The 44635-nt window shown below is 72.5% G+C and carries 37 protein-coding genes; 18 read left to right on the top strand and 19 right to left on the bottom strand.

Translation table 11 applies throughout. The features are described 5' to 3' along the window. Positions 1–207 precede the first annotated feature (207 nt). Entirely contained in the window at positions 208–972 is a 765-nt protein-coding gene (locus tag VIW71_RS05475) for an SIS domain-containing protein (protein WP_331620816.1), read from the top strand. A gap of 150 nt (positions 973–1122) precedes the next feature. Further along, positions 1123–2772 (top strand): glucose-6-phosphate isomerase, encoded by a 1650-nt coding sequence (gene pgi, locus VIW71_RS05470; protein WP_331620820.1) that lies wholly within the window; start codon positions 1123–1125, stop codon positions 2770–2772. Between the two features lie 458 nt (positions 2773–3230). Here the strand turns inward: pgi and pgl are convergent, their stop codons facing one another. From pgl to tkt, 5 genes are read right to left on the bottom strand one after another with little or no spacing between them, the layout of a single operon-like run. Continuing rightward, on the bottom strand, positions 3231–4013 hold the full coding sequence (gene pgl / locus VIW71_RS05465) for a 6-phosphogluconolactonase (protein WP_331620815.1): 783 nt from the start codon (positions 4011–4013) through the stop codon (positions 3231–3233). Beyond that, positions 4010–5101: a glucose-6-phosphate dehydrogenase assembly protein OpcA gene (gene opcA / locus VIW71_RS05460; protein ID WP_331620814.1), complete on the bottom strand. Its 1092-nt coding sequence runs from the start codon at positions 5099–5101 to the stop codon at positions 4010–4012. The genes pgl and opcA overlap by 4 nt, the downstream gene beginning before the upstream one ends. Beyond that, complete coding sequence (gene zwf / locus VIW71_RS05455) at positions 5098–6663, bottom strand: glucose-6-phosphate dehydrogenase (RefSeq protein WP_331620813.1); 1566 nt, start codon at positions 6661–6663, stop codon at positions 5098–5100. Before zwf ends, opcA begins: the two co-directional genes overlap by 4 nt. Before the next feature lies 1 nt (position 6664). Beyond that, positions 6665–7786: a transaldolase gene (tal, locus tag VIW71_RS05450; RefSeq protein WP_331620812.1), complete on the bottom strand. Its 1122-nt coding sequence runs from the start codon at positions 7784–7786 to the stop codon at positions 6665–6667. A gap of 33 nt (positions 7787–7819) precedes the next feature. Beyond that, positions 7820–9922 carry a transketolase gene (tkt, locus tag VIW71_RS05445; RefSeq protein WP_331620811.1) on the bottom strand — a complete coding sequence of 701 codons (2103 nt, stop codon included), beginning with the start codon at positions 9920–9922 and terminating at the stop codon, positions 7820–7822. A 352-nt stretch (positions 9923–10274) separates the two neighbouring features. Between tkt and VIW71_RS05440 the strand changes: the two genes are divergently transcribed. Both VIW71_RS05440 and VIW71_RS05435 read left to right on the top strand, forming a co-directional pair. Beyond that, positions 10275–11225: a heme o synthase gene (locus VIW71_RS05440; RefSeq protein WP_331620819.1), complete on the top strand. Its 951-nt coding sequence runs from the start codon at positions 10275–10277 to the stop codon at positions 11223–11225. 85 nt (positions 11226–11310) lie between these two features. Next, on the top strand, positions 11311–11688 hold the full coding sequence (locus tag VIW71_RS05435) for a hypothetical protein (protein ID WP_331620810.1): 378 nt from the start codon (positions 11311–11313) through the stop codon (positions 11686–11688). A gap of 27 nt (positions 11689–11715) precedes the next feature. Here the strand turns inward: VIW71_RS05435 and VIW71_RS05430 are convergent, their stop codons facing one another. From VIW71_RS05430 to VIW71_RS05420, 3 genes are all read right to left on the bottom strand, one after another. Further along, positions 11716–12720 (bottom strand): COX15/CtaA family protein, encoded by a 1005-nt coding sequence (locus tag VIW71_RS05430; protein WP_331620809.1) that lies wholly within the window; start codon positions 12718–12720, stop codon positions 11716–11718. Between the two features lie 99 nt (positions 12721–12819). Next, positions 12820–13536, bottom strand: a complete 717-nt coding sequence (locus tag VIW71_RS05425) for an ABC transporter permease (protein ID WP_331620818.1) — start codon at positions 13534–13536, stop codon at positions 12820–12822. 259 nt (positions 13537–13795) lie between these two features. Next, positions 13796–14722, bottom strand: coding sequence for an ABC transporter ATP-binding protein (locus VIW71_RS05420; protein ID WP_331620808.1), 927 nt, complete (start codon positions 14720–14722; stop codon positions 13796–13798). A gap of 166 nt (positions 14723–14888) precedes the next feature. Between VIW71_RS05420 and VIW71_RS05415 the strand changes: the two genes are divergently transcribed. From VIW71_RS05415 to dapD, 9 genes are all read left to right on the top strand, one after another. Further along, positions 14889–15734, top strand: coding sequence for a helix-turn-helix transcriptional regulator (locus VIW71_RS05415; protein ID WP_331620807.1), 846 nt, complete (start codon positions 14889–14891; stop codon positions 15732–15734). Continuing rightward, positions 15731–17152 (top strand): Fe-S cluster assembly protein SufB, encoded by a 1422-nt coding sequence (gene sufB, locus VIW71_RS05410; protein WP_331620806.1) that lies wholly within the window; start codon positions 15731–15733, stop codon positions 17150–17152. The genes VIW71_RS05415 and sufB overlap by 4 nt, the downstream gene beginning before the upstream one ends. Before the next feature lie 108 nt (positions 17153–17260). Continuing rightward, on the top strand, positions 17261–18427 hold the full coding sequence (gene sufD / locus VIW71_RS05405; RefSeq protein WP_331620805.1) for a Fe-S cluster assembly protein SufD: 1167 nt from the start codon (positions 17261–17263) through the stop codon (positions 18425–18427). Further along, positions 18424–18765, top strand: coding sequence for a non-heme iron oxygenase ferredoxin subunit (locus VIW71_RS05400; protein WP_331620804.1), 342 nt, complete (start codon positions 18424–18426; stop codon positions 18763–18765). Before sufD ends, VIW71_RS05400 begins: the two co-directional genes overlap by 4 nt. A 7-nt stretch (positions 18766–18772) precedes the next feature. Further along, positions 18773–19537 (top strand): Fe-S cluster assembly ATPase SufC, encoded by a 765-nt coding sequence (sufC, locus tag VIW71_RS05395; protein ID WP_331620803.1) that lies wholly within the window; start codon positions 18773–18775, stop codon positions 19535–19537. A 2-nt stretch (positions 19538–19539) separates the two neighbouring features. Further along, positions 19540–20802: a cysteine desulfurase gene (locus tag VIW71_RS05390; RefSeq protein WP_331620817.1), complete on the top strand. Its 1263-nt coding sequence runs from the start codon at positions 19540–19542 to the stop codon at positions 20800–20802. A gap of 13 nt (positions 20803–20815) precedes the next feature. After that, positions 20816–21289, top strand: coding sequence for a Fe-S cluster assembly sulfur transfer protein SufU (sufU, locus tag VIW71_RS05385; RefSeq protein WP_331620802.1), 474 nt, complete (start codon positions 20816–20818; stop codon positions 21287–21289). Then, positions 21286–21633 (top strand): metal-sulfur cluster assembly factor, encoded by a 348-nt coding sequence (locus VIW71_RS05380; RefSeq protein ID WP_331620801.1) that lies wholly within the window; start codon positions 21286–21288, stop codon positions 21631–21633. Before sufU ends, VIW71_RS05380 begins: the two co-directional genes overlap by 4 nt. 297 nt (positions 21634–21930) lie before the next feature. Then, positions 21931–22911: a 2,3,4,5-tetrahydropyridine-2,6-dicarboxylate N-succinyltransferase gene (dapD, locus tag VIW71_RS05375; RefSeq protein WP_331620800.1), complete on the top strand. Its 981-nt coding sequence runs from the start codon at positions 21931–21933 to the stop codon at positions 22909–22911. A gap of 62 nt (positions 22912–22973) precedes the next feature. On the opposite strand, the gene VIW71_RS05370 is transcribed toward dapD, so the two are convergent. Together VIW71_RS05370 and VIW71_RS05365 are read right to left on the bottom strand one after the other, a co-directional pair. Beyond that, the gene (locus tag VIW71_RS05370) at positions 22974–23588 is read right to left on the bottom strand and encodes a pyridoxamine 5'-phosphate oxidase family protein (protein ID WP_331620799.1); all 615 of its coding nucleotides are present in this window, start codon (positions 23586–23588) and stop codon (positions 22974–22976) included. Between the two features lie 419 nt (positions 23589–24007). Beyond that, positions 24008–25306, bottom strand: a complete 1299-nt coding sequence (locus tag VIW71_RS05365; protein WP_331620798.1) for a hypothetical protein — start codon at positions 25304–25306, stop codon at positions 24008–24010. A gap of 346 nt (positions 25307–25652) precedes the next feature. Here VIW71_RS05365 and VIW71_RS05360 point away from each other — a divergent pair, with 346 nt between their 5' ends. Next, a complete protein-coding gene (locus VIW71_RS05360) occupies positions 25653–27218 on the top strand; it encodes a hypothetical protein (protein WP_331620797.1) in 1566 nt (521 codons plus the stop codon). 399 nt (positions 27219–27617) lie between these two features. Then, the gene (locus tag VIW71_RS05355) at positions 27618–29078 is read left to right on the top strand and encodes an alkaline phosphatase PhoX (RefSeq protein WP_331620796.1); all 1461 of its coding nucleotides are present in this window, start codon (positions 27618–27620) and stop codon (positions 29076–29078) included. Between the two features lie 84 nt (positions 29079–29162). Here VIW71_RS05355 and VIW71_RS05350 read toward each other — a convergent pair whose 3' ends face one another. Both VIW71_RS05350 and VIW71_RS05345 read right to left on the bottom strand, forming a co-directional pair. After that, the gene (locus tag VIW71_RS05350) at positions 29163–29807 is read right to left on the bottom strand and encodes an HNH endonuclease family protein (protein WP_331620795.1); all 645 of its coding nucleotides are present in this window, start codon (positions 29805–29807) and stop codon (positions 29163–29165) included. A gap of 344 nt (positions 29808–30151) precedes the next feature. Next, on the bottom strand, positions 30152–30985 hold the full coding sequence (locus VIW71_RS05345; protein ID WP_331620794.1) for a zinc-binding dehydrogenase: 834 nt from the start codon (positions 30983–30985) through the stop codon (positions 30152–30154). A gap of 188 nt (positions 30986–31173) precedes the next feature. On the opposite strand from VIW71_RS05345, the gene VIW71_RS05340 reads away from it, so the two are divergent. Continuing rightward, a complete protein-coding gene (locus VIW71_RS05340; protein ID WP_331620793.1) occupies positions 31174–31749 on the top strand; it encodes a TetR/AcrR family transcriptional regulator in 576 nt (191 codons plus the stop codon). A 206-nt stretch (positions 31750–31955) separates the two neighbouring features. On the opposite strand, the gene VIW71_RS05335 is transcribed toward VIW71_RS05340, so the two are convergent. From VIW71_RS05335 to VIW71_RS05325, 3 genes are all read right to left on the bottom strand, one after another. After that, a complete protein-coding gene (locus VIW71_RS05335; protein WP_331620792.1) occupies positions 31956–33164 on the bottom strand; it encodes a TerD family protein in 1209 nt (402 codons plus the stop codon). A 94-nt stretch (positions 33165–33258) separates the two neighbouring features. Further along, positions 33259–33906 carry an alpha/beta fold hydrolase gene (locus tag VIW71_RS05330; protein ID WP_331620791.1) on the bottom strand — a complete coding sequence of 216 codons (648 nt, stop codon included), beginning with the start codon at positions 33904–33906 and terminating at the stop codon, positions 33259–33261. 1202 nt (positions 33907–35108) lie between these two features. Continuing rightward, on the bottom strand, positions 35109–35474 hold the full coding sequence (locus tag VIW71_RS05325) for a DUF488 domain-containing protein (protein ID WP_331620790.1): 366 nt from the start codon (positions 35472–35474) through the stop codon (positions 35109–35111). A gap of 614 nt (positions 35475–36088) precedes the next feature. Between VIW71_RS05325 and VIW71_RS05320 the strand changes: the two genes are divergently transcribed. After that, complete coding sequence (locus tag VIW71_RS05320; RefSeq protein ID WP_331620789.1) at positions 36089–37177, top strand: amidohydrolase family protein; 1089 nt, start codon at positions 36089–36091, stop codon at positions 37175–37177. Positions 37178–37392: 215 nt separating this feature from the next. Further along, positions 37393–40503, top strand: coding sequence for an ABC transporter substrate-binding protein (locus tag VIW71_RS05315; protein WP_331620788.1), 3111 nt, complete (start codon positions 37393–37395; stop codon positions 40501–40503). Here VIW71_RS05315 and cobC read toward each other — a convergent pair. From cobC to cobJ, 4 genes are all read right to left on the bottom strand, one after another. Then, a complete protein-coding gene (cobC, locus tag VIW71_RS05310; RefSeq protein ID WP_331620787.1) occupies positions 40478–41542 on the bottom strand; it encodes an Rv2231c family pyridoxal phosphate-dependent protein CobC in 1065 nt (354 codons plus the stop codon). The two genes, VIW71_RS05315 and cobC, sit on opposite strands and share 26 nt — an antisense overlap. Continuing rightward, positions 41526–42458: a sirohydrochlorin chelatase gene (locus VIW71_RS05305; RefSeq protein ID WP_331620786.1), complete on the bottom strand. Its 933-nt coding sequence runs from the start codon at positions 42456–42458 to the stop codon at positions 41526–41528. Before VIW71_RS05305 ends, cobC begins: the two co-directional genes overlap by 17 nt. After that, on the bottom strand, positions 42455–43045 hold the full coding sequence (locus tag VIW71_RS05300; RefSeq protein ID WP_331620785.1) for a precorrin-8X methylmutase: 591 nt from the start codon (positions 43043–43045) through the stop codon (positions 42455–42457). The genes VIW71_RS05305 and VIW71_RS05300 overlap by 4 nt, the downstream gene beginning before the upstream one ends. A 62-nt stretch (positions 43046–43107) precedes the next feature. Continuing rightward, the coding region (cobJ, locus tag VIW71_RS05295; protein ID WP_414720667.1) for a precorrin-3B C(17)-methyltransferase at positions 43108–44635 on the bottom strand (1528 nt) is incomplete at its 5' end.

Here is a 44635-nt window from a genome sequence, read left to right as displayed (position 1 = left end):
GGCGGCGATCGCGCAGGCCGTGCCGGTCGCCGCGCGCGGGCGGGGGGGCGGCGCTCGGTGGGCTCGCCGTCGCCCCGGCCGGGCCCGGCCCGGAGCACGTGGGGAACCGTACGTCCTTGACGACCGACTTGGCTCGCTGTTTCATCGGGTCGTCATCGGGTTGGTCGGATCACCGAAGATCGACGACGTGCGCGAAGGGGACCCGACATGGCCGGAGGACGGATCAGTGCCGCGAGGTTCGCCGAGGAGGGGCGTGCGGCGGTGGAGCGGGCCATCGGGGCGAACAAGGACTCCGTGGCGGCGGCAGGGCGGCTGTTCGCGGACTGCGTCGCCGCGGACGGGGTGATCCACGGCTTCGGCACGGGTCACTCGCAGGCCACCGTGCTGGAGATCGTCGGACGGGCCGGGGGGCTGATCCCGACCAACCGGATCGGGCTGTCGGACCTGGTGCTGCGCGGCGGCGAGGACCGCTCCGTACTGAGCGACCCGCTGCTGGAGCGCTCGCCGGGCCTGGCCGGGCGGCTGTACGAGCTGGCCGGCCCGCGCCCGCAGGACCTCTTCGTCATCGTCTCCAACTCCGGGGTCAACAACTCGGTCGTGGACATGGCCCTGCACGTCAAGGAAGCCGGCCACCCCCTGGTCGCCCTCACCTCGCTCACCCACACCCGCGCCGTGCCCGCCCTGCACGCCAGCGGCAAGCATCTCGCCGACCTCGCCGACGCCGTGCTCGACAACTGCGCCCCCGCGGGCGACGCGCTGCTGCCGCTGCCCGGCGGTGGCGCCCTGTGCGGCGTCTCCACCATCACCTCCGCGATGCTCGTGCAGATGGTCGTCGCCGAGGCCGTGGGACTGCTCACCGCCGAGGGCGGGCAAGCGCCGGTCTACGTCTCGGCGAACCTCCCCGGCGGCCACGAGCGCAATGCCGTACTGGAGCAGCACTACGCCGGACGGCTGCACCGCGGCGGCTTCTGAACCCGCCCCTCCCGTCCGGCCCCCACCTGCCGCTGACACCCTTTCCGGTCCGGCGCGCGCCGGAGTGGGGGGCCAGGAACCTCGTTACGGAGCGCCATCAATTAGTTTGGTGGGGCAGCGAGAACGAGGAGAAGTGGACTGATGTCCGAAATGAATGCGCATGCCTCCACCAGGCTCGACCGGCGCCCCGAATGGCACGCGCTCGCCAAGCACCGCGAGGAGCTGGCCGACACCCACCTGCGGGACCTGTTCGCGCGCGACCCCGAGCGGGCCGGCCGGTACACCGTCCAGGTCGGCGATCTCCATCTGGACTACTCCAAGCAGCTGGTGACCGACGAGACGCTCGGGCTGCTCCGCGAACTGGCGGCCGCGACCGGGGTGTTCGAGCTGCGGGACGCGATGTTCCGCGGTGAGCGGATCAACGTCACCGAGGACCGGCCGGCACTGCACATCGCGCTGCGCGCGCCGCGATCCGCGGTGATCACCGTCGACGGGCAGGACGTCGTGCCGGCCGTGCACGCCGTGCTGAACAAGATGACGGTCTTCACGGACCGCGTCCGCTCGGGGGAGTGGACCGGCCACACCGGCAAGCGCATCAGGAACATCGTCAACATCGGCATCGGCGGCTCGGACCTGGGCCCCGCGATGGCGTATGAGGCGTTGCGCGCCTACACCGCCCGGGAGTTGGCCTTCCGCTTCGTGTCCAACGTGGACGGCGCCGACCTGCACGAGGCGGTACGGGACCTGGACGCGGCCGAGACGCTGTTCATCGTCGCCTCGAAGACCTTCACCACGATCGAGACCATCACCAACGCCACCTCCGCCCGGCAGTGGCTGCTCGGTGAGCTCGGCGCCGGCGAGGAGGCGGTGGCCAAGCACTTCGTGGCGGTGTCCACCAACGCGGAGAAGGTCGCCGAGTTCGGCATCGACACCCAGAACATGTTCGAGTTCTGGGACTGGGTCGGCGGGCGCTATTCGTACGACTCCGCGATCGGTCTCTCGTTGATGGTGGCGATCGGCCCCTTGCACTTCCGGGAGATGCTGGCGGGCTTCCACCTGGTGGACGAGCATTTCCGTACCGCGCCGCCGGAGGAGAACGTGCCGTTGCTGCTGGGCCTGCTGGGTGTCTGGTACGGCAATTTCCATGACGCGCAGGCGCATGCGGTGCTGCCGTACAGCCATTACCTGAGCCGGTTCACGGCGTACTTGCAGCAGTTGGACATGGAGTCGAACGGCAAGTCCGTGGACCGTGAGGGCAAGCCCGTCACCTGGCAGAGCGGGCCGGTGGTGTGGGGCACGCCCGGCACGAACGGGCAGCACGCGTACTACCAGCTGCTGCATCAGGGCACGAAGCTGATTCCGGCGGACTTCATCGGGTTCGCCCGGCCGGTCGACGAACTCGGCCCGCAGGCCGGGCAGCACGACCTGCTGATGGCGAACTTCTTCGCGCAGACCCAGGCGCTGGCCTTCGGCAAGACCCCGGAGGAGGTGCGCGCCGAAGGTGTCCCGGAGGAGCTGGTCGCCCACAAGACCTTCCGGGGCAACCGCCCCACGACGACCATTCTTGCCGCCGAGCTGAGTCCGTCGGTCCTGGGCCAGCTGATCGCCCTCTACGAGCACAAGGTCTTCGTCCAGGGCGCGATCTGGAACATCGACTCCTTCGACCAGTGGGGCGTCGAACTCGGCAAGGTCCTCGCCAAGCGCGTCGAACCCGCCCTCACCGAGGGCGCCGACATCCCCGGCCTCGACCCGAGCACAACATCCCTGGTCGCCAAGTACCGCGCCCTGCGCGGCCGCTGATCCCTGCGGGGCCGCTGACGTGGGTCGTCCGAGCCGCGCCCGGCATCGCCGGGCCGGCTGATCGCCGCTGCGGCGGAAAGCCGAGGGGCCGGGGACAGGTCCCCGGCCCCTGCACACGGGAACTGCCTCCCGCACCCGCGCCCGGGGGGCGTCGGGCGCCGCGGCCCCGGGCTGCCGCTGTGATGGTGAGGAGCCGTGAGGGTGGTGTCCGGTGGCGTGGGCTGCGGTTCGGGTGAGTGGGGGTAGTGCTCCCGCCCCCGCGGCTGCTGGAGGCCGGGGCCCCGGGCTGCCGCGGTGGTGAGGAGCCGTGAGGGGTGTCCGGTGGCGTGGGCTGCGGTTCGGGTGAACAGGGGAGTCTCCCGCACCCGAGGGCCGGGACCCCGGGCGCCGTCGTGACGGTGAGGAGTCACGACGGCGTGGCCCGGTGGCGCCCGGGCGCGGCTCGGGGCCGGGGCCGGTTACGACGACGCAGATGGATACAACTGCGGAGGAAGCTTGGCCGCCGCCGCCCGGTCCAGCAACCACAGCGTGCGGGCCCGCCCGTACGCACCGGACGCGGGGGCCTGGAGCTCGCCCGGGGCCGACAGGGCCACCGCGACCGCACCCGCCTTGTCCTCCCCGGCGGCGAGCAGCCACACCTCGCGGGCCGCGCGGATCGCGGGGAGCGTGAGGGAGACACGGGTCGGCGGCGGCTTGGGAGCGCCGTGGACGCCGACCACCGTTCGTGCGGTCTCCCGGACGCCCGGGTGCTCCGGGAAGAGCGAGGCGACGTGCGTGTCCGGCCCCACCCCGAGCATCAGGACGTCGAAGGACGGTACCGCGCCGTGGTCCTCGGGCCCGGCCGCAGCCGCCAGTTCCGCCGCGTAGGCCGCAGCCGCGGCGTCCGCGTCGGAGCCGTACTCCCCGCCGGACGCGGGCATCGCGTGGACCCGAGCCGGGTCCACGGGTACCGCGTCCAGCAGGGCCTCACGCGCCTGGGTGATGTTGCGCTCCGGGTCGCCCTCCGGAAGAAACCTTTCGTCACCCCACCACAGATCCAGCCGCGCCCAGTCCACGGCGTCCCGCGCGGGGGACTCCGCGAGCGCGGCCAGCAGCGCGTTGCCGTTGCGTCCACCGGTGAGCACCACGTCGGCGGTGCCCCGGGCGGCCTGGGCGTCCACGATCTTCGTGATCAGCCGGGCCGCCGCGGCGCGCGCCATCAGTTCCTTGTCGCGGTGGACGACCACCTGCGGCGTACTCACGACGGGCTCGCCGCCTTCCCGGAGCCCGCCGCCCCGGAACCGGACTTGCCCGCTCCGGACTCGGCCGCCGCCTTCGCCGCGGAGGCCGCGGCCGTCTTCCTCGCCGAGGGAGTCGCCTTCTTCGCGGCCGGCTCGGGGTCAGGCGACGCTTCCGCGGCGGCGTGGGTGACCAGGTGCTTGATACCGAACCGCACGGTCGCACGGTAGGTGTCGTCCGGGTCGAGCCGCCGCAGCTCCTCCGCGATCAGCTCCGAGGTCTCCCGCCGCTTGAGCGCGACATGCCGGTCGGGCTGGCCGGGCATCGCCAGCTCTGCGAGCACCCCGTCCGGCCGGTCCAGGCAGATGTCGCCGTCCGGCGTGGTCAGCCGCGCCCCGGTGATGCCGGGACCGCCGGAGACCTTGCGCTCCACCGGCACCCCGAGCCGGTCCGCCAGCCACAGGGCGAGCAGCTCCGTACTCGGGTTGTACGCCTCGCCCTGCACCGACGCCGACTGGATCTCGGAGTGCTTCTGGTCCAGCGCCGCGGCGAGCATCGAGCGCCACGGGGTGATCCGGGTCCACGCCAGGTCGGTGTCGCCCGGCGCGTACGTGTCGGCCCGCAGCCCGAGGGCGGCCACCGGGTCCTCCGCCGCCGCGGCGTCGGTGATCCGGCGCTGCCCGAGCCGGCCCAGCGGGTCCAGAGCCGGGTTGTCCGGGCCGTCCTCCGGCCACCAGACGACCACCGGGGCGTCCGGCAGCAGCAGCGGCAGGACCACCGACTCGGCGTGGGCGGCCAGTTCACCGTGCATCCGCAGGACCACCGTCTCGCCGGTGCCCGCCTCCGCACCCACCATGACCTCCGCGTCGAGCCGGGCCGAGGCCCGGTCCCGCGGCGAGCGCCCGGGCCGCTTGATGACGGCGATGATCCGCGAGGGGTGCTCGCGGGACGCCTCGTTCGCGGCCTTCAGCGCGTCGTACGCACTGCCCTCGTCGGTCACGACGACCAGGGTCAGCACCATGCCGACGGCCGGAGTGCCGATGGCCCGCCGCGCCTCGATCAGCCCGGCGTTGATCCGCGATGAGGTGGTGTCCGTCAGATCGATTTTCATGGCCGGCGCCAGCTCCTGCCGTCTCGTGCGAGCATCTCGTCCGCCTCGGCCGGTCCCCACGTGCCGGAGGCGTACTGCGCGGGCTTGCCGTGCTTGTCCCAGTAGGCCTCGATCGGGTCGAGGATGTTCCAGGACAGCTCGACCTCCTGGTGGCGGGGGAAGAGGTTGGCGTCGCCGAGCAGCACATCGAGGATGAGCCGCTCGTACGCCTCCGGGCTGGACTCGGTGAAGGACTCGCCGTAGGCGAAGTCCATCGTGACGTCCCGGACCTCCATCGAGGTGCCGGGCACCTTGGACCCGAAGCGGACCGTGACGCCCTCGTCCGGCTGCACCCGGATGACCAGGGCGTTCTCGCCCAGCTCCTCGGTCGCGCCGGATTCGAACGGCAGATACGGGGCCCGCTTGAACACCACCGCGATCTCGGTGACCCGGCGGCCCAGCCGCTTGCCGGTGCGCAGGTAGAACGGCACGCCCGCCCAGCGGCGGTTGTTGATCTCCAGCTTGACGGCCGCGTAGGTGTCGGTCTTGGACTTGGGGTCGATGCCCTCCTCCTCCAGGTAGCCGAGCACCTCCTCGCCGCCCTGCCAGGCGTGCGCGTACTGCCCGCGCACGGTGTGCTTGCCCAGATCGTCGGGGAGGACGACCGCGCCCAGCACCTTCAGCTTCTCCGCGGTGAGCGCCTTGGGGTGGAAGGAGCCGGGCTCCTCCATGGCGGTCAGCGCGAGCAGTTGCAGCAGGTGGTTCTGGATGACGTCGCGCGCGGCGCCGATCCCGTCGTAGTACCCGGCACGACCGCCGATGCCGATGTCCTCGGCCATGGTGATCTGCACGTGGTCCACGTAGGAGCGGTTCCAGATCGGCTCGAACATCGTGTTGGCGAACCTCAGCGCCAGGATGTTCTGCACCGTCTCCTTGCCCAGGTAGTGGTCGATGCGGAAGACCTCGTTGGGCGGGAAGACCTCGTGCACGATCCGGTTGAGCTGCTGGGCACTGGTCAGGTCGTGGCCGAACGGCTTCTCGATCACCGCGCGCCGCCACGACTCGCCGCTGCCCTGCGACAGACCGTGCTTCTTCAGCTGCTGCACCACGTTGGGGAAGAACTTCGGCGGTACGGAGAGGTAGAAGGCGAAGTTGCCGCCGGTACCCCGCGCCTTGTCCAGGCCCTCGATGGTCGACTTCAGCGTCTCGAACGCCGTGTCGTCGTTGAACTCGCCGGGCACGAAGCGCATCCCCTCGGCGAGCTGCTGCCAGACCTCCTCGCGGAACGGTGTGCGCGCGTGCTCCTTGACCGCGTCGTGCACCTCCTGCGCGAAGTCCTCGTCCGCCCAGTCGCGACGGGCGAAGCCGACCAGCGCGAAACCCGGCGGCAGCAGACCGCGGTTGGCCAGGTCGTACACCGCCGGCATCAGCTTCTTGCGGGACAGGTCGCCCGTCACACCGAAGATGACCAGGCCGGACGGCCCGGCGATACGCGGCAGCCGCCGGTCCAGCGGGTCCCGCAGCGGGTTGACCGGTGCCGCGGTCCCCGCCGCGTCCGGCGAGGTGGGTGTCTCGGTGGTCACCTCAGGCCTCCGAGGAGGGGGCAAGCCGTTCGAGTTCCGCCTTGGTCGACTCCAGCAGCTCGTTCCAGGAGGCCTCGAACTTCGCGACGCCCTCGTCCTCCAGGACCTGGACGATGTCGTCGTACGACACACCGACCGCCTCCAGGGCGTCGAGGTCGGCCCTGGCCTGCTCGTAGGTGCCGCGTACGGTGTCGCCGCTGATCTGGCCGTGGTCCGCGGTGGCCTCCAGCGTGGCCTCCGGCATGGTGTTGACCGTGTTCGGCGCGACCAGCTCGGTGACGTAGAGGGTGTCCGGGTAGGCCGGGTCCTTCACGCCGGTGGAGGCCCACAGCGGGCGCTGCTTGTTGGCGCCGGCCTTCTCCAGCGCCTCCCAGCGCGTGGAGGAGAAGACCTCCTCGTACGCCTGGTAGGCCAGCCGCGCGTTGGCGACCGCGGCCTTGCCCTTGAGCGTCTTGGCCTCGTCGGTGCCGATCTTCTCCAGGCGCTTGTCGACCTCGGTGTCCACCCGGGAGACGAAGAACGACGCCACGGAGTGGATCTCCGACAGGTCGAGCCCGGCCGCCTTGGCCTTCTCCAGACCGGACAGGTACGCGTCCATGACCGCGCGGTAGCGGTCGAGGGAGAAGATCAGTGTGACGTTGACGCTGATGCCGCGGCCGATGACCTGGGTGATCGCGGGCAGGCCCGCCTTGGTCGCCGGGATCTTGATCAGCGTGTTCGGCCGGTCCACCAGCCAGGCGAGCTGCTTGGCCTCGGCGACGGTCGCCTTGGTCTCGTGGGCGAGCCGCGGGTCGACCTCGATGGAGACCCGGCCGTCCTGGTGGTCGGTGGCGTCGAACACCGGGCGCAGGATGTCGGCGGCGTCGCGGACGTCCGCCGTGGTGATCATCCGCAGCGCCTCCTCGACGGTCAGCCGGCGCGCCGCGAGGTCGTCGAGCTGGCTGTCGTAGCCGTCGCCCTCGGAGATCGCCTTCTGGAAGATCGACGGGTTGGTGGTGACACCCACCACATGCTGCTGGTCGATGAGCTCGGCCAGGTTGCCGGACGTGATGCGCTTGCGCGACAGGTCGTCCAGCCAGATCGCCACGCCCTCGTCGGAAAGGCGCTTCAGTGCGTCTGTCATGGGGATTGCATCTCCTACTAGTCGTTACCTGCGTCAGCGATCAACAGCGTCGAGAGATTCCCGGGCCGCGGCGGCGACGGCTTCCGCGGTGAAGCCGAACTCGCGGAAGAGGACCTTGGCGTCGGCCGAGGCGCCGAAGTGCTCCAGGGAGACGATGCGCCCGGCGTCGCCGACGAAGCGGTGCCAGGTCAGGCCGATCCCGGCCTCGACAGCGACCCGCGCCCTCACCGACGGCGGCAGCACACCGTCGCGGTAGTCCCGGTCCTGCTCCTCGAACCACTCCACCGACGGCATCGACACCACCCGGGTCGGCACGCCGGCGGCCTGCAGTTCCTCGCGGGCGGCGACGGCGAGCTGCACCTCGGAACCGGTACCGATGAGAATGACCTGCGGCCGGGCGGTCGTCCCGTCGGGAAGCTCCGCCTCGAACAGCACGTACCCGCCGCGGGCCGCGTCCTCGTTGCGCTCGTAGGTCGGCACGCCCTGCCGGGTCAGCGCCAGACCGTGCGGGGCGCCCTTGCCGAACTCCTTCGTCCAGCGCCGCAGAATCTCCCGCCAGGCGATCGCGGTCTCGTTGGCGTCCGCCGGCCGGACCACGTTCAGCCCCGGAATCGCCCGCAGCGAGGCCAGGTGCTCCACGGGCTGGTGGGTGGGGCCGTCCTCGCCCAGACCGATCGAGTCGTGCGTCCACACGTAGGTCACCGGCAGGTGCATCAGCGCGGACAGCCGCACCGCGTTGCGCATGTAGTCGGAGAAGACCAGGAACGTGCCGCCGTAGACACGGGTGTTGCCGTGCAGCGTGATGCCGTTCATCTCCGCGGCCATGGAGTGCTCGCGGATACCGAAGTGGATCGTGCGGCCGTACGGGTCCGCTTCCGGCAGCGGGTTCCCGGTGGGCAGGAACGAGGAGTTCTTGTCGATCGTGGTGTTGTTCGACCCGGCCAGGTCCGCCGAACCGCCCCACAGCTCCGGGATCACCGCACCCAGCGCCTCCAGGACCTTCCCCGACGCGGCCCGGGTCGCCAGCGACGCTCCGGCCTCGAACACCGGGAGCTTGTCCTCCCAGCCGGCGGGCAGTTCGCCCGCGTCGACACGGTCGAAGACCGCGGCGTGCTCGGCGTTGGCGGTGCGCCACGCGGCGAGCTGCTTCTCCCACTTCGCCCGCGCCTCACGCCCGCGGTCCAGCGCCTCACGGGTGTGCGCGATCACCTCGTCGGAGACCTCGAAGGACTTCTCCGGGTCGAAGCCGAGCACCCGCTTGGTGGCGGCGACCTCCTCGGCGCCGAGCGCCGAGCCGTGCGCGGCCTCGGTGTTCTGCGCGTTCGGCGCCGGCCAGGCGATGATCGAGCGCATCGCGATGAACGACGGCCGGTCGGTGACCGCCTTGGCGGCCTCGATCGCGGCGTACAGCGCGTGCGGGTCCAGGTCGCCGTTCTCCAGCGGCTCGACGCGCTGGACGTGCCAGCCGTACGCCTCGTAACGCTTGACCGTGTCCTCGGAGATCGCCGTCTCGGTGTCGCCCTCGATGGAGATGTGGTTGTCGTCCCACAGCAGCACCAGGCTGCCGAGCCTCTGGTGTCCGGCCAGCGAGGAGGCCTCCGCGGAGATGCCCTCCTGCAGGCACCCGTCACCGGCTATCACGAAGACGTGGTGGTCGAACGGGCTCTCGCCGGGGGCGGCGTCGGGGTCGAACAGGCCGCGCTCGTAGCGGGCCGCCATCGCCATCCCGACCGCGTTGGCCACACCCTGGCCGAGCGGTCCCGTCGTGGTCTCCACACCGGTGGTGTGCCCGTACTCCGGGTGACCCGGGGTCTTCGAGCCCCAGGTGCGGAACGACTCCAGATCGCTCAGCTCCAGCCCGAACCCGGCCAGGTAGAGCTGGATGTAGAGGGTCAGGGACGAGTGACCCGCGGACAGCACGAACCGGTCACGGCCGGTCCAGCCGGCATCCGCCGGGTCGTGCCGCATCACCTTCTGGAAGAGGGTGTACGCGGCCGGCGCCAGGCTCATCGCCGTGCCTGGATGGCCGTTGCCGACCTTCTGCACGGAATCCATGGCCAGGACACGAGCGGTGTCGACGGCCCGCCGGTCCAGATCGGTCCACTCAAGGTCTGTTGTGGTCGGCTGCTTGCTCACCCTGGGTCAGGGCTCCTCTCCACATATTGAAAGCGCCGGTGGCGTGATGCCTACCCGGGCGCTGCCGAGCCTACCTCCGTTGCCGGGTGCACCTTTCGATGCTCCCCCGGCGCCGGCCTCTTCGCCCACCGGGCGAAGTGAACACACGGTGAACCGGTCCGGCCCCCGCGTGGCCACTCCCCGCACGGGCACGCCCGGGCACCGCAGGCACGCCCGGACACGCCCGCGACGAGAAGACCCCCGGCGAAGGCCGGGTATTCCCTACCTCTAGAGTGGCGTGGTACGCGCAAGCCTCACTGGGCCCCGCCGATCCGCCGGCGACCGGTGCTTGCTGGACTTCATCTCTCTTGGGGTGTTCGTGACGGCCGTCGAAACCCGACCCGCTGGGGTCCTCGGGGCGGGCTCAGATCACCGGCCGCTGCGGGCCCGGGTCATGGGGTTCGTGGCACTGACCAAGCCGCGCATCATCGAACTGCTGCTCATCACGACGGTCCCGGTGATGTTCCTGGCGGCCGGCGGTGTGCCCGACCTGTGGCTGGTGGTGGCCACGGTGGTCGGCGGCTATCTGTCGGCCGGCGGTGCGAACGCGCTCAACATGTACATCGACCGCGACATCGACGCGCTGATGCACCGCACCGAGCAGCGCCCGCTGGTCACCGGGATGGTCTCGCCCCGCGAGGGGCTGGTCTTCGGCGTCACGCTTTCGGTGGTCTCCACCGTCTGGTTCTGGGCGCTGGTCAACCCGCTCTCGGCGGCCCTGTCGCTGACCGCCATCCTCTATTACGTCTTCGTCTACACCCTCGGGCTGAAGCGGCGCACCGCACAGAACATCGTGTGGGGCGGGGTCGCGGGCTGCCTCCAGGTCTTCATCGGCTGGTCGGCGGTGCGCAACGAGCTGGCCTGGGCGCCCTTCGTCCTCTTCCTCGTCCTCTTCTTCTGGACGCCGCCGCACTACTGGCCGCTGTCGATGAAGGTCAAGGACGACTACGAGCGGGTCGGCGTACCGATGCTGCCGGTGGTCGCCGGCAACCAGGTGGTCGCCCGGCAGATCGTCTTCTACAGCTGGGTGATGGTGCTGACCTCGCTCGCCCTGTGGTGGCCGCTCGGCGAGACCTCCTGGTTCTACCCGGTGGTCGCCGCCGTGCTCGGCGGGTTCTGGCTCAAGGAGGCGCACGGCCTGCACGCCCGCGCCAGAGCCGGCATCACGGGCGCCAAGCTCAAGGAGATGCGGCTGTTCCACTGGTCGATCACGTACGCGACGCTGTTGTTCGTGGCGGTCGCGATCGACCCGTTCCTGCGCTGAATCCTTCCGGGAAGAGCGGGTACGTCCCGGCCGGCCTGCGGGGCGGTGCCTTTCCCGGATGATTACCGGCGGGTAGTATCGGGGTATGGCAGAGAGCACCCGCGCGGACACTCCCGAAGAGCCCGAGGCCGCCGCAGCCCGCAAGGAAGCCGCCCGCGCCGAGCGCCGGGCCGCCCGGCTGGCCCGGCAGATCGGTGCCTTCGCCAGGCACCACGGGGGCGGCGCCGAGGCGAGCCTCGCGTACATCGGCGAGCGGGGCACCCGTATCGTGCTCGTCGCGGCGGACGGGGCCTGGGGCGATCTCGTGGCGCCGACGTACGCCGTCGCCCGGGCGGCGGCCGACCGTGCGGGCGTCACCGTCCACGAGACCCTGGACGGCGAGCTGGCGGCGAAGATGCGTACCGGCTCCTACGAGTGGTCCCGGATGGCCGGCATCCAGATCGGTGGCCGGACCCGCCGCTGACGGGCGGCCTTCGCGCGCGGGGCGCCGTCAGGGCCTGGCAGGGGCCGGGGCGACGGACGAGTGGGCCCCCGACGCCGACTGCGGCACCGCGCCCGGCTCGGCCACGGGGCGTTCCCTCATCGACAGCACCACCCGCAGTACCGCGATCCAGATCAGCGCCGCACCGAGCATGTGCAGGCCGACCAGCACGGTGGGCAGTCCGGTGAAGTACTGGACGTAGCCGATGACGCCCTGGGACAGCAGCACCAGGAACAGGTCCCGGGTCCGGGCCCGCGGCCCGGACGGCGCGTCCACCGCGCGCAGCACGAACCAGAGCGCGGCCGTCAGTGCCACCACCACCCACGCCAGGTCGGCGTGGAGCTGTGAGACCGCCTCCCAGTCGAACGGGATGCGGCGGACGTCGCGCGAGTCGCCCGGGTGCGGCCCGGAGCCGGTCACCAGGGTGCCGACCGCGATCAAAGCCCCGCTCGTCGCGGTCAGCGCCTGGCCGAGCTGCCGTACCGGCCTGGGGACCAGCGGACGCGGGGGAGCGTCACCCTCACCGGCGCGGTGCCAGGTCAGCACGGCGACGGTGATCAGCGCGGCGGACAGCAGGAAGTGGGTGGAGACGACGTAGGGGTTGAGGTTGGTCAGGACCGCGACCCCGCCCCACACCGCGTTGGCCGCCACCACCCAGAACTGCGCCCACGCCAGCCGGTACAGGCCGTGCCGGAACGGTGCCCGCGCCCGCACCGCGACGATCGCCCAGCCGACGGCGGCGCACAGCACGTACGTCAGCATCCGGTTGCCGAGCTCGATCGTGTGATGGATGCCCATTTCGTTGGTGCCCAGCAGGCTGTCGCCCTCGCAGGTCGGCCAGGTGGGGCAGCCGAGGCCCGAGCCGGTGAGCCGGACCGCGCCGCCGGTGACCACGATCACCACCGACATGACCAGCGACGCGAGCGTCGCGCGGCGGACGGTCACCGGTGCGGGCGTCCAGCGGGCGGCGAGATGGGCGAAGGGGTTTCGCGCGATTTCCGGCAGCTTGGGCACGGGCCCATGGTAGGCGCCGCCTTGTGCACGGTTTCACGAGGGGTACGGGTGCCCGGCCGCCGCGCCGTGCGGCTCATCTCCCGGCGCAGGACGTGCGGCTCACTCCCAGCGGAAGAAGCGCGCGGCGGCGGCCAGCCCCACCACCGCCCACACCGCGAGAACGCCGAGGTCCGCCCAGGGCACGCCCGCGCCGTGCTGGAGCACGTCGCGCAGGCCGTCGGAGAGCGCCGAGATCGGCAGCAGCTCCAGCGCCGACCGCACCCCACCGGAGAACTTGTCCATCGGGACGATCACTCCGCCGCCGACCAGCAGCAGCAGGAACACCAGGTTCGCGGCGGCCAGCGTCGCCTCCGCCTTCAAGGTGCCCGCCATCAGCAGCCCGAGGCCGGAAAAAGCAGCGGTGCCCAGCAGGAGCAGCAGCACCACGGTGAGCGGGTTGCCGTGCGGCGACCAGCCGAGCGCGAAGGCGATCACCGTCAGCAGCGCGATCTGGAGTATCTCGGTGACCAGCACCGAGCAGGTCTTCGCGGTCATCAGCGCCCACCGCGGCAGCGGCGAGGCGCCGAGCCGCTTCAGTACGCCGTACCGCCGCTCGAAGCCGGTCGCGATGGCCTGCCCGGTGAACGCGGTGGACAGTACGGACAAGGCGAGCACGCCCGGGGCGAGGAAGTCCACCGCCTCGCCCCTGCCGGTGTCCACGATGTCCACCGTGCTGAACAGAGTGAGCAGCAGCGCCGGGATCACCACGGTGAGCAGCAACTGCTCCCCGTTGCGCAGCAGCATCCGGGTCTCCAGCGCCGCCTGCGCACGGATCATCCCCGGCAGCGGGGCCGCCCCCGCGGCCGGCGCGAAGGCCCCGGCCGCGTGCGCGGTGTCCGTCGTCGTAACGCTCACCCGCGCGGCTCCCTGGTGGTCGGTTCGAGGCTGTTGTCTTCCGGGGGGCGGCCCCCGTACCCCCGGTTGCTTCCTGCGTGGCTGTCGTTCATCCGCGCGGCTCCCTGCCGGTCAGCTCAAGGCTGTTGTCTTCCGGGGGGGCGGCCCCCGTACCCCCGGTTGCCTCCGGTGCGGCTGTCGTTCATCCGCGCAGCTCCCTGCCGGTCAGCTCAAGGAACACGTCCTCCAGGGTGCGCCGCTCCACCGCGAGGTGGTCGGGCATGACGCCGTGCTGGGCGCACCAGGAGGTGACGGTGGCCAGCAGTTGCGGGTCGATCTTGCCCTCGATGCGGTAGACGCCCGGGGTCAGCTCGGCGGCGACCGTGTCCGCGGGCAGTGCCTTCAGCAGTGAGGCGAGGTCGAGGCTCGGGCGGCCGGAGAACCGCAGGGTGTTCTCGGCGCCGCCGCGGCACAGCTCCTCCGGGGTGCCGGTGGCTATCGACCGCCCGCCGTCGATGATCACCACCTGGTCGGCCAGTTGCTCGGCCTCGTCCATGAAGTGCGTGGTAAGGACGACCGTGACGCCGTCCGCGCGCAGCTCCCGTACCAGGTCCCAGGTCGCGTGGCGGGCCTGCGGGTCGAGGCCCGCGGTGGGCTCGTCGAGGAAGACCAGTTCGGGGCGGCCGACCACGGCCATGGCGAGGGCGAGCCGTTGCTGCTGGCCGCCGGAGAGCCGGCGGTAGGCCGTGCGGCCGCAGGACTGCAGGCCCAGCCGCTCGATCAGCCGCGCCGGATCGACCGGGTTGGCGTAGAGCGCCGCGGTGTGCCGCAGCATCTCCTCGGCGTAGGCGCCCGGGTAGACGCCACCCGACTGGAGCATCACGCCGATCCGGGGCCGCAGCGCCGACGCCTGGGTGACCGGGTCGAGGCCGAGGACCCGGGCCGAGCCGCCGTCGGGCCGCCGGTACCCCTCGCAGACCTCGATGGTGGTGGTCTTGCCGGCGCCGTTGGGGCCGAGCACGGCGGTGACGCGGCCGGCCGGCACCGCCAGATCGAGGCCGTCCACCGCGGTCCTGGCCCCGTACCGCTTGACCAGACCGGTCACCTCGACCGCGGGCTCGATTCCCATGCGGACGAGTGTAGGGAGCGGCACCGGCAGCGGGGGCGGCAGGGCGGGGATGCGGAGCGAACGGCCAGAACGCAGCACGGCTTAGGTCACCCTAAGTGACGCAGGCCACCGTCGTGTCGATCAACGGCGCTTGCCCGGTCCTGCGGAATTACGCAACAATGGGCTTGTGAAAAACGTCGGTGGTGCCGTCCAGCGGGCGGCGGAGGAGCAGACGACCGGGGAGCGGCGCACCCGCAACCGGGTCGCCCGGTCCGTCCTGGACCACGGGCCCTCCACCGCCGCCGACCTGGCCGAGCGACTGGGCCTGACCCAGGCCGCGGTCCGCCGCCACCTGGACGCCCTCGTCACGGAGAACGTCGTGGAGCCCCGCGAGCAGCGGGTCTACGGCAGCCGTGGACGGGGTCGGCCGGCCAAGGTCTTCGCGCTCACCGACTGCGGCCGGGACGCGTTCGACCAGGCGTACGACCAGCTCGCCGCGGACGCCCTGCGCTGGATAGCGGAGTCCGCCGGTGGCGGCGAGGACGGGCAGGCCGCGGTCTCCGCGTTCGCCCGCGCCCGGGTCGCCACCCAGGCCGAGCGGTACCGGGCGATCGTGGACGAGGCGGCCCCCGAGGACCGCGCCCAGGCACTTGCCCGGGCCCTGTCGGCCGACGGGTACGCTGCTACCACGCGGAGCGCCCCGGGACCGGCCGGCGAGCAGCTCTGCCAGCACCACTGCCCGGTGGCGCACATCGCCGAGCAGTTCCCGCAGCTCTGCGAGGCGGAGGCCGAGGTCTTCTCCCGTCTGCTCGGGACGCACGTCCAGCGGCTGGCCACCATCGCGCACGGCGACGGGGTCTGCACCACCTTCATCCCCCGGGCGCCGCAGCCGCACCAGCCGCACGAGCCCCCACCGGCCCGGCCACCGGAGCCCGGCCGCGCAGCAGCACAACAGCCCAGCCGTAGCCCCGCACCATCCCAGACCACCCAAGCATCAGCACCAGTCAGCACATCCGGGAGGAACCCCGCATGACTGCTCCCACGCAGACCACTCACCCGGAGCTCGAAGGCCTCGGTACGTACGAATACGGCTGGGCCGACTCCGACGTGGCGGGTGCCGCCGCCCGGCGCGGCCTCTCCGAGGATGTCGTCCGCGACATCTCCGCGAAGAAGTCGGAACCGGAGTGGATGCTGAAGCTGCGGCTGAAGGGCCTGCGGCTGTTCGGCAAGAAGCCCATGCCGACCTGGGGCTCCGACCTGAGCGGTATCGACTTCGACAACATCAAGTACTTCGTGCGGTCCACCGAGAAGCAGGCCGAGACCTGGGAGGACCTGCCCGAGGACATCAGGAACACCTACGACAAGCTCGGCATCCCCGAGGCGGAGAAGCAGCGCCTGGTGGCCGGTGTCGCCGCGCAGTACGAGTCGGAGGTCGTCTACCACCAGATCCGCGAGGACCTGGAGGAACAGGGCGTCATCTTCCTGGACACCGACACCGCGCTCAAGGAGCACCCCGAGCTGTTCCAGGAGTACTTCGGCACGGTCATCCCGGCCGGCGACAACAAGTTCGCCTCGCTGAACACGGCCGTGTGGTCCGGCGGCTCCTTCATCTACGTGCCGAAGGGCGTGCACGTGGAGATCCCGCTCCAGGCCTACTTCCGGATCAACACCGAGAACATGGGCCAGTTCGAGCGGACCCTGATCATCGTCGACGAGGACGCCTACGTCCACTACGTCGAGGGCTGCACCGCGCCGATCTACAAGTCGGACTCGCTGCACTCCGCGGTCGTCGAGATCATCGTGAAGAAGGGCGGCCGCTGCCGCTACACGACCATCCAGAACTGGTCGAACAACGTCTACAACCTGGTCACCAAGCGCGCCGTGGCCTACGAGGGCGCGACCATGGAGTGGGTCGACGGCAACATCGGCTCCAAGGTCACCATGAAGTACCCGGCCGTCTACCTGATGGGCGAGCACGCCAAGGGCGAGACGCTGTCCATCGCCTTCGCGGGCGAGGGCCAGCACCAGGACGCCGGTGCCAAGATGGTGCACATGGCGCCGAACACGTCGTCCAACATCGTCTCCAAGTCGGTGGCGCGCGGTGGCGGCCGTACCTCGTACCGTGGTCTGATCGAGATCGGCGAGGGCTCCTCCGGCGCGAAGTCCAACGTGCTGTGCGACGCGCTGCTGGTGGACACCATCTCCCGCTCCGACACGTACCCGTACGTGGACGTGCGCGAGGACGACGTGTCCATGGGCCACGAGGCGACCGTCTCCAAGGTCTCCGAGGACCAGCTCTTCTACCTGATGAGCCGCGGCATGACCGAGTTCGAGGCGATGGCCATGATCGTGCGCGGCTTCGTGGAGCCGATCGCCAAGGAACTGCCGATGGAGTACGCGCTGGAACTCAACCGGCTGATCGAGCTCCAGATGGAAGGCGCGGTGGGCTGACCGGGCACCACTGATCGGGCCGGCCCCCGTGGCCGGCCCCGTGCACCAGCCCCGGCCCCGCCACTGACCAGCGACGACGTACCGACCAGAAAGCAGCTACGACAAGCGATGGCAGAGAACACGCCCGCCGGCGCCACCACCGAGGGCGCCATCACGGTGGGCCAGCCCACCGACGCCCGGGTCAGCGCGGCCCCGTCCTACGACGTGGCCGACTTCCCGGTGCCCCACGGCCGCGAGGAGGAGTGGCGCTTCACTCCGCTGGAGCGGCTGCGCGGGCTGCACGACGGCACCGCGGAGGCCACCGGCGGTCTGCGGGTCGAGGTGACAGCGCCGGAGGGCGTCACCACGCAGACCGTGGACCGCACCGACCCCCGGGTCGGCAAGGCCGGCAAGCCCGTCGACCGGGTCGCCGCCCAGGCGTTCAGCTCCTTCGAGAAGGCGTCCGTGGTCAGCATCCCCAAGGACACGGTGCTCACCGAGCCGGTACGGATCTCCGTGCACGGCGGTGGCGGCACGGTCTACGGCCACCAGATCGTGGAGATCGGCGCCTTCGCCGAGGCCGTGGTGGTCATCGACCACACCGGCGACGGCACCCTCGCCGCCAACGTGGAGTACCTGGTCGGCGACGGCGCCAAGCTCACCGTCGTCTCCGTACAGGACTGGGACGACACCGCCGTCCACGTCGCGCAGCACACCGCGCTGGTCGGCCGGGACGCCACCTTCAAGTCGGTGGTCGTCACCTTCGGCGGCGATCTCGTACGGCTGCACCCGCGGGTGGTCTACGGCGCTCCGGGCGGCGAGGCCGAACTGTTCGGCCTGTACTTCACCGACCGTGGCCAGCACCAGGAGCACCGGCTCTTCATCGACCACGACACCCCGCACTGCCGCTCCAACGTGGCGTACAAAGGCGCGTTGCAGGGCCGGGACGCGCACGCGGTGTGGATCGGCGACGTACTCATCCGTGCCGCCGCCGAGGGCACCGACACCTACGAGCTCAACCGCAACCTCGTGCTCACCGACGGCGCCCGGGTCGACTCGGTGCCGAACCTGGAGATCGAGACCGGCGAGATCGTCGGCGCCGGCCACGCCTCGGCGACCGGCCGCTTCGAGGACGAGCAGCTCTTCTACCTCCAGTCCCGCGGCATCCCCGCCGACGAGGCCCGCCGCCTGGTGGTCCGCGGCTTCTTCGGCGAGCTGGTCCAGCAGATCGGCCTGGCCGACGTCGAGGAGCGGCTGATGGCGAAGATCGACGCCGAACTGGGGTCTGTCGGATGACCAGCGCCACCGAGAGCACCGACGGCTTCGTCCGCGTCTGCGCGCTGAGCGAGCTGGAGGAGGACATGCCGCTCCGGGTCGAGGTGGACGGCGTGCCGATCTCCGTGGTCCGGGCCGCCGGCGAGGTGTTCGCCGTCCACGACATCTGCTCGCACGCCAACGTCTCGCTCTCCGAGGGCGAGGTGGAGGACTGCCAGATCGAGTGCTGGCTCCACGGCTCGCGCTTCGACCTGCGTACCGGCAAGCCGTCCGGACTGCCCGCCACGCAGCCGATCCCCGTATACCCCGTCAAGATCGTTGGGGACGACGTGCTCGTCTCCGTCACCCAGGAGTCCTGAGTCACCCATGGCAACGCTTGAAATCCACGACCTGCGCGTCACCGTCGAGGCCGAGAACGGCCCCCGCGAGATCCTGCGCGGGGTCGACCTGACCGTGCGGCAGGGCGAGACCCACGCCATCATGGGCCCCAACGGCTCCGGCAAGTCCACCCTCGCGTACTCCCTCGCGGGCCACCCCAAGTACACGGTCACCGGCGGCACCGTCACCCTCGACGGCGAGGACGTCCTGGCCATGACCGTGGACGAGCGGGCCAGGGCCGGCGTCTTCCTGGCCATGCAGTACCCGGTCGAGATCCCCGGCGTCTCCGTCTCCAACTTCCTGCGCACCTCGGCCACCGCGATCCGCGGCGAGGCCCCGAAGCTGCGCACCTGGGTGAAGGAGGTCAAGGAGACCATGGAACGGCTGCAGATGGACCCCGCCTTCGCCGAGCGCAACGTCAACGAGGGATTCTCCGGCGGCGAGAAGAAGCGCCACGAGATCCTCCAGCTGGAACTGCTCAAGCCGAAGATCGCGATCCTGGACGAGACCGACTCCGGCCTCGACGTGGACGCGCTGCGCGTCGTCTCCGAGGGCGTCAACCGGGTCCGCGAGTCCGGCGAGGTCGGTACCCTGCTGATCACCCACTACACGCGCATCCTGCGTTACATCAAGCCCGACTTCGTGCATGTCTTCGCGAACGGCCGGATCGCCGAGTCCGGCGGCGCCGAACTGGCGGACAAGCTGGAGGACGAGGGCTACGAGTCCTACGTGAAGGGTGGCGCTTCCGCGTGACAATCACCGGTCGGGTGCTGCCCGGCCTCCTCGACACCGAGGCGATCCGCAAGGACTTCCCCGTCCTGGACCGCCTGGTCCACGACGGCCGCAAGCTGGTCTACCTGGACAACGCGGCGACCTCGCAGAAGCCCCGCCAGGTGCTCGACACGCTCGCCGGCTACTACGAGCGGCACAACGCCAACGTCCACCGCGGCGTGCACACGCTCGCCGAGGAGGCCACCGCGCTGTACGAGGGCGCCCGCGACAAGGTGGCCGCGTTCATCAACGCGCCCAGCCGCGACGAGGTGATCTTCACCAAGAACGCCTCCGAGTCGCTGAACCTGGTGGCGAACATGCTCGGCTGGGCCGACGAGCCCTACCGGGTGGACCGCGACACCGAGATCGTCATCACCGAGATGGAGCACCACTCCAACATCGTGCCGTGGCAGCTCCTGTCGCAGCGCACCGGTGCCAAGCTGAAATGGTTCGGCCTGACCGACGACGGCCGGCTCGACCTGTCCGACATCGAGCAGGTCATCACCGAGAAGACCAAGATCGTCTCCTTCGTGCTGGTGTCCAACATCCTGGGCACCGTCAACCGGGTCGAGGCGATAGTCCGCCGCGCCCAGGACGTCGGCGCGCTGGTCCTGGTGGACGCCTCGCAGGCCGCCCCGCACATGGTGCTCGACGTGCAGGCGCTCGGCGCCGACTTCGTGGCCTTCACCGGCCACAAGATGCTCGGCCCGACCGGCATCGGCGTGCTGTGGGGCCGCCAGGAGCTGCTGGAGGACCTGCCGCCCTTTCTCGGCGGCGGCGAGATGATCGAGACCGTCTCGATGCACTCCTCCACGTACGCGCCCGCGCCGCACAAGTTCGAGGCCGGCACCCCGCCGATCGCCCAGGCCATCGGCCTCGGCGCGGCGGTGGACTACCTGACCGCGATCGGCATGGACAAGGTCGCCGCCCACGAGCACGCGATCACCGAGTACGCGGTCGGCCGCCTGCTGGAGGTCCCGTCCCTGCGGATCATCGGCCCCGCCACCGGTGAGGACCGCGGCGCCGCGATCTCCTTCACCCTCGGCGACATCCACCCGCACGACGTCGGCCAGGTCCTGGACGAACAGGGCATCGCCGTGCGCGTCGGCCACCACTGCGCGCGGCCGGTCTGCCTGCGGTACGGAATTCCCGCGACGACGCGAGCGTCCTTCTATCTGTACTCCACCCCGGCCGAGGTCGACGCCCTGGTCGAGGGTCTGGAGCAGGTACGGAACTTCTTCGGCTGATGGTGGTGCTGCTGTGAAGCTCGACTCGATGTACCAGGACGTGATCCTGGACCACTACAAGCACCCCCACGGGCGAGGCCTGCGGGACGGCCAGGCGGAGGTGCACCACGTCAATCCCACCTGCGGTGACGAGATCACCCTGCGGGTGCGGATGGACGGCAGCGTCATCGGTGACATCTCCTACGAGGGCCAGGGCTGTTCCATCAGCCAGGCCAGTGCCTCGGTGCTGAACGACCTGCTGGTCGGCAAGGAGGTGGCCGAGGCGCAAAAGATCCAGGAGGTGTTCCTGGAACTGATGCAGTCCAAGGGCCGTATCGAGCCGGACGACGCGATGGAGGAGGTGCTGGAGGACGCGGTCGCGTTCGCCGGCGTCTCCAAGTACCCCGCGCGCGTCAAGTGCGCACTGCTGAGCTGGATGGCGTGGAAGGACGCGACCGCCCAGGCGCTGTCCGGCCCCGCCGTCACCCCTGCAAAGGAGACCGCATGACCGACACCGCTGGGAATCAGGGGACGGCCCTCAAGCCGGCCTCCGAGGAAGAGCTCCGCGAGGCGCTGTACGACGTCGTCGACCCCGAACTCGGCATCGACGTCGTCAACCTCGGCCTCATCTACGGCATCCACATCGACGACACCAACGTCGCCACCCTCGACATGACCCTCACCTCGGCCGCCTGCCCCCTCACCGACGTCATCGAGGAACAGGCCAAGTCCGCCACCGAGGGCATCGTCAACGACCTGAAGATCAACTGGGTCTGGATGCCGCCGTGGGGCCCGGAGAAGATCACCGACGACGGCCGCGAGCAGTTGCGGGCGCTCGGCTTCAACGTCTGAGCCGGGCTTCCGCGCCTGGGCCGTGCTTCGACTCCTGAGCGGCGCTTCGGGCGCCTGAGCCGGCTTCGACGTCCGAGCGCGCCGCGGTTGCGCCGCGCTCCGAGCACCGGATGGCCACCCCGTGAGTACGGGGTGGCCATCGGTTTGGGAGGGCGGCCGGACGAGGGAGGAGCCGCACCGCGCGGGTGGCGGCTCCCCGGAAACTGGGAAGACCCGCACGTCACGGACGGCGGTAGCCCGCATTCCGCATGCCGAGCCGATTGCGCACCCCGGGCGGCAAAGCGTTAGCGTGCTGGCATGAACGACTCCCGCCCCACCGGCGCCCTCGCCTTCGGCCTCGCGACCGTCGCAGACGACGGCACCGTCCTCGACACCTGGTACCCCGCCCCGGAACTCGTCGCGGAGCCGGGCCCCGCGGGCACCGAGCGGCTGACCGCGGAGCAGGCCGCGGCGGCACTGGGCAGCGCCGCCCCCAAGGCGCTCGGCCCCGACCCGCGCCGCGGCGTCGAGGTCGTGGCGGTCCGTACCGCCATCGCGTCCATCGAGGACAAGCCGCTCGACACCCACGACGTCTACCTGCGGCTGCACCTGCTCAGCCACCGCCTGGTCCGCCCCCACGGCCAGAACCTCGACGGCGTCTTCGGCCTGCTGGCCAACGTCGCCTGGACCTCGCTCGGCCCGGTGCCGGCCGGCCGGATCGAGGAGACCCGGCTCGCCGCCCGCGCCGAGGGCCTGCACCTCTCGGTGTACGGCGTCGACAAGTTCCCCCGCATGACCGATTACGTCGTCCCGGCCGGTGTCCGGATCGCCGACGCCGACCGGGTACGCCTCGGCGCCCACCTGGCCGCAGGCACCACCGTCATGCACGAGGGTTTCTGCAACTTCAACGCCGGCACGCTCGGCACCTCCATGGTCGAGGGCCGCATCTCGCAGGGCGTCATCGTCGGTGACGGTTCCGACATCGGCGGCGGCGCGTCCATCATGGGCACCCTGTCGGGGGGCGGTACGCAGATCGTCTCGGTCGGCGAGCGCTGCCTGCTCGGCGCGGAGTCGGGCCTGGGCATCGCGCTCGGCGACGACTGCGTGATCGAGGCCGGCCTCTACGTCACCGCCGGCACCCGCGTCACCCTCCCCGACGGCCAGATCGTCAAGGCCCTCGAACTCTCCGGCGCGGACAACCTCCTGTTCCGCCGCAACTCCACCACCGGCAAGGTCGAGGTGCTCCAGCGCAAGGGCTCGTGGGGCGGCCTCAACGAGGTGCTGCACGCGCACAACTGACGCGGCGTCACGCGATCGCCTCCCCGGCGGCGCCCCCTCACCGGGGTCGCCGTCCGGGGGCGTCAGCCGTAGAGGCGGTCGGCGTACGAGGGGCCGTAGTACTCCTCCAGATCCGCCAGCGGCTCGCCCTTGCGGTCCTGGGCGTGGGCGATGCGGGCGCGGGAGGGAGCGGCGTCGGGGTGCCAGTGGTCCGGGTTCCACAGGGCGCTGCGCAGGAACGCCTTGGAACAGTGGAAGAAGACCTCGTCGATGTCGACGAGGAGGGCGACCTTGGGCCGGTGGCCCTTGACCGCCATGCGGTCGAAGAAGTCCGCGTCGCTCAGCAGGCGGGCCCGGCCGTTGACACGGAGGGTGTCGCCACGGCCGGGGATGAGGAAGACGAGGCCGACGTGCGGGTTGGCCAGGATGTTCAGGAAGCCGTCCGCCCGGCGGTTCCCGGGACGCTCGGGCAGGGCGATCGTACGGTCGTCGAGGACGAGCGTGAACCCGGCCGGGTCGCCTTTCGGCGAGACGTCGCACGAACCGTCCGCTCCCGCCGTCGCGACCAGGCAGAACGGTGACGCCGCCAGCCAGGCGCGGTCTATCGCGTCCAGTTCCCGCCGCACCTTGCCCGCGGCCTGCGGGGTCGGTTCGCCGAGCAGTTCCCGCAGTTCGTCCTCGCCGGTGATCTCCTGCATCCGCGCATCGCCCCCCGGCGTCGGTTTCCCTTGCAAGGGCACACTCTAGCGCCGCGTCGCTCAGGGTGTGCCCCGGCAGGAGCGGCGTCCGGAGCGGTACGTCGCAGGGCGCCGGTTCGGCCTCGTCGTGGGCCTGCCCGGCGGTGGGGCCGGCGCCACGAGGTCCAGTGCCGGGGGCGCGACGGGGCAAACCCTGAGAACCCAGCCGACGCGGCCGACGCGGCACCAGGGCTTGTCTGACAAAGAGCGCCGTCCCCCCGCGGGGCGGGGCTCGCGGTGTCCGGTGCGTGCGATCGCACGGCGGAGGGCCGCCCTCGCAGTGGGCGCAGCGGGCGTAGTGGGCCTGCCAGGACGGTCCCGACCGCGCGGCGAGCGTGCCTGCCGGGCGCCGGGGGGAGGCGGGCTGCGTCGGACAGGCCCTAACCCCGCCTCCTGCGGTGCACCCCGCCGCGTAAGGAGGAGAGGACCAGACGGCCGTAACGCGTGGTGAGGGCCGCGCCCGTGGCGGCCAGGGCCGCGGCGAGGGCGAGCAGCAGGTGGGAGGGGCGGGAGTCGCCGAGGACCTGGAGAATGCCCAGGGCCGTGGACAGGGGCAGGCCGAGGACGGTGAGGACGCCGAGCGCGCCGGCGATCTGCTGGCTTTCCTGGGTCTGCACGAGACGGGCGTGGTCGGCGGCCTCCGCCAGGATCTGGGTGAAGCGGTCGGGGAGCCGGTAGCGGGCCTGGAAGGCGAGCAGCAGGTCGTTGGCCGGGCCGTGCGCGTTGAGGTGCTGCCGCCAGTAGGTACTGCGGAAGACGGCGATGCGCTGTTCGAGGGCGGCGACGCGGCGGGCCAGGCCGGGGCCCTCGAAGACCGCCGAGAGGTCGTCGGTGAGTTCGTCGATACGGTCGCGCTGCGCGGTGCCCAGCAGGAGGGCGTCGAGGTAGGCGCCGCGGGCGTTGAGCGCCGCGTAGTCGTAGAAGTCGCCGCTGCCGGTGTCGGGGCGGTGGCCGAGGAAGGCGGCGCCCTGGCGCAGCACGAGGGCACTCCAGTCGGCGGATATCCGGTTCGCCTGGGTGCGCAGTCCCGGGGCGTGCTCGGGCGGCAGCGGAATGTCCGAGGGCGCGGCGCGCGAGGCCAGCGACCTGAGCAACAGGTCGGCCGACAGCGGGAGTTCCCCGGTCGACGGGTCCCGCAGCGCCGCGCCGAGCCCCGCGCCGGGCGTCAGGAAGACCACGGTGTACGGGCGTGCCAGCGCGAACGGCGAGGCGGGCGCGCCGGTGTCCGCGACCCCCGCGAGCAGTGTCCCCGGCGCGAACGGGCCCCTGAGCGGATCGGGGTCCGGCGCGTGCCGGCGCCCGCTGAGCGCCCGCAACACCGGCAGCAGCGGCGTGTCCCGCACGGTGAAGTGCAGCACGGCCAGCGCCTGGTCCGCCGACCGTGCCGTCGGTGTCCGCAGCAACTCCATGCCGTCCAGCCGCAGCGCCCCCTCGGCCACCGCCGTCCGCCGGTGCCACCGCCGCTCGTACAGCGCCCTGGCCGCCGCCGGCGTGAACAGCCGCCGCCGCGAGGCCGCGTCGGACGCCCTCCCGTCCAGCTCGAACGGCAACGGGCCCACCGCCCACGGCGGATCCGCGGCCAGCCGCACCGGCAGCAGTACGGCCATGGTCTGCCGCACCCCGACCGCCGCCAGGAACTCATCGGTCAACCGCGCCGCGTCCTCCGCTGATCCACTCACGCCCCCACCCTCGCGGGCCGCCGCGGAGCGGCGCAACGCCTTCCGCGTCCGGGGTCGGTCGATGCGCCCGGCGGCCCGTTCCCGGCGACCGGTTCTCGGCCGCCCGTTCCCGGCCGCCCGTTCAGCGCGGCAATCCGTGGGCAGGGATGCGTACGAGGACGCGGGTGCTCGGGTCGGCCCGCTCACCCGCACCCCCGTACGGGACGGGACGCCCCGCGCAGGCAATACGCTGATGACGCGGCGCCCGTGCGGTCGGCGACGCGGCCGTGCCCCGGCCGTACCTGCTGCACCTCACAGGTCACACCTTCACCTTCTGACCCTGCACCTCCGAATGGGAGCCCTTCCGATGTCCGCTAGTCCCCTCGTCCTGCCGCCCGTGCGGCTGCTTCCCGCGGACGATCTGGCGCGGCTGGCCCTGGCCGTGCCGTTGCTCGACCGTGCGCTGCGGCTGACCCGGTGGGCCGCGCCGCACCGGCAGGTGGACGCGATGGGGGAGCTGTCGGACGCGGACCTGCAGCTGGCCGCCGCCGAACTGGGGCTGGCCGAGGACGACGAGGCCGGGCTCGCGGAGACCGCGCAGGCGTGGGACGTGGCCGTGGACACCGGCCTGCTCGCGCTGGAGATCGAGGAGCAGGCAGAGGAGTTCACCCCGGACGGCGAGGCGGCGGGCCGGGCGGTGCCCGGTGAGGCGTACGCCCGGATCACCGCGGGCGACCCGCGGGAGATCCTGGACGTCTGGCTGGCCGCCGCCGAGTGCGTACTCGCCGAGGCCGCCGCCCCGGACGTCGAGAGCCTGCGGCACATGACGGACGACGGCGACCGGATGCTCCTGGACGACCTGGACTGGGACCCGGACGAGGAGGCGGAGTTCCTGGACACGGCGCTGGCCAATCTGTACGCGCTGATGGCGATGGACGAGGGGACGTGGTCGGGTTCAGGGCCGGGATCGGGGTTGGGGCCGGGTTCGGGCGCCGCGCCCGTGACCGGCGGCGGCGCCGTACCGCTGCCCGTACTGGCCGCCTCACTCGTCGTACCGGACGAGATGGAGCAGCCGAGCGACGCCGTGCTCGAAGAGGTCACCGAGGTGATGCTGCGGCTCGACGACCACTTCCGGCTGCTCGCGCCGACCGGCCTGCTGGACTACCAGCCGGTGGACGAGGCACTGATCGAGGAGGCGGAGGGCGAGGACGGCGGGCCCGACCACCTCGGGCCGACCGCGGACGACCTCGACCTGGAGGAGATCTCCCGCTACGGCATGGTCCGGCTCACCCCGCTCGGCCTGCACGGCCTGCGGGAACGCCTCAGCGACGCGGGGGCGCACGCGCCCGTGCTCGGTGATCTGGCCGCCGGGCCGGCCGCGGAGTTGCTGAACGCGCTCACCGAGTATCCGGACCATTCCGCCCGCGCGGAGGCGGAGCTGTGGCTGGCCGACCGCAAGCCGGCCGAGGCCGCGCGTGAGCTGCTGGCCGCGAGCCGCGGTGACGACCAGGCGGCGCCGCGCCGCCGCCTCATCTGCCAGCAGACGCTCACGCTGCTCGGCGTGGAGGCGGAGCCGGCGCTCCGCGAGGTGCTGGACGACCGAGAACTCGGTGGTCTCGCCCGGGTCTGGCTCACCGAGCGGGGCGCCTCGGACGTGCCCGCGCCGGACGCCGCGATGGTCTTCTGGCTGACCATCGACACGCTTGCCGCGCAACTCGACGCGGATGACGACCCGGAACTGCTGGCCGAGCTCATCCGTGACCTCGTGGCTCGGCACGACGGGTTCTTCGAGGCGGCGTGGCGTGTGGGGCACCCCGCGACGGCGGACGTGCTCGACGCGATGGGGCGGCTTCACCCGGACCGCAAGGCCGCGAAGGAAGCGCGCAAGGCGGCGTTCAAGGCGCGGTCGCGGGAAGGTGGTGCGGGCGGCTGAGCGGGTGGATGGGTGACCGGTGGGTGACGCCGGGGTCCGGTTCTCCGGTCCCGGACCTCCGGGCCCCGCCCCGTCAGTCCCGGTCTCCGGGCTCGGGTCCCTTGGGCTCCTGGTCTGTTGGGTTCCCGGTTCGTCGCGTTCCCCGTTCCTCCCGTGCCGGTTCCTCCTGTCTGCAGGTGGTGAGTGGTGGGTGTCTCCGCGGAGTGGGGTGCTGCTCGCGGCTGTGGGGGTTGTCCGGTGGGCGGTTGGCGAATTCTTGGGCTGCTGGTGGAGCGTCTCCCTCGGTGCCAGGTCGTGTTCACCGGCCGTTGGCCGGAGGGCAGGAGCGTGGCCGCCGCGTGCATGACGAAGGCACGCACGCGAACGCACGTACGCCGCACGTACAGAAGGAGCCCCACCGTGCCGCTCAGCCGCAGAGACTTCGTACAACGTTCCGCGATCGCCGGTGCGGGAGTGGCCCTGGTCGGGGCGGTGGACGTGTTGGCCACCGCGCCCGGGGCGCTCGCCGGGAGCGCGGCGCCGGAGGAGGACGGGTCGCGGGTGCGGCCGGAGCTCGGGTACGGGCCGCTGATCGAGGACCCCGCCGGGCTGCTCGCGCTGCCGGCCGGGTTCACGTACCGGGTGGTGACCCGGACCGGTGAGACGACGCTGGAGTCGGGGGAGAGCACGCCGTCCAACCACGACGGCACCGCCACCTTCAAGGGCGAGCGCGGCTCGGTCCTGCTGGTCAACAACCACGAGCTGGGCGGCCCGCGGTCGAAGTGGGCGGCGCCCGTGCCGCTCGCCGAGGGCCTGGTGTACGACCCCGCCGCGTCCGGCGGTTGCACGGTCGTGGAGGTGCCGCGGCACTGGCACGACGGCCGCGCCCCCATCGCCGAGTGGGTCGGCATCGCGGGTACCTCCACCAACTGCGCCGGCGGCGCCACCCCGTGGGACACCTGGCTGACCTGCGAGGAGACCGAGGACCGGGCCGGCGTCAACGGTATGACCAAGGACCACGGCTATGTCTTCGAGGTCGACCCGCACGACCGCCGCGCCAACCGGGACCCGCGCCCGATCAAGGCGCTCGGCCGGTACGCGCACGAGGCCGTCGTCGTCGACCCCAAGCGCGGCCACCTCTACCTCACCGAGGACGCGTCCAACCCCAACGGGCTGCTCTACCGCTGGACCCCTCCCCAGGGCTTCCGGCACGGCCGCGGCCGGCTCGCCACGCTGGACGACACCGCGGGCGTGCTCCAGGCCTTCCGCTGCTTCGACTCGGCCGGCCAGTTCGTGGACGACCTGTCCCGCGCCACCCGCATCGGCACGGTCTACGGGGTGGACTGGGTGGACGTGCCGGACCGGGACGCGAAGACCACCTCGGTCCGCAAGCAGTTCGCGGTCGGCGAGATCACCCGCGCCCGCAAGCTTGAGGGCATGTGGTGGGGTGACGGCGGCGCGTACATCGTGTCGTCCTTCGCCCGTGACGAGAGCCCGGTGCCGCACGACGGCGCGGTCTGGTTCTACAGCCCCGCGCGCCGCACCCTGACCCTGAAGGTGCTGCTCGGCGTCAACGCCGCGCCGGACGAGGACGGCGCCTTCGACGGCCCGGACAACATCACCGTCTCGCCGTACGGCGGCCTGATCATCGCCGAGGACGGCAACGGCGTCCAGCACCTGTTCGGCGCCGTGGACGACGGCCGCACCTACCCGCTGGCCCGCAACGAGCTGGACATCGGCACCGAAGAGGCCCCGGAGTACAGCGAGTTCACCGGCGTGACCTTCTCGCCCGACGGCGAGACGCTGTTCGCCAACATCCAGACCCCGGGCATCATGCTCGCCATCACCGGACCGTGGCGCCGCCAGCACAAGAACGCCTGAGCATCGTCCACGGCTGACCTGGACATCTTTCACGGCCGTCCCGGAAGGAGGTCCCCGGGACGGCCGTAACGTTTCTTCACATGCTCAGCAGCCGCTGAGTATCCCGCTCAGCGCCGACTTCTCCGCACTGTCCACGGTCAGTCCGTAATAGTGCTTCACCTGCACCCACGCGCGGGCGTAGGTGCACTGGAACGAGGCGCGCGGCAGCCACTCGGCCGGGTCGCTGTCGCCCTTGGACCGGTTGGAGGACGCCGACACGGCGATGAGCTGCGGCCGGGTCACGTCGTTGGCGAAGCCCTGGCGCGCCGATGTCGACCACGCCCAGGCGCCCGACGCCCACGCCTCGGCCAGCGGCACCACGTGGTCGATGTCGAATGTGGACGGGGCGGTGGTGGTCACCCCGTCGTACGCGCTGCTCCAACTGCCGGACGTGGCCTGGCAGGCGCTGTCCGTCGTCACGTTGCTGCCGTCCCGCTTGAGAATGTACTCGCGGGTGTTGCAGGTGCCCGAGATGGTGATCCAGGTCGGGAAGAGGTTGCGGTCGTAGGTGGAGGCGTGCGTCTCCGAGGTCGCGCTCATGCCCGACAGGTAACTGCGGGCCGTGGAGGCGGCGATGGGGGTGGGCAGTGCGGCCTGCGCGGTGCCGCCGGCCGCCACGAGGGCTGTCGCCGCCAGCAGGACGGATCCGGTGGCAAGGGAAATGCCGTGGACGAGACGGTTTCTGGGCATGAGTGAGCGCTCCCGATGGCTAGAGGGTGGTGCCGTACGGGCTGTGCTCGACCAGGGTCTCGGGCGGATGTCTATGCGGGTAGATGGTCAGCGGTTAATTTTAGGTGACCATGACATGTTCGGGAATGGTGCGGAGGTGCTGCCGGGGGTCCGCGGAAGGCCCGGGGGTCGCGCGTCGGTCGGTGGCAGGGCGTGGGGTCGTGGCACGGAGCAGGTGGTGCGATCCGCACACCGACAACGAGCCGGACGACGGGCAGCCGTAACCGGGAACCGGGACGTGCCGACCCTCGAATCGGAACAGCCGGGCGGCATGCCCCCTTTGGCACGCCGCCTGGCTGTGGTCGTCAGCCGGCCGCCGCTGGCCCTACGTCCAGGACCACCTTGCCCGCGATGCGCCGGTCCAGCAGCGCTTGGGCGGCCTCGGCGACGCGCTCCCAGGAACCGCGCCAGTCGACCTCTGGAGAAAACCTCCCCGCTGCCACGAACCCCAGCAGGGTTGCCAGGTCCGGGCCGACCTCATGGATGTCGCCGAACGTGCTCATCGTCTTGGACGGCCCGATGGAGAACAGTGAGTACGGCGCGAACACCGCCGGTTCGCCGGAAGCCCAGCCGATGTTCTGCACACTCCCGCCCGGCGCGAGGAGTTCCCAGGCCGCGGCCAGCTGTGGGCCGCCGACGTTGTCAAGGATGAGGTCCACCGGCCGGTCGATGCCCTCCAGGCCGACCACCACCTCGTGGGCGCCCAGCTGGGTCAAGCCGTCGGCGCGCGCCGGCGATCCCACCGAGGCGATCACATGGGCGCCGCTCAGGGCCGCCAGCTGGACAGCGTAACGGCCAACGCCGCCGGCCGCGCCGGTGATCAGTACCCGTCGGCCCAGGACGGAGCGGGAGCGTAGTGTGCGCAGCGCGGTGATACCGGCCATGGGCAGCGCGGCGGCGTCGGCGAGGTCGACCTGGGCGGGAACTTCGGCCACCGCGGTGGTGTCGACAGCCATCCGCTGGGCCCACGCGCCGGCGCCGAACGCCGCGACTCTGGCTCCGGCGGACGGTCCGGTGCCGTCCGCCGCGGCACGTACGACGACACCGGCGGCGTCGTAGCCGTGAACGGTCCCGGTCGGACGTCGCCCGGCGAACGCTACCTCGCCGCGGTTGAGCGAGATGTGCCGGACATCGAGCACCAGCTGATGCGGTGCCGGCCGGGGTTCTGCGGCCGTCCCAAGACGCAAGGATCCGGGAGCGTCGGGATCAACGACGAGCGCGCGCATGTCCATCAAGCCTCCTCTGTAGACGTGCACCATCCGGACTGACGGTCCGGATGGTGCACGGTATTATGCGGACTGACAGTCCGTCTAGCTGGGAGGTGCCGATGCCCGAACAGCGCGCCGAACGCGCCGACGCGGTCCGTAACCGTCGCGCGGTACTACGCGCAGCTGAGCAGCTCTTGGCCGAGGGCGGCGGGGACCATGTGTCACTCGATCGCGTTGCCGCGCTTGCCGGGGTCGGGAAAGGCACCGTGTTCCGGCGCTTCGGCAGCCGCGCCGGACTGCTGGAGGCGCTACTGGAGGAGAGGTCCCGGCAGCTGCGCGATGCGGTCAGGAACGGACCCCCGCCTTTGGGGCCCGGAGCGCCCGCTCCGGAGCGACTGCTCGCCTTCCTCGAAGGACTCGGCGCGATCGCCGAAGGCAACGCCGCCCTGCTGTCCGCGCACGAGCAAGCCTGCGCTGACGGCAAGTACGGCGATCCCAGTTACCAGTTCTGGCACCGCCATCTCAGCACCCTGTTCGCCGACGGACGTCCCGATCTTGACGCCGACTTCCTGGCCCACGCCGTACTCGCCGTCTTCGAGGGCGACCTGATCCGCCACATGACACCGCCTGACGACCCCCGCCGCTTCACCCGTTCCATCCAGCAGATGGCCATGACGCTGCTCCGCCGTGACTGATCGTCGGGGTGTCCACCTGTCGATCGATCCTCGAAGGCCCCCGGCACGCCCGGCGCGGTGGCGGGGTGTGAGGCCGCGGCGGCATGACCGGCCGTGGCACGACGAAGGCCCGATCCCGGCGTGTTCTTCCGTTCCGGGGATCGGGCCTCGCGTGAGGGGGCCTTGGGCGGTCGGGACCCCGCGTGGCCGGGCTCGTGCCGTACGGGTCAGAGCGCGGCGGCGCCCGGCTTCTGCATGCCCTTCACGGTGCGCGAGTCCACGAACTGGCCGAGCGCGGTCATCTCCCACTCACCGGAGAAATTCTTGATCATCTTGGCCATCAGCACCCCCGTGCGGGCCTCGCTGCCGGTGAGGTCGAAGCGGACCAGTTCCTCGCCGCTCGCCGCGTCCAGCAGCCGGCAGTACGCCTTCGCGACCTTGTTGAACTTCTGCCCGGAGTAGGAGTTGACGGTGAAGACCAGCCCGGTGACCTCCGGCGGCAGCCCGCCCAGATGCACGGTGATCGCCTCGTCGTCGCCCGCGCCCTGCCCGGTGAGGTTGTCACCGGAGTGCTGGATGGAGCCGCCCAGGATCTGCAGTTTGCCGAAGTAGCAGGTCGCGAGGTGGTTGCGCTGCGGGCCGTAGGCGATGACCGAGGCGTCCAGGTCGATGGCCCGGCCGCCGTACGCGGGCTCCCAGCCCAGGCCCATCCGGACCGAGGCCAGCAGCGGCTTACCTCCCTTGACCAGGGAGACGGTCTCGTTCTTGCGGAGGTTGACGCGGCCCTTGTCGAGGTTGATCCGGCCGGGAGCGGCGGCCGGGGCCGGCGGTACGGGCGGTGCAGCGGGGGGCGGCGGCGGAAGGTGGGTGGCGGCCGGGCCGGACGGCGGCGCGGTGTACGAGGGGGCCGGCGGCGGGGTCATGGGCTGTGCGGGGGCCGCGGCGGGCTCGTCCACGTTCACCCCGAAGTCGGTGGCGATGCCCGCCAGCCCGTTCGCGTACCCCTGCCCGATCGCGCGGACCTTCCAGGCGCCGCCGCGCCGGTAGACCTCGACGACCACCAGGGCGGTCTCCGGGCCGAGCCCGGCCGGCGTGAAGGTGGCGATCACCGAGCCGTCGTCGGCGCCGCGCACAGTGGCCGTCGGTGTCGTACCCGCGAAGGCGCCGCCGCCGTCGATGCTCGCGGTCACCACGATCTTCTCGACCCCGGCCGGCACGGCGGCGGTGTCCACCGCGATGGAGTCCGGGGCCGAGCCACCGCCCGAGCGGTGGGTCACCCCGGGGCCCTGCGGCTGGTTGTAGAAGACGAAGTCGTCGTCCGAGCGCACCTTGCCGTCGGCGGCGAGGAGCAGGCCCGAGACGTCCAGCCGCACGGGAGCGGCGACTTCCACCGTCACCCGGGGTACGGGAAGCGGCACATTCGAGCCAGGCGTCATTGCGGTCATGCCCCCGTAACGACCGACCCGCCTTTGCGGTTCCATTGCCCGCGCGGAAGCGGTACGGCTTCGCGCAGGGCGATTGTCACGGGGCCTACGCGCCCGCCGTCGCGCTCAGCGCGAGGCCCTCCGGGGAACCGGCGGGCAGCGCGAACGCCGTGGTGGCCGCGGGCGCCAGCGGCGCCAGGCCGAGAAGCCCGCAGGCCGCCCGGACGGTCAGGGCGTGCCACAGCGCGGCGCCCCGGAGCATGGCGTGATCACCGCCGGGCAGGACGTACCGGCAGGCCTCGGCGCCCGCCGCGCGGGCCCGCCCGGCCATCCGCAGCGACTCCTCGGGTGACGTGATCCGGTCGGCCGTGCCGTGCGCGAAGACCAGCCGGGTGCCGGCCAGGTGGTCCACGGGCTCGCCCGGCGGGCACCACGGCGCGAGCGCGACGACCCCGGTCACGCCCGGGTCCGCGGCCGCCCGGAGCGCGGCCCGCGCGCCCATGGAGTGCCCCACGATCACCAGGGGCGCCCCTCCGGTGCGCCGGGACAGCTCCGCCACCGCCTCGGCCGCGTCCCGCGCCGCGTCCGCGCGTTCCCCGTTCCATCCCTGGTGCCGGTACCGCCCCTCGGCCACGACGATCCGGGCGCCCGCGGTCGCCCGCGCCAGCGCCCGTACGAAGGGCAGCATCCGCCACGCCGGGCCGTTCACCCACGACGGCTTGCGCAACCCGTGCTCGCGCCCCCCGTGCAACACCAGCACACCACCCCGCGGTGCCCCTTCCGACTCCCCCGGAAACCGCCGCACCAAGAGCCGCCGCTCCACCCCACGCCCCTCTCCCGCGGGCCCACCCCGCTCCCGCCCATTCTCGCCCTCTCGGCGCGGCCGCCCGGCACCCGCCGTCCCGTCCCGGTCGTGCCTTCCATCCGTCCCCGCGCCGGCCGCCGCCCGTGGCCGACCCGGCGGCTCTCGACGGGTAGGGGCAGACGGCCGACCGTGGCCGGCCCGGCTCGAAACACCACGTGCACTTCAGGGTTCCGCCGGGGGTGGTGGTAGGCGCGCGTCGCCCACGCCATGGCACCCAGTGCGATCGGACGGCGCCGTCATCGCACTGAGCCGGTCCCGGATGCCTGCCTCGCGGCGGCTCTCGGAGATCCCTCCGGAGGACCCTCCCCGGGGAAACCGGGGCGCGGCGATCATGGGGGTACCGCCGCGCCCCGGGGCGTTCCGGTCGGAGGGTCCGGGCGAGTCGGGCGCGCCCATGTCACCACCGAACGCGGGACATCGCCTTTGGTAACGCGAATGTTTCCGGCAGGCTACATCCCCGGTCCGGTCCGGTGGTCACAACCGGTCGCAATCGGTCGCTCGGACGGGTGGATCGGGTGCCGCCCGGTCGGCAGCCTCCCCCCCCCTGCTGGGGCCGGGCCACCGCTCCGCCGCCGACCGCGCCCGCGCTGCGGGTTGTTGCGGGTTGCGAGTGGCGGGTGAATGCTCCGGGCGCGCGCGTACGTAGGCCGGCCCCGGGCAGCCGGGCCGGATTTCCCAGCGGTTCGGGGCCGGATCCGATCACGTGAGCCGTCCCTGCGCACATACGCCGAGCAGCCGTCCGGCCCCACCCGCGTAAGCCCGCCCACGGCCGCGGTGGAGTCGCCGGCGGGAGCCGGTCCCGCGCGTCGAACGGTGGGTCCTTGAGCACCGGCTCGCGGGGCGTCACCGCGTAACCCGTTCCCGGGGCGCCCCTCCCCGCTGCGGCACCGCACTCCCGCTGCCGGGCGGGCCCGCGTTGTGCCCCCCCCGTTCAGCCGAGCGGAACGACGGCCCACGACGTTGCCTCGCGGGCAGTCCTCCCGCACCCGGCGACCGAAGTGCGGCGCCGTGGCGGGGAGGGGCACGCCAGGCCCGCACCCGGTACCGGAGTGCGGTCGGCAGGGGGCGGGGGCACGCCGGAAACGGGAAGGTCAGCCTTCGAGGCGGGCGAGGAGAACGCGTACGTGGCTGCGGTCCGGGTCCTTCACGGCGGTGAGCAGCGTGACCGGCCCGGCGGCGGCCAGTTCGCGCAGGCGCCGCACGGCGTCCGCGTGCTCCGGCGCGCTCAGCTCCGCCTGGTAGCGCTGCTCGAACTCCGCCTGCCGCTCCGGGTGAGCGTGGTGGAAGGCCCGCAACTCGCCTGTGGGAGTGAGCTCCTTGGGCCATTCGTCGATCGCGGCGCGTTCCTTGGACAGGCCGCGCGGCCAGAGCCGGTCCGCCAGCACCCGTACCCCGTCCGCCGGCTCCGGCGGATCGTAGACGCGGCGCACCCGGAACCCGGCGGGGGACGGCGCCATGGCGGACCTCCTCGGCGTGGACAGCCGTACCCCCTCAGCTTGCGACGCCGGACCCGGTCATGCCTCCGCACGCGCCACCCGTCCAAGGAGGTAAGGCAGTCCGAGCACTCCGCCGCGCGGTACGACCAGCGGTCCCGCGGCGAGCACAGGCTCGCCCTTCACGCGCGCCATGCGGGCGAGCCTGCCACTCGCCGCGCACGGAGAGCGCGTGGTCGGCGGCGGGTGCGCCGAAGAGCGCGATGCCCGACCCGCCCGCGATCCGGCGACCGTGTTGAGGACACCCGCCGCCGGGCCGGCGCGGTCGGCCTGACCGCCTCCGGGGCCGCCGTCGGCCGGCGGTGGTCACGCCGGGCCGCCCGCCCGGGCCGAGCGGGACGTTCCGACCGCCGCGGGGGTGACCGTACCGACCGCCACCGGGATCAGCAGTCCCGCGAGCGTCCGCACACGCCCCGGCGCCCACGGGCCGCCCGGCCCGCACCGAGGGGTGCCCCTGCCGTAGACCACGTCCATCTGCCGCACGGCGGATGACGGGCGGGCGTCCACCCGTGACCCGCCCCGTTCCGCGCACGTGCGTGCCGTACACCCGCGCCCGGGAGCCGCGCTAAGTTCGGCGCATGGGTGAACGCGAGGTGCTGCACATCAAGGGCCGGGTGCTGGTCGGCCCGCAGGACGTGGCCGACGAGTTGTGGGTCGTCGCAGGCCGTATCACGTTCGAGCGGCCCGCCGCCGAGGCGACCGGGACGGTGGGCGGCTGGGTGCTGCCCGGCCTGGTGGACGCGCACTGCCACATCGGGCTGGACGCGCACGGCGCGGTGGACCGGGACACCGCGGAGAAGCAGGCGGTGACCGACCGGGAGGCCGGCGCCCTGCTGGTACGGGACGCCGGCTCGCCCAGTGACACCCGCTGGATCGACGACCGCGACGACCTGCCGAAGATCATCCGGGCCGGCCGGCACATCGCCCGCACCCGCCGCTACATCCGCAACTACGCCCACGAGATCGAACCCGGCGACCTGACCGCGTACGTTCGCCGGGAGGCGCGCCGCGGTGACGGATGGGTGAAACTGGTCGGTGACTGGATCGACCGGGAGGCCGGCGACCTGGCCGCCTGCTGGCCGAAGGACGCCCTCGCCGAGGCGATCGCCGTCGCGCACGCGGAGGGTGCCCGGGTCACCGCGCACTGCTTCGCCGAGGACTCCCTCGCCGACCTGGTGGCCGCCGGAATCGACTGCGTCGAGCACGCCACCGGCCTGACCGCCGACACCGTCCCGCTCTTCGCCGACCACGGCGTCGCCATCGTGCCCACCCTGGTCAACATCGCCACCTTCCCCCGCCTCGCCGACGGCGGCCAGGCCAAGTTCCCGCGCTGGGCCGACCATCTGCGGCGGCTGCACGCCCGCCGCTACGCCACCGTGCGCGACGCGTACGACGCCGGGATCGCGGTCTACGCCGGCACGGACGCGGGCGGCGGACTCGCGCACGGCCTGATCGCCGCGGAGGTCGAGGAACTGGTACGGGCCGGGCTGCCCGCCGAGGCCGCGCTGTCCGCCGCCACCTGGGGCGCCCGCGCCTGGCTCGGACGCGAGGGCCTGTCCGAGGGCGCGCCCGCCGACTTCGTCGTGTACGACACCGACCCCCGGCAGGATGTACGGGTCCTGGCCGCGCCGCGCCGGATCGTGCTGCGCGGCGCGGTGGTCGGCTGACCCGCTCGGCCCCCGTCGCCCGCCGGTCCGGCCCCTGATGCCACAACGGTGTAACGACCGCCCCCTCGGCGGCATCGGCGCGGGCCCACGCCCCGTAGGCTGTTCCCCACGCGCGGCGACCGGCTACGGTTCACAAGGGCTGACGTGCGTCGATCTCAGCTCAGCGCTGGGGGGAACACGGATGGGCATGCGCTGGGGCACAAGGACGGGCGGGCATGGCTGAAGGGCTGTTCGCGGGTCGTTACGAACTCGCGGAGCTGCTCGGCTCCGGGGGGATGGCCCGGGTGCAACGGGCTCGCGACACGCGGATGGGCCGTACCGTCGCCGTCAAGACCCTGCTGCCCGAACTGGCCGGTGACCCCGCCGCCCGCCTCCGGTTCGCCCGCGAGGCGCAGGCCGCCGGCGCGCTGAACCACCCCGGTATCGTCACCGTCCACGACCAGGACGAGGTGCGCGACGGCGACAGCGTGCTGCCGTACCTCGTGATGGAGTACGTGGCGGGCGCCACCTTGGCCCAACTGGTCCGCGAACAGGCCCCGTTGGCGCCCGAACGGGCGGTCCGCATCGCCTGCGACATCCTGGACGCGCTGGCCCACGCGCACAGCCGCGGCACCGTCCACCGCGACGTGAAGCCCGCCAACGTGATGATCACCACCGAAGGTGCCGTCAAGGTCGCCGACTTCGGTATCGCCCGCGTCCTGCACACCGACGCCCGGCTCACCACCACCGGTTCCGCGATCGGTACGCCCAGCTACATGTCGCCGGAGCAGGCCAACGGCGCCGACGTGGACGCGCGCAGCGACGTGTACGCGGTCGGCTGCGTGCTGGTGGAACTGCTCACCGGCCGACCGCCGTTCACCGACGGCAACCCGCTCAGCCTGATGTACTGGCACGTCCACAGCCCGCCCCCGGCCCCCTCCTCCCGCAACCCGCGGGTCCCCGGTGAGCTGGACGCCCTGGTACTGGCGGCACTGGCCAAGGACCCCGCGGACCGGCCGGCCGACGCCGCCGCGTACCGCGACCGCCTGCGGACCTGGCTGGTCGCGGCCAGCGCGAGCACCCTGAGCGGACCGGCCGCCGAAGGGCTGCCCCTGCGGGACGCGGCGCCGGGCGACGTACGGGACTCCGGCGGCGGCTCCGACCCGGGCTCGGCCTCCGGTCCGAGCGGCGGTCCGGACGCCGCTCTCGGCGGACAGCAGCCCGCCGACCCCCGGTTCACCTACGGTGTCGGCGCCAAGCTGCCCGCGCTGCCCGCCTCGCCGTCACCTTCTCCCGCAGCCGCAGCGGGGCCCGTCCCCGCGGCACCGCCCGGCGCCGTACGGGAAGCCACCCCGCCGCCCGTCACCCCCGGAGCGCCCGCTCAGCCCGCCACCCCCGGAGCGCCCGCCCAGCCCGAGCACCCCGCCTACTCGCCCGCCCGTCAGGTCCCGCTGCCGCCCCCGTACCAGCCGCGTACGCCCCCGCCGCTGAACGTGCGCCCGGTGGAGCCGCCCGCCCGGCGGGGGCGCCGCCGCCGGTGGATCGCCGCCGGCGCCGGACTGGCCGTCGCGGCCACCGCCGTCCTGGTGACGCTCGCCTTCACACCCATCGGCGGCGGCCAGGGCGGCAACGACAAGCCCACCCACGGCCCGACCAGCCCGGTCGTCCAGAACGCCGCTCTGAAGATGCACGGCGGCAAGGAGGGCAGCGGCTACGGCGGCGGCCTCGACGGAGTCGTCCGCCCCTCCACGAAGAAGGGCGGCACCCTGCGGCTGGTCTCCTCGTACTCGGTCACCGACCTGCTCGACCCGGCCGCGACCTACGACCAGGCGTCGTGGAACATCCAACGCCTCTACCTGCGCAAACTCGTGGACTACGCACCCATGCCCGGCATCAGGGGCCGCGAACTCGTCCCCGACCTCGCCACCGACACCGGCACGGTCAGCTCCGACGGCCTCATCTGGACCTTCCACCTCAAGCCCGGTCTGGTCTTCGACGACGGCACGCCGATCACCTCCGAGGAGGTCAAGTACGGCATCGAGCGGACCTTCGACCGGGCGGTCTTCACCGGCCCCTCGCAGTTCGTGGACCTCCTCGACCAGGGCCAGCACTACGCGGGCCCGTACAAGGACTCCGACCCGGACAAGCTGGGCCTGTACAGCGTCGACACACCCGACGACACCACGATCATCTTTCACCTCAACAAGCCCTTCGCCGACTTCCGTTACCTCCTCGCGCTGTCGGTCGGCGCACCCGTCCCGCGGGCCGCGGACACCGGCGGCGGCAAGGACTTCGAGAAACACCCGGTCGGCAGCGGCCCGTACAAGGTGGCGTCGTACACGCCGGGGACCTCCCTGGAACTGACCCGCAACCCGCACTGGAGCCAGGCCACCGACGCCGTCCACTCCGCGCTGCCCGACACCGTCGAGCTGACGTTCCTCGACAGTCAGGAGAAGGTGGAGGCCGCCCTGCTGGCCGGCACCGCCGACCTGGACCTGACCGGCAGCACGCTGTCGGACGCGACCGAGCAGAAGATCCTGGGCGACTCCTCGCTCAAGGCCGACGCGGACCTCGTTCACACCGGCAGCACCCGCTACCTGAGCCTGCAGACCTCCGTGGCGCCGTTCGACAACGTCGAATGCCGGCGGGCGGTGCAGTACGCGGTGGACCGCGCGTCGGTGCGGACGGCGCTCGGCGGCTCGTACGGCGCCGGCGACGTAGCCACCACGATGCTGCCGCCGGTCTCCGACGGCCACGACCCCGCCGCGACCCCGTACGGGACACGGGCCGGCCAGGCCAACCCGGAAGAGGCGAAGAAGCACCTCGCCGCGTGCGGGAAGCCGGACGGTTTCGCCGTCACCCTCGCCGGCCGCAAGGACGCCGGGCGGCTCGGGGACGCCATGCGGGAGATCAGCGACTCGCTCGCCGAGGCCGGCATCACCGTGACGATCGAGACCCAGGACACCGCGGCCTTCTACGACACCCTGTTCGCGCCCGCCAAGCTGAAGAGCAAGGGCTGGGGCATGGTCCTCACCGGCTGGGCCGCGGACTGGCCCACCGGCGGCGGGTTCCTGCGCACCCTGATCGAGCCCGGCAACGTCAACAACTACGCGGGGCTCGACGACGACGTCGTCAACGGCATGGTCGAGGACGCCGACGCGCAGACCGATCCGGCCAAGGCCGCGGAGGACTGGAAGAACATCGACGCCAAGGTGATGAGCGAGTCCACGATGGTCCCGCTCGTCCACACCCGCAACCTCGTCTACCGCGGCCCGCGGCTCACCAACGCCTACGAGCACCAGGTGCTCGGCGGCGTCGACCTCACGGCTCTGGGAGTTCTGCCATAGCCGTCGCGAGGGCGTTCGCGAGACCTTCGGTGGTACGGCGGTCACGGACGGCGATCCGCAGCCAGCCGGGGCCGAGGCCCGGAAAGGTGTCGGCGCGGCGGACCGCGTAGCCCAGCGACCGCAGCCGCAGCCGGACACCGGCCGCGTCCGGCAGCCTCAGCAGCAGGAAGGGGGCGGCCGGGGTGTCGCCCGCGACCTCCAGCCCGCGGAACTCCCGCAGCCGCTCCACCAGGTACGCCCGGTCCGCGGTGAGCGTACGCGCAGCCTCCGCCGCCTCGGCCAGCGCCGCCGGCTCCACGCAGGCACGGGCCGCCGCCAGCGCGGGCGTGGACACCGCCCACAACGGCTGCGCGCCCTCCAGCGCGGTGATCAGCTCCCGCCCGGCGAGCACGTACCCGATCCGCAGCCCCGCGAGCCCCCATGTCTTGGTGAGGCTGCGCAGCACCACCAGGCCCGGCGTGTCCCGGTCGGCGGCCAGCGACTCGGTCTCACCCGGTACCGCGTCCATGAACGCCTCGTCCACCACCAGGGTGCGGCCGGGCCGCGCCAACGTCCGTACCAGGGCCGCCGGATGGAGGACGGATGTCGGATTGGTGGGATTGCCGAGCACGACCAGGTCCGCCGTGGGCGGCACCGCCGTCGGCTCCAGGCGGAACCCGTCGGACTCCCGCAGCACGACCCGCTCCACATCGTGCCCGGCCGCCCGCAGCGCGGCCTCCGGCTCGGTGAACTGCGGGTGGACCACGACCGCGTGACGGGGGTTCAGCGCCCGTGCCAGCAGGACGAACGCCTCCGCGGCGCCCGCGGTCAGCAGCACCTCGGGGTCGGGCCGGCCGTGCCGGGCGGCCACCGCGTGGCGGGCGGCGCGGCCGTCCGGGTAGGCGGCGAGCCCGGCCAGGGAGGCGGCGATCCGCTCGGCGAGCCACGCCGGGGGCGTGCCCGTGCGGACGTTCACGGCCAGGTCGATCAGGCCGTCGCCGACCTCGGCGTCGCCGTGGTGGCGCAGGTCGTACGGGTCGGCGTCAGTGGGTGTGCGCATGGTGGTGCCCCTGGGTGTGGCCGTTGGGGCCGTGGTGCGCGTGCCCCGGGTCCCCGGGGTGGTGGTGCGGCTGCTGCGGCAGGCCGACCCGGTCCTCGAAGCCCGGCAGCTTCACCCGGTACACGCAACTGTCGCAGTTCATCCGCAGATCGCCCTGCACCGCCTCCCGGTAGCGCTCCATGACCAGCTCGGCGAGCTCCGGTTCCGGTCCGATCACCTCCGCGCACCGCACGTCCAGACCGTCGTGGTCCGCCGCCCACCCGCGGGCCTGGTCCCGTACCCGGTCCGGCAGCACGCCGGTGAACAGGAAGTACGGCAGGACGACGATCCGGCGCGCGCCCAGCCGCCGGCAGCGCTCCAGTCCGGTCGGCACGGACGGCTCGGCCAGCGACACGAACGCGGTCTCCACGCCCGCGAGGCCGCGGCCCTCCCACAGCAGCCGCGCCACCTTGTGGACCTCGGCGTTGGCGTCCGGATCGGTGGACCCGCGGCCCACCAGCAGCACGGTGGTCCCGGCCCGGCCGACGCCGTCCAGGGCCTCGTCCAGCCGCCGCTCCAGCACGGTCAGCAGGTGCGGGTGCGGGCCCAGCGGGCGGCCGTAGGCGTAGCTCGTCCCCGGGTGCCGCCGCTCCTCCCGGGCCAGCGCTGCGGGGATGTCACCCTTCGCGTGCCCGGCGGAGACCAGCACCAGCGGCACCGCGGTGAAGTCCCGTACACCGGCGTCCACCAGCCGCGCCACGGAGTCCGCGAGCGGCGGCGGCGACAGCTCGATGAACCCGCCGCCCACCGGCAGCCCGGGGTTGGCGGCGGCGAGCCCGGCGACGAAGGTACGGAAGGCGTCGGCGCCGGCGTCGTCACGGGTGCCGTGCCCGACGAGGAGCAGAGCGGGGGAGGCGGGTGCCGCCGGGGGTTTCACTGGTGGTTCTCCTTGACGGGATACGCGGTGTACAGAAGGGCGTTGAGGGCGGCGGCGGCCACCGCGGAGCCGCCTTTCTCCGAGATGTTGCTGACCGCGGGCAGCCCGGACGCCCGCAGCCGGGCCTTGCTCTCCGCGGCGCCCACGAAGCCGACCGGCATCCCGATCACCAGGGCGGGCGCCGCGTCCAGCTCCATCAGCTCCTCCAGCGCGGTCGGCGCGCACCCGATCACCCACACGGCACCCGGCCCCACCTCCGCGTACGCCAGCCGGACCGCGTGCGCGCTGCGGGTCAGCCCCGCGCACGCCACCGCCTCCGCCAGCCGGCACACGGCGCGCCTGGCGGTGATCCCCGAGGCGACCATCTCCACGTCCGCGACCACCGGCGCACCGGTGTGCAGCGCCTGGTGCGCGGCCCGCAGTTCCGCCTCGTCGGCGACCAGGTCGTCGGCGTACGCCAGATCCGCGCTGGCGTGGATCACCCGCTCCACGACCGCCCGCCGCAGCGGCGGCAGCCCGGAGGTGTCCAGACGCGAGCGCAGAATACGGAAGGACTCCTGCTCGATGGGGTGGACCGTTCGGTTCACGACGGGGGTTCCTCCGGGTGGGACGGCTCTGCCGGTGGCCGGGTGCGGGGTGCGCGCGCCGGTCATGACTGCCACCGGTAGCCGCGGGGGGTGACCATGCGGCCGGCGACGGTGCGGGTGGCGGTGTTGCCGACCGTGACGACGGTCACCATGTCGACGGTGGTCACGTCGAGCGCCCCGAGGGTGGTGACCTCGACGTGTTCGTCCGCGCGGGAGGCGGCGCGGACGACGCCGACCGGGGTGGCGGCGGCGCGGTGGCCGCCGAGGATCGACAGCGCCTCGGGGAGCTGCCAGTCCCGGCCGCGGCTGCGCGGGTTGTAGAAGGTGACCACGAGGTCGGACTCGGCCGCGGCCCGCACCCGGCGTTCGATCACCTCCCACGGGGTGTGCAGGTCGGACAGGCTGATCGACACGTGGTCGTGCCCGAGCGGAGCGCCCAGGAGCGCGGCGGCGGCCAGCGCGGCCGTCACACCGGGTACGCCGACCACGTCGATGTCGTCCGCGGCTTCGGCGAGGGCGGGGGAAGCCATCGCGTAGACGCCGGCGTCGCCGCTGCCGACGAGGGCGACGGCGCGGCCCGCCCGCGCCTCGGCCACGGCGGTACGGGCCCGCGCCTCCTCCGCGCCGAGCCCGGACGCCAGAATCCGCGCGCCCGGTGGGAGCAGGTCGCGGATCTGGTCGACGTACTGGTCGAGCCCGACGATCACGGAGGCACGGCGCAACTCGGCTGCCGCGCGGGGCGTGAGGAGGTCCCGCGCGCCGGGGCCGAGGCCGACCACGGCCAGCCGGCCGCGGGGGCGTCTGCGGGCGACGGCCACCGTGGCCATCGCCGACTTCCTTTTCTCCACGACGAGTTCACCGCCGGGTGCCCCGAGGAGGGCAGCCGCCTCGGCCACGGACGGCGTGCCCACAGCGGCGAGGGGGGCGTCGGACGGGTTCGGCACGTCCACCTCGGCGAGGGACGCACTCGGAAACGTGAGCAGCGGCACCCCGAGGTGTGCGGCGGTCCCCACGATCCCGGCTTCGTCCGCTTTCGCCTCGACGGTCGTGAGTGCGGCCACGCTCCCGAGCGCGAGCCCCGCCCGCGCCAGGCTTCCCTCGACCAGGCCCAGCACTTCCTCCGGGGTGACCCCCCGACTCCCCCCGACCCCCACCACCAGACTGGGCGGTCGCACGAAGACGGTACGCGGCTCCTCCGCCCGAACCCGATCGGTCACCCACACGACATACGTCCCGCCGTCGGCGGGGGCCGCTTCGGCACCGTTCCGGTGGGCCACCACGGATCGGGGGGCGCCGCCATCCTCCACGAGCGGGGAGCGGGCGGCCGCCCCCTGGCAGCTCACCGCATCCTCCGACGGGGGCTTCCCGCAGGCCGGGAGCCGGGGCGTGCCGGGGAAAGACGGTTCGCCGGAGCTTGCCGGGTGTGCGGGCTTCTGGGGGGTGTCGCTGTCCCGGGTGGGTTGCGGGAGGGCGCCGTGCCGGGGACTCTCGGGGGAAGGCGGTTCCCCCGGTCCTGCCGCGTGCGGCAGGACCGGGACGGCGGTGTTAGGCGGTGCCGACCCGGCCGCGGCGGGCGGACGGGGTGCTGAG

This window comes from Streptomyces sp. (assembly GCF_036524955.1).
GTDB lineage: Bacteria > Actinomycetota > Actinomycetes > Streptomycetales > Streptomycetaceae > Actinacidiphila.
The sequence above is the reverse complement of the archived record's forward strand: the minus strand, read 5'-3'. Positions and strand labels throughout refer to the sequence as shown.

Coding starts and splice junctions, on each gene's coding strand:
- VIW71_RS05420 (WP_331620808.1), bottom strand. CDS start 14,722: ATGGGAATCGAGCCCGCGGTCGAGGTGACCGGTCTGGTCAAGCGGTAC.
- VIW71_RS05360 (WP_331620797.1), top strand. CDS start 25,653: ATGTCCGCTAGTCCCCTCGTCCTGCCGCCCGTGCGGCTGCTTCCCGCG.
- VIW71_RS05315 (WP_331620788.1), top strand. CDS start 37,393: ATGGCTGAAGGGCTGTTCGCGGGTCGTTACGAACTCGCGGAGCTGCTC.
- VIW71_RS05400 (WP_331620804.1), top strand. CDS start 18,424: ATGACCAGCGCCACCGAGAGCACCGACGGCTTCGTCCGCGTCTGCGCG.
- tal (WP_331620812.1), bottom strand. CDS start 7,786: ATGACAGACGCACTGAAGCGCCTTTCCGACGAGGGCGTGGCGATCTGG.
- VIW71_RS05380 (WP_331620801.1), top strand. CDS start 21,286: ATGACCGACACCGCTGGGAATCAGGGGACGGCCCTCAAGCCGGCCTCC.
- sufC (WP_331620803.1), top strand. CDS start 18,773: ATGGCAACGCTTGAAATCCACGACCTGCGCGTCACCGTCGAGGCCGAG.
- VIW71_RS05335 (WP_331620792.1), bottom strand. CDS start 33,164: ATGACGCCTGGCTCGAATGTGCCGCTTCCCGTACCCCGGGTGACGGTG.
- VIW71_RS05350 (WP_331620795.1), bottom strand. CDS start 29,807: ATGCCCAGAAACCGTCTCGTCCACGGCATTTCCCTTGCCACCGGATCC.
- cobC (WP_331620787.1), bottom strand. CDS start 41,542: ATGCGCACACCCACTGACGCCGACCCGTACGACCTGCGCCACCACGGC.
- VIW71_RS05425 (WP_331620818.1), bottom strand. CDS start 13,536: ATGATCCGTGCGCAGGCGGCGCTGGAGACCCGGATGCTGCTGCGCAAC.
- pgi (WP_331620820.1), top strand. CDS start 1,123: ATGAATGCGCATGCCTCCACCAGGCTCGACCGGCGCCCCGAATGGCAC.
- VIW71_RS05320 (WP_331620789.1), top strand. CDS start 36,089: ATGGGTGAACGCGAGGTGCTGCACATCAAGGGCCGGGTGCTGGTCGGC.
- VIW71_RS05340 (WP_331620793.1), top strand. CDS start 31,174: ATGCCCGAACAGCGCGCCGAACGCGCCGACGCGGTCCGTAACCGTCGC.
- dapD (WP_331620800.1), top strand. CDS start 21,931: ATGAACGACTCCCGCCCCACCGGCGCCCTCGCCTTCGGCCTCGCGACC.
- VIW71_RS05325 (WP_331620790.1), bottom strand. CDS start 35,474: ATGGCGCCGTCCCCCGCCGGGTTCCGGGTGCGCCGCGTCTACGATCCG.
- sufB (WP_331620806.1), top strand. CDS start 15,731: ATGACTGCTCCCACGCAGACCACTCACCCGGAGCTCGAAGGCCTCGGT.
- opcA (WP_331620814.1), bottom strand. CDS start 5,101: ATGAAAATCGATCTGACGGACACCACCTCATCGCGGATCAACGCCGGG.
- VIW71_RS05435 (WP_331620810.1), top strand. CDS start 11,311: ATGGCAGAGAGCACCCGCGCGGACACTCCCGAAGAGCCCGAGGCCGCC.
- VIW71_RS05370 (WP_331620799.1), bottom strand. CDS start 23,588: ATGCAGGAGATCACCGGCGAGGACGAACTGCGGGAACTGCTCGGCGAA.
- sufD (WP_331620805.1), top strand. CDS start 17,261: ATGGCAGAGAACACGCCCGCCGGCGCCACCACCGAGGGCGCCATCACG.
- VIW71_RS05475 (WP_331620816.1), top strand. CDS start 208: ATGGCCGGAGGACGGATCAGTGCCGCGAGGTTCGCCGAGGAGGGGCGT.